The following is a 56301-nucleotide window of genomic DNA, read 5'->3' on the forward strand; positions in this document are numbered from 1 at the left end:
GTTGTTGCTGCTTTGCATAATCGTCGCCTGAACCGGAATCAGCGAAGCCTAGGGCGATTGCCCTGCAGAGCGCAAGGCGTGCTGTCGAGGCTGGCCTGGCGCCACGCCCGGCCGGTGGCCTGGATCAACCAGCACGCGAGGATGAACGGTGCCGTCAGGGGAGGCAGGCCGAGGGCGATAAAACCAGGGGTAAGCATGACCGCCAGGAGAATGCCCGCCAGTGGCAGCCAGGTTTGGCGGCGCTGTTGGCTGAGGGCCAGCGCCACCAACACCGGGTTGTAGCCACCCAGCCCGCAAAGGGCGGTTGCGTTTTCATGTTGCGACAAGGTGAAGGCCAGGCCGGCGGCGGAACCGACCAATGCCCAAGCGCCGGCGCGCCGGTTGGCCAGCAGCAGACCGGCGGCGATCAGCGCACCGGCCGCTGGATGGCCGAGAAACATGACCTGGCCCAGTCCGCTCAAATGCGCGGCCAGCAGGTTAGGTACTGTCATTTCAATCGAGTTGGTTGAGGGCGGCGGCAGGGTGAAACTCATCAGCAGCCAAGCCAACCCTACAAAAGGCGCAGTGTAGGCGGGCAGGCATCGAGGGCCTCGGCTGCGCTTGAGCCATTGCTGGGTCAGCATCGCGCTGAGACCGCCTGCGGCGATGATCAATGGCGGCAACAGGACGGACCAGGGCAACGCGAGGCTCAGCAGCAAGCCCAGCAGGATGCCGTTGTAGCTAAACAGCCCGGCTTGTCGGTCGGCCTTGGCGTAACCGCGTCGCTGGGCCGTGAGCAACCCGGCCACCCCGCCCAGTAACGCGCCGCCGAACAGGGCCGGCGCAGTGAGCAGGATCGCCAGCAGGCACAGCAGGCCGCACAACGGATGGCGCTGGAGGAAGACTTGGCTGAAGCCGTTGAGCAGGGCGGTGGCCCAGTCGGGGCAGTGGGTGTTGGAGAAATGGTTGGGCATGATGGATCGGAGATAAGAGAGCGCTGTGGCGAGGGAGCTTGCTCCCGCTCGGCTGCGTAGCGACCGTCAAAAAGAGGGGCCGCTGCGCAGCCCAGCGGGAGCAAGCTCCCTCGCCACAGAAAATTAGATCAACGTCTCAATGCGCAGCGAATCGACCGACCCGCAGCTTCGGGCCTTATCAAGCGTCATGTTTGGGGGGCTCGAGGATCAGGATGGCGCGAAAGTCGTTGACGTTGGTGCGGGTTGGTTCGGTGACGATCAGCGCATCCAGGGCGGCGAAGTAGCCGTAGCCATTGTTGTTGTCCAACTCGTCGCTGGCGCACAGGCCCAGCGCGGCGGCGCGGCGATAACTGTCCGGGGTCATGAGGGCGCCGGCGTTGTCTTCGGAGCCGTCGATGCCGTCGGTGTCGCCGGCCAGCGCATAGATGCCAGGATGACCCTTGAGGCTGTCGGTCAGGCTCAGCAGGAATTCTGCATTGCGCCCGCCCCGGCCATTGCCGCGCACGGTGACGGTGGTTTCGCCACCGGAGAGGATCACACACGGTGCTGCCAGCGGCTGGCCGTGCAGGGCGATTTGCCGGGCAATGCCGGCGTGGACTTTCGCCACCTCCCGGGATTCGCCTTCCAGGTCGCCGAGGATCAACGGGCTGAAGCCGGCCTGGCGCGCCTTTACCGCTGCCGCTTCCAGGGATTGCTGGGGGCGGGCGATCAATTGGAAGTGGCTGCGGGCCAGGCTCGGGTCGCCGGGCTTGACGGTTTCCGATGCCGGGTTGTGCAACCAGTTGCGGACCGAGGGCGGCACCTCGATCTGGTAGCGTTGGAGAATCGCCAGGGCTTCGGCCGAGGTGCTGGGGTCTGCCACGGTGGGGCCGGAGGCGATGACCGTGGCAAGATCCCCGGGGACGTCGGAAATCGCGTAGGTGTACACCGTCGCCGGCCAGCAGGCCTTGCCCAGGCGCCCGCCCTTGATCGCCGAGAGGTGCTTGCGCACGCAATTCATCTCGCCGATGGTCGCGCCGGATTTGAGCAGGGCTTTGTTGATCGATTGCTTGTCGGCCAGGGTGATGCCTTCGGCGGGCAGGGCCAGCAGGGCAGAACCGCCGCCGGACAGCAGGAAGATTACCCGGTCGTCTTCGCTGAGGTTGCTGACCATTTCCAGCACCCGCTGGGCCACGGCCAAGCCGGCGGCGTCAGGCACCGGGTGGGCGGCTTCCACTACTTCGATTTTCTGACAGGGCGCGCCATGGCCGTAGCGGGTCACCACCAGGCCAGACACTTCGCCTTGCCAGCAGCGCTCGACCACTTGCGCCATGGCCGCCGCGGCCTTGCCGGCACCGATGACGATCACCCGGCCGCTGCGATCGCCGGGCAGGTAGCGTTCAAGGACGTGTTGCGGATGGGCCGCGTCGATGGCTGTGGCAAACAGCTCGCGCAGCAGTTGTTGCGGATCGACCGACATGGCGGGCTCCCGGTTTTTATTATTGGCTGAAGCGACTCGGTTATCTGTGGGAGCGAGCAAGCTCGCTCCCACAAGGGGAATGCAGGGCTTATTTGTCGCGAATGGAGAAATTGGCCATATGCTCCAACCCCTTGATCAACGCCGAGTGATCCCAGTTGCTGCCACCGATGGCCGCGCAGGTGCTGAACACTTGCTGGGCATTGGCGGTGTTGGGCAGGTTGATGTTCAGTTCCCTGGCGCCTTGCAGGGCCAGGTTCAGGTCCTTCTGGTGCAGGCTGATGCGAAAGCCCGGGTCGAAGGTGCCCTTGATCATGCGTTCGCCGTGCACTTCGAGGATCTTCGACGAAGCGAAACCGCCCATCAGTGCTTCACGGACCTTGGCCGGGTCGGCACCGTTTTTCGAGGCGAACAGCAACGCTTCGGCCACCGCCTGGATGTTCAGGGCAACGATGATCTGGTTTGCCACTTTGGCGGTCTGGCCATCGCCGTTGCCACCCACCAGGGTGATGTTCTTGCCCATGGCCTGGAACAGCGGCAAGGCCCGCTCGAAGGCGTTGCTGTCGCCACCGACCATGATGCTCAGCGTCGCGGCCTTGGCGCCGACTTCACCGCCGGAGACCGGGGCATCGAGGTACTGCGCGCCTTTTTCATTGATCTTCGCCGCGAAGGCCTTGGTGGCTGTGGGGGAGATCGAGCTCATGTCGATCACCACCTTGCCCGCGCCCGCGCCCACGCCCGCCGCCACGCCGTCGGTGCGGAACAGCACGTCGTCGACCTGCGGGGTGTCCGGGACCATGACGATGATGAACTCGGCTTCCTGGGCCACTTCCTTCGGGTTGGCCAAAGCCACCGCGCCACCGGCCAGCAGGTCGGCCGGGGCCGCGTCGTGGTGCTGGGACAGGAACAGGTTGTGCCCGGCCTTTTGCAGGTTCAGGGCCATGGGGTGGCCCATGATGCCGGTGCCGATGAATCCGATTTTAGCCATGAAAAAAATCCTCTTGTTGTTAGATGTCCCGGTGTCTCTGGGTTCGGTGTCCCTGTGGCGAGGGAGCTTGCTCCCGCTGGGGCGCGAAGCGGTCCCAGAAATCGTGCCGGGTAAAATCATGCATCTGCTTCGCAGCCGAGCGGGAGCAAGCTCCCTCGCCACAAAAGCTCGCGCGGGATCAGATCACGTTATGGGTTTTAAGCCAGCCCAGGCCGGCTTCGGTGGTGGTCAGCGGCTTGTATTCACAGCCGATCCAACCCTGGTAGCCAATGCGGTCCAGGTGTTCGAACAGGAAGCGGTAGTTGATCTCGCCTGTACCCGGCTCGTTGCGCCCCGGGTTGTCCGCCAGTTGCACGTGGTTGATCTCGCCCAGGTGCGCCGACAGGGTCCGGGCCAGGTCACCTTCCATGATCTGCATGTGGTAGATGTCGTATTGCAGGAACAGGTTGGCGCTGCCCACCTGCTCGCGGATCGACAGGGCCTGGGCAGTGTTGTTCAGGTAGAAGCCGGGAATGTCGCGGGTGTTGATGGCTTCCATCACCAGCTTGATGCCTTTGGCCTGCAGCTTTTCGGCGGCGTATTTCAGGTTGGCGACGAAGGTTTTTTCCACCAGGGTTTCACTGCAGTTCTGCGGGCGAATCCCCGACAGGCAGTTGACCTGGGTGTTGCCCAGCACCTGGGCGTAGGCGATGGCCAGGTCGACACCGGCGCGGAATTCCTCGACCCGGTCCGGCAGGCAGGCTATGCCGCGCTCGCCCTTGGCCCAGTCACCGGCCGGCAGGTTGAACAGCACCTGGGTCAGGCCGTTGGCGTCGAGCAGGGCCTTGAGTTCGGAGGAGCTGTAGTCGTAGGGGAACAGGTATTCGACGCCACTGAACCCGGCCTTGGCGGCGGCTTCGAAACGGGCGAGGAAATCCTGCTCGGTGAACAGCATGGACAGGTTGGCGGCGAAACGCGGCATGACAGTCTCCTATGGACGAGTAGAGGCCCCTTGTGGCGAGGGAGCTTGCTCCCGCTCGAGTGCGAAGCACTCAAAAAATGGGCTGCTGCGCAGCCAGCGGGAGCAAGCTCCCTCGCCACAGGTCCGGTGATTTCCTTGATGAACAGTATTGCCTGTGAAAGCCTCAGTACTAGTCGAGCAACGAAATGGCGGTCGGTGCATCGTTGCCCACCAGCGCCAGATCTTCAAACTCATTGACGGCGTTGATCTCGGTGCCCATGGAAATGTTAGTCACCCGCTCCAGGATAATCTCGACGATCACCGGCACCTTGAACTCCTCGATCATTTTCTCGGCCTGGCGCAGTGCCGGTGCGATCTGACTCGGTTCGAACACCCGTAGCGCCTTGCACCCCAGGCCTTCGGCCACGGCAATGTGGTCCACGCCATAGCCGTTGAGCTCCGGTGCGTTGAGGTTGTCGAAGGACAGCTGCACGCAGTAATCCATGTCGAACCCGCGCTGGGCCTGGCGGATCAGCCCCAGGTAAGAGTTGTTCACCACCACATGGATGTACGGCAGCTTGAACTGCGCACCCACCGCCAGCTCTTCGATCATGAACTGGAAGTCATAGTCGCCCGACAGCGCCACGACCTTGCGGCTCGGATCGGCCTTGACCACCCCCAGCGCGGCCGGAATGGTCCAGCCCAAAGGACCGGCCTGGCCACAGTTGATCCAATGGCGTGGCTTGTAGACGTGGAGGAACTGCGCCCCGGCGATCTGTGACAGGCCAATGGTGCTGACGTAGCAGGTGTCCTTGCCGAATACCTGGTTCATTTCTTCGTACACACGTTGTGGCTTGACCGGCACGTTGTCGAAGTGCGTCTTGCGTTGCAGGCTGGCCTTGCGTTGCTGGCAGTCTTGCAACCAGGCGTCGCGGTTTTTCAGCTTACCGGCGGCTTGCCATTCACGGGCCACTTCGATGAACACCGTCAGGGCCGAGGCGGCATCGGAAACGATGCCCAGGTCGGGAGTGAACACGCGGCCGATCTGGGTCGGCTCGATGTCCACGTGAATGAACGTGCGGCCTTCGGTATAGACATCCACCGAACCGGTGTGACGGTTGGCCCAGCGGTTGCCGATGCCCAGCACCACGTCCGACTTGAGCAAGGTTGCGTTGCCATAGCGATGGGAGGTTTGCAGGCCGACCATGCCGACCATCAGCGGGTGATCGTCGGGGATGGTGCCCCAGCCCATCAAGGTTGGGATAACGGGGATGCCAGTCAGTTCGGCGAACGCCACCAGCAGTTCGCTGGCATCGGCGTTGATGATGCCGCCGCCAGCCACCAGCAATGGACGCTCAGCCTGATTGAGCATCGCCAGGGCTTTCTCGATCTGCAGGCGGTTGGCCGCGGGTTTGGCCAGGGGCAGTGGCTGGTAGGCGTCGATATCGAATTCGATCTCGGCCATCTGCACGTCGAACGGCAGGTCGATCAGCACCGGGCCTGGACGGCCGGAGCGCATCTCGAAGAACGCCTTCTGGAAGGCATACGGCACCTGGCCCGGCTCGAGCACGGTGGTTGCCCATTTGGTCACGGGTTTGACGATGCTGGTGATATCCACAGCCTGGAAGTCTTCCTTGTGCAGACGGGCGCGAGGGGCTTGCCCGGTGATGCACAGGATCGGGATCGAGTCGGCCGAGGCGCTGTAGAGCCCTGTCACCATGTCGGTGCCGGCCGGGCCCGAGGTGCCGATGCACACACCGATATTGCCGGCCTTGGTGCGGGTGTAGCCCTCGGCCATGTGGGAGGCGCCTTCAACATGGCGAGCAAGGACGTGATCGATGCCACCCACCTTCTGCAGGGCGGAGTACAGCGGGTTGATCGCGGCACCCGGGATACCGAAGGCGGTGTCCACGCCTTCACGGCGCATTACCAGAACGGCGGCTTCGATTGCTCTCATTTTGCTCATTATTTGTGCCTCTTACGTTTTGTAATTGTATACAAGTGGCTGTGTGAAGAGTGTATTCACGGGAAATGGCGCAGGTCAATCCATTTCCTCAAGCATCTGTTTCATTCGTCGGAAGGCCAGGTTTTGCTGCGGTCTTCATCGATTAAAGTGCCTTTTGAGAAATTATTGTATACAAAAATATGTATTGTTGTGTTCTATTTGTTGTGTTCGGTTTTGCTGAAAGTGAAGCCCGAAAGGTTCTCCCATAACAGAAGAAGGACAGTACCCATGAGCGTTCTAACCTTGAAAATCGCCGTTAACCTGGCCGAGCAAGCCCTTGCCGTCGGTCGTGAAATCAGCGCTGCACCCCTGGCCGTCGCGGTCCTGGACAGCGGCGGGCACCTGGTTGCCTTGCAGCGCGAAGACGGCGCCAGCCTGCTTCGCCCGCAGATCGCCATCGGCAAGGCCTGGGGCGCCATCGCCCTGGGTAAAGGCTCGCGCCTGCTCGCCCAGGACGCCCAGCAACGCCCGGCGTTCTTTGCCGCTTTGAATGGGTTAGGACAGGGCAACGTGGTACCGGCCCCGGGTGGGGTATTGATCAGGGATCAGGATGGGAAGGTGCTGGGGGCGATGGGGGTCAGTGGTGATGTTTCGGATGTGGATGAGCAGGTGGCGGTCAGGGCGGTGGAGGCGCTGCGGTTGAGGGCGGATGTGGGGGTGGTTGCTTGATTTTTTGGTGAATTGACTGGCGCCATCGCGAGCAAGCTCGCACACAGATTTGATGCTGGACACATAATGTCTAAATACCGCAAACCCAGTGTGGGAGCGGGCTTGCTGCGATTGAAGGCGACTCGGCCTTCAGTCTGGCTCACATCCCTTCAACACCAACCGAATAATCGTCTGCGCCGCCGCTTCGTAATCCGCTTCATCCAGCTTGGCCTTGCCGGTCACGGCGCTGATCTGCCAGTCGAAATCGGCATAGGTCTGGGTGGCGGCCCAGATGCTGAACATCAGGTGGTTGGGGTCGATGGGGGCGATCTGGCCACGGTCGATCCAGGTCTGGATGCAGTCGATGTTGTGCCGGGCCTGGGCGTTGAGTTGTTCCACTAGGTCGGGGCTCAGGTGGGGGGCGCCGTGCATGATTTCGCTGGCGAAGACTTTCGAGGCGAAGGGCAGGTCGCGGGAAATGCGGATCTTGGAGCGGATGTAATGACTCAGTACCTCGCCGGGCACACCGTCGGCATTGAACGGTGTCGAAGCCTGGAGAATCGGCTCGATGATGCTTTCCAGTACCTCGCGGTAGAGGTTTTCCTTGGATTTGAAGTAGTAGTAGACGTTGGGTTTGGGCAGGCCCGCCTTGGCCGCGATGTCGCTGGTCTTGGTCGCGGCGAAGCCCTTGTCGGCAAACTCTTCGCTGGCGGCACGCAGGATCAATTCTTTGTTGCGCTCGCGGATAGTGCTCATAAACCCAGGGGTTCCTTGCCTGTTCTGGCGGTGGCGCATGGTAGCACCGGCCTCGCGCGGCGCTCAAGAATGCCCAAGGCGCCGCGGCTCGCGGTATGCTGCACGGCATTATTATTCAAGGAGCCCACTCCATGGCTGGAAGCAGTTTGCTGGTACTGATCGACGATATCGCCACCGTGCTTGACGATGTCGCGCTGATGACCAAGATGGCCGCCAAGAAAACCGCCGGCGTGCTCGGCGATGACCTGGCGCTCAATGCCCAGCAAGTCTCGGGTGTGCGTGCCGAGCGGGAACTGCCGGTAGTCTGGGCAGTGGCCAAGGGATCGTTCGTCAATAAGCTGATCCTGGTGCCGTCGGCGCTGGCGATCAGCGCCTTTGTGCCCTGGCTGGTGACGCCGCTGTTGATGGTGGGCGGCGCCTACCTGTGTTTCGAAGGGTTCGAAAAGCTGGCCCACAAGTTCCTCCACAGCCCGGCCGAAGACCAGGCTGAACATGCGCAACTGGTCGAGGCCGTGGCGGATCCGGCGGTCGATCTGGTGGCCTTTGAAAAGGACAAGATCAAGGGTGCGGTACGCACCGATTTCATTCTTTCAGCGGAAATCATCGCCATCACCCTCGGCACCGTTGCCGACGCCGCACTGACCCAGCAGGTGATCGTCCTGTCGGGCATCGCCATCGTCATGACCATTGGCGTCTATGGCCTGGTGGCCGGCATCGTCAAGCTCGATGACTTGGGGCTTTGGTTGACCCAGAAACCAGGGCAGGCCGCAAAAAGCATCGGCGGCGCCATCCTGAGTGCAGCGCCCTACATGATGAAAAGTCTGTCGGTGATCGGCACGGCGGCGATGTTCCTGGTGGGCGGTGGCATCCTGACCCATGGCGTGCCGGTGGTGCATCACTGGATCGAAGGCGTGGCTGCCAGTGTCGGCGGTGCCGGGTTTATCGTGCCGATGTTGCTCAATGCGGTGGCGGGTATTGTCGCCGGTGGCGTGGTGTTGCTGGGCGTCATGGCCGTGGCCAAGCTTTGGAAAGCGGTACGATCCTGAACCTCAGGATTGCGTTACCGATTGAATTGGCAGCAGCACATGTTTCGAGAGGTATCGGGCCACGGCTTCGTCACAGCAGGCGCCAATGATCTGCGCATCAGGCAGCGCCTGGGTGACGTCTTGATGAGCGGTTCCCATGATGACCGCCTTGCCTGCCACTGAGAGCATGCCAATGTCATTCATGCCGTCACCAAAGGCGATGCACGCGCCAATGGGGACATCAAGAAACGCGGCCAGCTGTTTCAGGGCGTGGCCCTTGCAAACGTCGCTGGCCATGACTTCCAGGCACCAGGTAAACGAGAACACCGTGCTGATGCGGTTTCCGAATTTCCGCTCCAGCCGCTTCTGCAAAGCCAGTAAAGCCTGGTGATCTTTTTCCTTCTGAAAGAAAAACACCTTTTCGACGTTTTCCGTGGGCCACGTGTCGGGTCGGATCACGGTCGGTTGGAAATGCGGGTTGCGATTAAAGTCGCTGACATCATGCTCACAGCCGATTAACCAGCCGCAAGGACCGTACAGGTTGATGATCAGGTCAGGGCTGTGGCGGGCTTCTTCAATCAGCCCTTGGACAACGTCGTCAGGCAGCGCTTCGCAACGCATCAATCCGCCACAGGCGCTGCTGATCTTGGCGCCGTTGGAGGTGATCAGATGCAAGGGAGGCGAGCTGTCGTCGAGCAACGTCTCGACGTCGGCCTGTTGGCGACCTGTTGCCAACACCACATGCAGGCCGGCATCGTAAAGATGGCGCATCACCGTCCGGGTGTAGTTGCCCAGCGTATCGCCGGGCATCAGCAAGGTCCCGTCCAGGTCCGTAGCAATCAATGAATACATGGTGTTCCTCGAATAGGCTGCCGAGCCACAACCAAAGGCTGTGGCTCGGCACGGTAGATCAACGTCGGCCAAGCATTTTCAGCGACTGCTCGCGGGTGAACGTCATCCGTTCTTCCAATCGGGCGTTATCCTTCTCGAAATAGATGCTCATCTCTTCGTGACGTTGCTCAACAGGGATAATCCTGTCGAGCAACGGCAGCGTGTCGATCAGCAACTGGCGGGCGTAGCCGATTGCCCGATTGTAGGTGTCGATGACTTCTTCGAACTCTGGGTAAATACAGAACGACACCTGGTTGAGAATCGGGCCGTCGTCGATGCCTTCATTGATTTCATGAAGGGTCACCCCATGTTGGCGCTCGTTGTTCTTTAACGCCCAGTTGACGGGCCGCACCCCACGATAATGGGGCAGGTACGACAAGTGCAGGTTGACGATGCGCTTGCAGCAGTCGATGTAGGCCCGAGGCAGTATTCGTTTGTGGAAGATCACCAGGCACAGGTCGCATGAAAAGAGACCTTCCTTGTAGCCAGGCAAGTCTTCTATCTTGCCGCTTTCAATGAGGGGAATGTTCTTGTTACGGCAGTACTGGATCAACGTGAGCTCGCTGCTCACTGGCTCGAACGGATCCGCAACCACATAAGCGACGATGTGTTCGGACGAGGCATTGAAGTATTCACAGGCAAAAATCGCCAGTTCACCCTTACCGCAGATCACTACATTTTTAGGCATGGGACAGTTCCTTCTTCATGCGTGTACTTCTCGGTGTCGTCAGTGCCTGCATGGTCGATTTCAAGGCGCTTATGAGTTGGGCGTTTTCCTGGCGGGTGCGGCAGGAAATTCTCAGGTAGTGGTCGGAGTCGGTGTTGCGCTTGCCAGAGCATTCCTTGACGTAAAGGTTGTGCTCAAGCAAAAGGCGGCACAAGGTTTGAGCCGGGACCTGCTCGGTCTGGCAATACACAAAGTTGGAGTCGGTTGCAAAAGCTGTGATGCCTTCGATTTCGTCCAGCGCCTGGCGCAATGCCTGGGTGTCACGGATGACCTGCTGGCAGCTGTCCAGGTATTCCTGTTTGTATTGCGGCAGATGCAGCAACACTTCCTCGGCAAAGCCATTGAGATTCCAAATGGGCAGTAGCGAGTTGATCTGTGCCAATAAGCCGTGATTTGCACTGGCGAGGTAACCGATACGGATCCCCCCGATGCCGAATGTCTTGCTCATGCTGCGAATAACGACAAGGTTCGCGTGCTGGTCCAGCGAAGACAGCAGGGTGTTTGCGGCGCTGGGCGAAAAGTCCAGGAACGACTCGTCGACAATCAGCGCGATATCCAGTTCAGCCAGTTGGCTCGCCAGTTCCGAGAGCGCTGCGGCTGGCGTGAGGCAGCCGGTCGGATTATTCGGCGACTCGATGACGACGACCGATGGGCGCTCTTTCCTACAGGTCTGCAACAAGGCATCCAGATCGATATTGAAGCCTTGGTCTGCCTGGGTGTGATGACTGAGCGTGCGCTCCTCACCGAAAACATTGGCGTATTCGTTGAAGGACGGAACAGTGACCAACACTTTGCCTGGATACACAGAGGGCAATAATTTGATGATTTCCGCTGCGCCATTGGCCACGCAAAGGTGTCGGGCGGGGACGCTTATGAATTCGCTCAGCGACTCTTCAATGAGTTTCCGGCCGCCAGGATAGTTGAGGAGAATATCGTCGAAGTTTTCCTTGATCCGGTCTTTCATCTGCTGGGGGGGAAAGTGGAAATTATAGATCAGGGCGAAATCGAGGACCGGGTAGCGCCAGTAGCCACCGTGGCGGCTCTGGAGAAACGCTAGGCGATCCCGACTGGAAATGTAATTGCACACTGTCAGGTCATAATAGTTGTCGACCTCGTACCATTCGGTCGAAGGCACCACCGCGGCCTCGATGTCCCACTTTCCGGTCTTGCATGCTTGTTTGAAAACGTCTTCGTAATAGGCGTTCAGGTTGCCTTCTGCAACCTCGGCTTCGAGTTGCTCGCGCACGTGTTGGGCGAACAGCGGGGAGCCTATCCGATATAAGTTGACGGTCTTGTACTGTTCCTCCTGCGCCTGATGACCGCTATCTTTAGTCGAGCCGAAACTCTGGAGCTGTCCCTCATAAAGGTTGGCGTAGGTACCCTCCATGTTTTTCCCCAGCGGCGAGACCAGTGCAACCAGATCGCTTGACGTTCGCAGCAGTTTTTCCAGGCAGGCTTCGGAGAAAAAGATGTCACCTTCAACGATGAGTGTGTCCTGACCGATGTGTTGGCGAGCCAGATACAACGAATAGATGTTGTTGGTCGTCTCCCAGTCCGGGTTATTCACATACTCGATATCCAGCAGGGTCTCCAGGCTGTTCAGGTGCCCGGTAATGATCTCGGCTTGATAACCCACTACCACCACGACCCGCTTGACGCCATGCAGTTGAAGATTGCTCAACGCGTTATCTATAAATGCGATGTCGTTGGTCTTGACCAGAGGTTTGGGCATATGACGGGTGCGATTGGCCAAGCGGCTGCCGCGTCCGGCGCAGAGAATAATGGCTGTTCCAGTGTTCATTGAATGTCCTTATTAATGAAAAGCGAGTCGGGGCACCACGTGCTGGTAAATCCACACGCCGTCTATCCGGCCGCTGAAGCTTTCCTCGCCGCCGCTGTCACCCCCGGTCTTGATGCCGGCGCCCAAGCCGAAGGCGTGGAAGTTCTCTAGCGTTCGATCCGATATCGTGGTGGGATTCAGCCGGTGATCCACGATCAGGCCGTGGGCGTCCTGGCGCAGCGTGATAGGGGAGCCGTCGATATCGAGCAGTCGGACTGGCGTTGCGCTGAAACCGGTGCATTTGATCGTCAGATCGACCGATTCAAGGCGCTTGCGCAGTGTCTCGGGACCCTCGGCGCTGATGTTCACAACGGTCAGGTTGGGGATTTCTCCCCGTTGGATCTTGCGAGCAAACGCGAGCGAGTCATACCGAAGGCCAGAGTAGCGATTGACACGTTGGCTGGCCTGGCAAACATCCGCATCGACAAAAGGGTAGCCCTGAGCCAGTGCCGCTTGTGGGGAGTCAAAGAAAAGCTTGAAGTTACGCTTGACCAGCAGTTGGATAGGGCCTTGAAAATCCAATTGTTCAATCAGGCGGATCAGGCAGGAAACGGCGCTATGGGATGAGCCCAGAATTGCAATGCTTGGGTATTGGCCTGCCTTGATTTGCTCGTCATATTGGCCTTTGAGCATGGCGTCGCTATTGATGGCATTCGGGTGTGGCAAGGCGACGTTGTTGACTTGTCCACCCAGGTTGACCATGACTTTCCTGCACAGCGCCTCTCGGGTTTGGCCGTCAACGGTATAGCGCACGGTATAGCGCCCATCGCCGGTCAGTTGGATTTCTTCGACGGTGGACAAGGTCGATACTTCGAAGCGCTTGTACAGCGTCTTGTGCTGTTGGACGAAGGCGCCGATGTGTTCCAGAAACTGTCCTACGTAGCGCAACTCGACCGCCTCGTCACGTCGTTCGCTGAAATACGCCCATTCCGCCGTGGTACGCATGTATCGGCTGAGTTCATCCTGCTTGCCCTGGAACTTTTCCAGGAAAACGCCGCCCAGAGAGTTGGCGGTAATGCGGTACTGTCCGATCGCACCGCTGCCCAAGGTGTTGGATTTCTCCAGAATCAAACACCGATGGATATCTTCCTTCTGTATGAGGTCAGGCAACAATGAAATGTTTGCCGGGCCCGCACCACATAAAATAATGTCGTAGTCGTCCTTGTTCATTCTTACTCCAGTTGAGCGCTGCATAGTTAAAAACATAATTTCAAGGCGCAGAAAGGCCTGATGTCATTGTGAGTGACCTCAATAGAATGGCGGGTGCATGCGTCAGGCGTTATTGGCCGATAGGGAGTTCCTGGCCGGTGCTGCGGGTTCCCTGTTTGTCGTTAGTTAAGTTGCGGTGGTGCAGTCGGGTGAAAATAGCGGCGAAGGTAAAGGCCATGACGAGACTGGTCACCGTCAGGAAAACAAACAGCGCTGTTCCGCTCAGCGCTTGTATGAAAAAGCCTCCGACAATGGGCGCCATGGAAAAGCCAATGCTGTAAAGCGACGCGGCGCCAAAGTAAGCGCCTCTCAGGTTTCGAGGTGCCAGGCTGTCGACAAAAAGATTCAAACATGGAAACAGTAGGGCCTGGCTAAGGCTCAGCAGCAGCACCGCGCCGTACCACAATAGTTGCACTTGATAAAAGTGTGCCGCCAGTGTCATGCCGGCCTGACTTAAAACCAGCAATACAGAACCGATATGGATCTTGGTCTCTAATGTTGCCTGTGCCAGAACCCTGGCCAGTGGCAGTTGAAGCAGCACGATCACGGTGGCATGCAGCACGATCAGATTGGCGACAAAGGGCAGGTACCCCTCGAACGCGAGCGAAGCCATCAATTGAGGCACGCTGGAATCAAAGCTGCCGAAGATGAACATCATGACGATGTTGTTGATCACGAGCAGGAGGAACACATGATCCCGGGAGAGGATCTGCAAGGTACTTCGCAAGGAGGTGGTGTTGATGGCCTTCAGGGTAATACCGCGACCGAACACCATGACGCCCGCCAGCAGGGCCAGGTAGGAGGCCGTCACCAGCACAAAGGACAGGGAATCCGTGGAAATGCCAAGCTTGAGCCCGAAGTAAGGGCCCACGGCGGCCCCAGCATTGAGAAAGAAATAGCGCAGGTGCATGGCACGTTCCACCAGAGAACAGGACTCGATGACATCACCGATGACCGTCTTGATTGGATTGTTGACCAGGGCCCAGGAGAGATTGGCCAACAGTGTTCCGGCGATGTAGCCCTCGGCATGCGTGCTGATACCCAGTAGCAAGTAGGAGACCATCGCCACTACGCAACCGACCAGGATGATCTTGAGGCGCCCGATCTTGTCGGAAAGATACCCGCTGTAGAAGCTGACCAGCGAAGAGAGGGCGATAGAGCAAGTCAGAATCAGGCCGATGGTCGAAGTGCTGAAACCGAACCGCGTATAGAGAACAATCGAAATGAATGGCCAAACCATCATTGACGTAGCGCGCGTCAGAAAGGTGCCAATGAACAGCATCCATATAAAGAATGGCAGCGATGAGAAATAGTATTTAAAACGGACAAGTTGGAAGGCGAGCATAAATAATCACATTGGATGTAATGCTTGGCGCATGACAATGAGGTAACGAAACGCAAACGACGAGACTTGAGTGTCTGGAGTTTAACGAAGGGCAGGCGCTGTAGAGTGTTTCCTGAGCCAGTTGTGCTCAGTCACTTTATTTAGTAAGCGCAGGCGTGTACCGAAGTTTGCCGATCGAAGCATCTGGTGATGCACAGCGAGGGGAGAGGAATTTTTTCATATCGATCCTTGATCTTAAACACGGTATTGCATCCTTTCTTTGGATCCAATCCTACACGACGTGTCACAAAATGTTAATAAAAAATTCACAATCGAACATTTGCTGTCGTTGAGCACCTCATGACGCTGCAATCGCGCACATGTTGTCTTCATTAAACGAAGTTGAACCAGAAGAAATTAGGTCGGCGGGAGGGGGCATTGCGCAGGGATACAGCAGCCAACACGCCGGATTCAGGCGTGTTGGCCTTAAGGATTACTCGGAAATCTGCAACTTGCGCGACTCGGTGTACACGTAGCGCACCTTCTCATACTCGAACGGCGAGTTCAGTTGCCCGTAGCGGAAGCTGGTCTGGTAGCGTTTGTCGACGCCGCGCAGAAGCAGCAATTCCGGGTGGTTGGCGCTGACTTCGGCGACATTGAGGTAGTTGATCGCTGATTCGGCCGTGTAGTCCACCAACAAGCCTGAGGTGTCGCGCAGGTTCGAAGGGCCGAAGATCGGCAATACGAAGTACGCGCCGCCAGGGACGCCGTAGAAGCCCAGGGTCTGGCCGAAGTCTTCGCTCTGGCGCGGCAGGCCCATGGCGGTGGCCGGGTCCCACAGGCCGGCGATGCCGACGGTGGTGTTGAGCAGCAGGCGCGCTGTGGTTTCCATCGAACGCTTGCCCTTGAATTGCAGCAGGCTGTTCATCAGGTTCGGCACATCCCCCAGGTTGTTGAAGAAGTTGCTGACGCCGGTGCGCACGAAGCTGGGCGTGACGTAGCGGTAGCCATCGACCACCGGCAGGAAGACCCATTGGTCGAAGCGGTAGTTGAAGTGGTAGACGCGGCGGTTCCAGGATTCCAGCGGGTCATAGACGTTCAAGGCATTGAGCGTCGAGCGCTCGAACTCACGCTGGTCCAGCCCCGGGTTGAACTTGAGCTTGCTCAACGGCTCCTTGAAACCGTCGGAGTCCACCACCACAGGCGCATTGGCCTTGCTGTTATCGGCCTGGACCAGGCCAGCACTCATTAACGCAGCGATAAGCAGGAGATATTTAGCCACGGAAGAACTCCAGCATCGCGTCGCTGTTGACGCGGTAATTAATGTTGCCGCAATGGCCGCCCAGTGGATAAACCGTCAAGCGGTCGCCAAAGGTCTTGCGCAGGAAGCCCAGGTCACCCGGGCCGAGGATCACGTCGTCAGCGTTGTGCATGACGGAGATCTTCGGGCTGTCGTGCAGGTAATCCTTCAGCGCGTACAGGCTGACCTGGTCGACCAGTTGCAACAGGCTGCCGCCGTCAGTGCGCGCGCGCCACATCGGAATCACCTGCTCGGTGAGGTAACAGTCGAAATCGCATTGCAGCGCACGCTTGAGGAACGGCGTCAGGCTGGTGCTTTCGGTAATCGGGAACTTGGGCGGGATGATCAGCCCGCGCCGATTGATCAGGTCCGAAGTGAACGCGATGTCGGCCGCCGAGAAACGGAACGAGGTGCCGATCAGCATGGCCATCTGCTCGTTGCTCAAGTGTTGCTTGGACTGCTGGAAGTCATAGAGCAGCGCATCGTTGAGGTCGATGTAGCCTTTTTGCTGGAAGTAGCGCGTCAGCTTGTTCAGTACCAGTTCGTAGAACGTGGTGGTGCTGTTGATGCCCTTGACCTCGGTCTGGACCAGTTTGTCCAGGTTGGTGATCGAGGTGTAGAGGTTCACCGGTGGGTTGAGCAACAGCACTTTCTTGAAATTGAAGCTGCGCCGGGTTTCGTCCAGGTGTGCGACGAAGGCCGCGTCCAGGGCGCCGAGGCTGTAGCCGGTCAGGTAATACTCGGTCACTGGCAGCTTGGGGTTCTGCGCGCGCACGGCTTGCATCACCCGGTACATGTCTTCGGCGTCTTCCTTGCTGATGCCCGGGGTGGCAAAGCGTGAGGCGGCGCTCATGAAGTCGAAGCTGGTGGGCGAGGACAACTGCACCACGTGGTAGCCGGCCTTGTAGTAGAGGCGCTTGAGGTATTCATTAATGCTACTGTCAAAGCGCGCACCGGTGCCGGCGATGAGGAAGATCAGCGGCGCGGGTTTGTCCTGGGTGGCCATGCGGTAAGTGAGGCTTTTCACCGGCCAGAAGTTGTCCGGCAGGATGAACTCGCGTTCCGGGCGCAGGGTCAGGCTGTGGTCCGCCTGATTGATGTCTTCGATCAGCGGCAGCTCCGGGCGCAGGTCCGGCGGAGTGGTGGCGATGGTCGCTTCGAACGGGTTGGTCAAGGGGTAGCCATAGCTGGCGGCGTCAATGTCTGCCGCCAGCGCGGACGCACTCAGGATAAGGCCGCCGAGAAGGGCAGCGAAGCGCAAGGAACGGAGCATGACTGGATCCCTTAGAGGAAGGTGCCGAATGAGGTTCGCAGGCTATGACCACCGAAGCGGAGCCAAGTGCCATGACGGGCACAAAACAGGCACGGACGGGGTGCGATAGTAGCGGGACGATACACGGTCGTGCGTGCTGGCGGCTAGTTATCTGGCGTTTGCCGGATTTGACTGCTAAATCTCATGTGTGATGGAGCTACAAATGCCCGGAACTGAGAGCTGGCGTTCTGATGTCGTTTCTCGTTGCCTCGACGTCGCAGGCAGAGCAGGTTCCAGATCGGCGCGGGTTGATGATCGACAGGTCAGTACTCCACTGACGTTCGAGCCGGTTTCTAAGCGGGCGTGATGGGGGCGCTGCCACCATAACTATACGTTGACGCCGCTCGGCATCCGCCGGGCGCAGCACTTTCGGGGAAGTAACGATGAAGATGCGACGACTCTTGGGCGCAGGTGCCGCACTGGTACTGGCGATCAGCTCCACACTGGCTAGCGCCGAAACCAAAACCCTGAGCATCGGTTACGTTGACGGCTGGTCCGACAGCGTCGCGACCACTCACGTGGCCGCCGAAGTGATCAAGCAGAAACTCGGTTATGACGTGAAGCTGCAAGCGGTCGCGACCGGGATCATGTGGCAAGGCGTGGCCACCGGCAAACTCGACGCGATGCTTTCGGCTTGGCTGCCGGTGACTCACGGCGATTATTGGACCAAGAACAAGGACCAAGTGGTCGATTATGGCCCGAACTTCAAGGACGCCAAAATCGGCCTGATCGTGCCGGAGTACGTCAAGGCCAAGTCGCTCGAAGATCTCAAGACCGACGACTCCTTCAAGAAGCGCATCGTCGGCATCGATGCCGGTTCAGGCGTGATGCTCAAGACCGAACAGGCAATCAAGGACTACGACCTGACCGGTTATCAACTCAAGGCCAGTTCCGGTGCCGGCATGATTGCCGAGCTGACCCGTGCCGAGAAGAAAAACGAATCCATCGCGGTCACCGGTTGGGTACCGCACTGGATGTTCGCCAAGTGGAAACTGCGCTTCCTGGAAGACCCGAAAGGCGTCTACGGCGCGGCTGAGACTGTAAACAGCATCGGCAGCAAGGAACTGGGCGCGAAGGCGCCGGAAGTGGCCGAGTTCCTGAAGAAGTTCCAGTGGGCTTCGAAAGACGAGATCGGCGAAGTCATGCTGGCGATCCAGGAAGGGGCTAAGCCGGACGCAGCGGCCAAGGACTGGGTCGCCAAGCACCCGGACCGTGTAAAAGAGTGGACCGGCAAGTAACTCACCGGGTTTAGCTGGCTCGAAAACCGCATGGCGTTGTGTCATGCGGTTTTTTTGTGCCCGCAATTCCTGAGTTCTACACCGAGCCCGGTGGGAGCAAGGTCTGTGGGAGCAAGGCTTGCCCGCGATAGCATCGCCTAGGTCTCAAGTTCAATCGAGGTGCCTGCATCGCGGGCAAGCCTTGCTCCCACAGGGGCTCGCTCCCATAGGGGGGGCACAAGTAAACGCGGGAAACTGGTAAAGCGTCATGTCGTTCTAATACTAAGGTCGTCTGGAACCTGGCCTTGAGCCGCATAGAGTAGGGCTGTTCCAATTAAATCTGTGCTGCGAGGATAAAAACAATGAACGACAGCATTTACCTCTCGATTCAAAACAGCCCGCGCTTCAAGGAGCTGGTTCGAAAAAGAGAAAAGTTCGCCTGGATTCTCTCGGCGATCATGCTTGGGTTGTATTCCGGCTTCATTCTTCTGATCGCCTACGGGCCACACATTCTCGGGGCCAAGATCACGCCTGAGTCCACCATGACCTGGGGGATTCCCATCGGTGTCGGCCTGATTCTCTCGGCTTTCGTTCTGACTGCAATCTACGTACGGCGCGCCAACGGCGAGTTCGACGACCTGAACAATGCGATTCTCAAGGAGGCTCAGCAATGATCCGGCGTCTATTGGCCCTATTGAGCATCGCAGCGTTCGCCCCGGGCGCCTGGGCGGCTGAAGCCCTGACCGGTGCCGTGCAGAAGCAACCCCTTAACGTCGCGGCGATCCTGATGTTCGTTGCCTTCGTCGGCGCGACTTTGTACATCACCTACTGGGCGTCCAAGAAAAACAACTCGGCGGCCGACTACTATGCGGCCGGCGGCAAGATCACCGGCTTCCAGAACGGCCTGGCAATTGCTGGCGACTACATGTCGGCGGCGTCTTTCCTGGGCATTTCCGCGCTGGTGTTCACCTCCGGTTATGACGGTCTGATCTACTCCATCGGGTTCCTGGTGGGCTGGCCGATCATTCTGTTCCTGATCGCTGAGCGCCTGCGTAACCTGGGTAAATACACTTTTGCCGACGTGGCGTCCTATCGCCTCGGGCAAACCCAGATCCGTAGTCTGTCCGCCAGCGGCTCGCTGGTGGTGGTGGCGTTCTACCTGATCGCGCAAATGGTCGGTGCCGGCAAGCTGATCCAGCTGCTGTTCGGCCTGGACTACCACGTTGCGGTGATCCTGGTGGGCATCCTGATGTGCCTCTACGTGTTGTTCGGCGGCATGCTGGCCACCACCTGGGTACAGATCATCAAGGCGGTGCTGTTGCTGTCGGGTGCTTCGTTCATGGCGCTGATGGTGATGAAGCACGTCAACTTTGACTTCAACATGCTGTTTGCCGAAGCGGTCAAGGTTCACCCTAAGGGTGAGGCGATCATGAGCCCTGGCGGCCTGGTGAAGGATCCGATCTCGGCCTTCTCCCTCGGTCTGGCGCTGATGTTCGGTACCGCTGGCCTGCCACACATCCTGATGCGCTTCTTCACCGTGAGCGACGCCAAGGAAGCGCGCAAGAGCGTGCTGTATGCCACCGGCTTCATCGGTTACTTCTACATCCTGACCTTCATCATCGGCTTCGGCGCGATCCTGCTGGTCAGCACCAACCCGGCCTTCAAGGACGCGGCAGGTGCCTTGCTCGGCGGTAACAACATGGCGGCGGTGCACCTGGCCAATGCCGTGGGCGGCAGCATCTTCCTCGGCTTCATCTCGGCGGTAGCCTTTGCCACCATCCTGGCGGTAGTCGCGGGTCTGACCTTGGCCGGTGCCTCGGCGGTGTCCCATGACCTGTATGCCAGCGTGATCAGGAAAGGCAGGGTCAACGAGAAGGATGAGATCCGCGTCTCGAAAATCACCACCATTGCCCTGGCGGTGCTGGCGATCACCCTGGGTATCCTGTTCGAGAAGCAGAACATCGCGTTCATGGTCGGCCTGGCGTTCTCCATCGCGGCGAGCTGCAACTTCCCGGTACTGCTGCTTTCGATGTACTGGAAGAAGCTGACCACCCGTGGCGCCATGATTGGCGGCTGGCTGGGCCTGGTCAGTGCCGTGGGCCTGATGATCCTCGGCCCGACCATCTGGGTGCAGATCATGGGTCACGAGAAGGCGATCTTCCCGTATGAATACCCTGCGCTGTTCTCGATGGCCATCGCCTTCGTCGGCATCTGGTTCTTCTCCATTACCGACAAGTCGGCTGAAGGTGCAAACGAGCGGGCGCTGTTCTTCCCGCAGTTCGTGCGTTCGCAGACTGGTTTGGGGGCGAGTGGGGCGGTTAACCACTGATACGGTAAGTTGTAAGCGTAGTGCTTGAAGAAATACCCCGGTCGAGAGGCTGGGGTATTTTTTTGTGCCGGGTTTAAGGGGGGGCAGGGCTGCCGCCATCGCGAGCAAGCTCGCTCCCACAGGGAATCTCCAGTGAGCACGGGTTCTGTGTTCACAACAGGTCAACTGTGGGAGCGAGCTTGCTCGCGATGGCGTCGGGCCTATCAATGCCGCTTCTGGATCAGATGAAAAGAGGCACAAACAAAACAGCCCCCGCTCTTATATAAGAAGCAGGGGCCGTTTCGGTGCAGCTTGAGACCTTGTTGCAAAGGCAGGTCTTACTTGCGATCTTCCAGCTTGGTGATATCACGCGACTCGTAGCCGGTGTACAGCTGGCGTGGGCGGCCGATCTTGTACGGGCTGGAGAGCATTTCCTTCCAGTGGGAGATCCAGCCCACGGTCCGCGCCAGGGCGAAGATCACGGTGAACATGCTGGTTGGAATGCCGATCGCCTTGAGGATGATCCCCGAGTAGAAGTCGACGTTCGGGTACAGCGAGCGTTCGATGAAGTATGGGTCGGTCAGGGCGATCTCTTCCAGGCGCATGGCCAGTTCGAGTTGCGGATCGTTCGTGATCCCCAGTTCCTTGAGCACTTCGTCGCAGGTCTGCTTCATGACGGTGGCGCGTGGGTCGCGGTTCTTGTAGACCCGGTGACCGAAGCCCATCAGCTTGAACGGATCGTTCTTGTCCTTGGCCTTGGCGATGAACTTGTCGATGTTCGAGACATCGCCGATTTCATCGAGCATGGTCAGTACCGCTTCGTTGGCACCGCCGTGGGCTGGGCCCCAGAGTGCGGCGATACCGGCGGCTATACAGGCGAACGGGTTGGCGCCCGAGGAACCCGCCAGGCGCACGGTGGACGTGGAGGCGTTCTGCTCGTGGTCGGCATGGAGGATGAAGATCCGGTCCATGGCCTTGGCGAGCACCGGGCTGATCGGTTTGATCTCGCACGGGGTGTTGAACATCATATGCAGGAAGTTCTCTGCATAGGTCAGGTCGTTGCGCGGGTACATCATGGGCTGGCCCATGGAGTACTTGTAGACCATGGCTGCCAGGGTCGGCATCTTCGCCACCAGGCGGATCGCGGAGATTTCGCGATGCTGGGGGTTATTGATGTCCAGGGAGTCGTGGTAGAAAGCCGAGAGGGCGCCGACAACGCCGCACATGACGGCCATCGGGTGGGCATCGCGACGGAAGCCGTTGAAGAAGGTCTTCAACTGTTCGTGAACCATGGTGTGGTTCTTCACGGTGCTGACGAACTGGGCCTTTTGCTCTGCGGTTGGCAGCTCGCCATTGAGCAGCAGGTAGCAGGTTTCCAGGTAGTCCGATTTTTCAGCCAGTTGCTCGATCGGGTAGCCGCGGTGCAGCAGGATGCCGTTGTCGCCGTCGATATAGGTGATTTTCGACTCGCACGAGGCGGTCGACATGAAACCTGGGTCAAAGGTGAAACGGCCCGTGGCCGTCAGGCCCCGTACGTCGATTACATCGGGACCAACGGTGCCGGTTAAAATGGGCAGCTCGACGGGGGCTGCGCCCTCGATGATCAACTGCGCTTTTTTGTCAGCCATGTGGCCTCCTATTAATGCTTGGAATCATCAGACAGACCCCCCACGCAGGGCCCGCACCACTATAGTGAGATAAATCCGAATGTCAATTTGCCTAAAGTCTTGCTCCAGAAGGCTTTAACCGGACTTTTTCCGCGAAATTACCTGCCGTTTACGCCTTTTGCGCCGTATGTGCAATGCGCTATTAGGGGAAGGTGAACGCGTTGTCATTAGTAGCCTAACTGTCTATACTCGGCCACCGACCGCCAGGGGCTTTTGGGCCTGCTTTCTTGGGGGTCGTCACTCCCTGGGTGGTGAGTACCTGACCAGTGCGCGCCCCAACAACTTTGCCCTGATTGTTAGGGGCTCTTCAGTGTGAAAAAAAAGCCGTGAAAAGCCAACGACCTGTAAACCTAGACCTAAGGACCATCAAACTCCCAGTCACTGCTTACACGTCCATTCTTCACCGTATTTCCGGTGTCATCCTCTTCGTCAGCCTGGCCATCATGCTTTATGCATTGGACAAGTCGCTCGATTCGGAAGAAGGCTTCGGTCAGGTGAAAGCGTGTCTGACCAGTCCGCTAGCCAAGCTAGTGATTTGGGGCATCCTGTCCGCCTTGCTGTATCACTTGGTTGCCGGTGTGCGCCACTTGATCATGGACATGGGCATCGGTGAGACGCTGGAAGGCGGCAAGCTGGGCTCGAAAATCGTTATCGCCGTTTCCGTGGTGGTAATCGTTCTGGCAGGAGTTTGGATATGGTAACCAACGTCACGAACCTTTCGCGTTCGGGCCTCTATGACTGGATGGCCCAGCGTGTGTCTGCGGTCGTTCTCGCGGCTTACTTCATCTTCCTGATCGGATATGTCGTAGCAAACCCAGGCCTGGGCTACGCCCAATGGCATGAACTGTTCGCAAACAACTGGATGCGTATCTTCAGTCTGCTGGCACTTGTCGCACTAGGCGCTCACGCCTGGGTCGGCATGTGGACCATCGCGACCGACTACCTGACGCCAATGGCGTTCGGCAAGTCGGCGACTGCCGTACGTTTCCTCTTCCAGGCAGTATGCGGCGTTGCGATGTTCGCTTACTTCGTCTGGGGTGTGCAGATTCTCTGGGGTATCTGATCCATGGCTAACATTCCAACGATTTCTTTCGACGCTATCATCATTGGTGGCGGCGGTGCCGGCATGCGCGCAGCGCTGCAGCTGGCACAGGGCGGTCACAAGACTGCCGTGATCACCAAGGTTTTCCCGACCCGTTCGCACACTGTTTCCGCCCAGGGCGGCATCACCTGCGCCATCGCTTCGGCCGACCCGAACGATGACTGGCGCTGGCACATGTACGATACCGTCAAGGGTTCCGACTACATCGGTGACCAGGACGCTATCGAATACATGTGTCAGGAAGGCCCGGCCGCGGTGTTCGAACTGGACCACATGGGTATGCCATTCTCGCGTACCGAGCAAGGTCGTATCTATCAGCGTCCGTTCGGTGGCCAGTCCAAGGACTACGGCAAGGGCGGCCAGGCTGCGCGTACTTGCGCGGCGTCCGACCGTACCGGTCACGCGCTGCTGCACACCCTGTACCAGGGCAACCTGAAAGCCGGTACCACGTTCCTGAACGAGTACTACGCCGTTGACCTGGTGAAGAACCAGGACGGCGCCTTCGTCGGTGTGATCGCGATCTGCATCGAAACCGGCGAAACCACCTACATCCGCGCCAAGGCCACCGTACTGGCGACCGGCGGTGCAGGCCGTATCTACGCATCCACCACCAATGCCCTGATCAACACCGGTGACGGCGTCGGCATGGCCCTGCGTGCTGGCGTGCCGGTGCAAGACATCGAAATGTGGCAGTTCCACCCAACCGGCATCGCCGGCGCCGGTGTACTGGTGACCGAAGGTTGCCGTGGCGAAGGTGGTTACCTGATCAACAAGCACGGCGAGCGTTTCATGGAGCGCTATGCTCCGAACGCCAAGGACCTTGCCGGTCGTGACGTGGTTGCCCGTTCGATGGTTAAAGAGATCATCGCTGGCAACGGTTGCGGTCCGAATGGCGACCACGTGATGCTCAAGCTCGACCACCTGGGCGAGGAAGTGCTGCACAGCCGTCTGCCAGGCATCTGCGAACTGTCCAAGACCTTCGCTCACGTCGATCCAGTCGTTGCGCCGGTTCCGGTGGTTCCAACCTGCCACTATATGATGGGCGGCGTTGCCACCAACATTCACGGCCAGGCAATCACCCAGAACGCCGAAGGCGTGGACGAAATCATCCCTGGCCTGTTCGCAGTGGGTGAAGTGGCTTGCGTATCGGTCCACGGTGCCAACCGCCTGGGCGGCAACTCGTTGCTCGACCTGGTGGTCTTCGGTCGCGCTGCCGGCCTGCACCTGGAAAAAGCCCTGTCCGACGGTATCGAATATGACGATGCCACCGACGCCAACATCGAAGCCGCCTTGGCGCGTCTGTCCGCCCTGAACGAGCGTACCGAAGGCGAAGACGTGGCGACCCTGCGTCGCGAGTTGCAAAACTGCATGCAGAACTACTTCGGTGTATTCCGTACCGGCGAATACATGCAGAAGGGTATTGCCCAGCTGGCGCAATTGCGTGAACGAATCGCCAACGTGAAGATCAACGATAAGTCGCAGGCGTTCAACACTGCCCGTATCGAAGCGCTGGAGTTGCAGAACCTGCTGGAAGTGGCCGAAGCCACCGCCATCGCCGCAGAAGTGCGTAAAGAGTCCCGTGGCGCCCACGCCCGCGAAGACTTCGAAGACCGTGACGACGAAAACTGGCTGTGCCACACCTTGTACTTCCCGGGTGAAAAACGCGTCGCCAAGCGTGCCGTGAACTTCTCGCCGAAGACTGTTCCGACTTTCGAACCAAAAGTCCGGACTTATTAAGGGTGACCGCTATGTTGCAAGTCAGTGTTTATCGCTACAACCCTGATCAGGACGCTGCGCCGTTCATGCAGGACTTCCAGGTCGATACCGGTGGTAAAGACCTGATGGTGCTGGACGTGCTGGCCCTGATCAAGGAACAGGACGAAGGTTTCTCCTACCGTCGTTCCTGCCGTGAGGGCGTTTGCGGCTCCGACGGCATGAACATCAACGGCAAGAACGGCCTGGCCTGCATCACGCCGCTGTCGGCCGTGGTCAAGGGCAACAAGCTGATCGTTCGTCCGCTGCCAGGTTTGCCGGTTATCCGTGACCTGGTCGTCGATATGAGCATCTTCTACAAGCAATACGAGAAGGTGAAGCCATTCCTGCAGAACGACACGCCGGCTCCGGCCATCGAGCGTCTGCAGACTCCTGAAGAGCGTGAGAAGCTCGACGGTCTGTACGAGTGCATCCTGTGCGCTTGCTGCTCGACCTCGTGCCCATCGTTCTGGTGGAACCCGGACAAGTTCCTGGGCCCGGCCGCCCTGCTGCAAGCGTACCGCTTCCTGGCAGACAGCCGTGACACCAAGACGTCCGAGCGTCTGGCTTCGTTGGATGACCCGTTTAGCGTATTCCGCTGCCGCGGGATCATGAACTGCGTCAACGTCTGCCCGAAAGGCCTGAACCCGACTAAGGCCATCGGTCACATTCGTAACATGCTGCTGCAAAGCGGCGTGTGATTCAGCTGCTGTACCCGTAGGACCGTTGTACCCGTAAAGGCCAGGGCGCGGGCTTCAACCCGCGTCATGGCTATAACCAGAACAGCCGCTCACAAAGCGGCAGTTCTTATTTTGAAGAAATGAGACAAGCAGGGGCATCCGGGCTGGTACCCGGACTATCAGCGTGATCCTAAGTGGCTTGTTTTAGTCGCTGCACTCGGACTTCTGCAAGTTTGCTCGGTGTTTTCGCCGGTGGTGTTCCCCTAATCGAGGGTGACCAAGCATGCAAGAAAGCGTGATGCAGCGCATGTGGAACAGTGCCCACCTTTCCGGTGGTAACGCTGCCTATGTGGAAGAGCTTTACGAGCTCTACCTGCACGACCCTAACGCTGTGCCAGAAGAATGGCGCACCTACTTTCAGAAGCTACCGGCCGACGGTAATTCTGCCACTGATGTTTCGCACTCGACGATTCGCGATCATTTCGTGTTGCTGGCAAAGAACCAGCGCCGCGCTCAACCGGTGTCTGCCGGCAGCGTGAGCTCCGAACACGAGAAGAAGCAAGTTGAAGTATTGCGACTGATCCAGGCCTACCGGATGCGTGGCCACCAGGCAGCCCAGCTTGACCCGCTGGGGCTGTGGCAGCGTCCTGCACCTGCAGACCTGTCGATCACTCATTACGGCTTGACCAATGCCGACCTTGATACGACCTTCCGTGCCGGCGACCTGTTCATCGGCAAAGAGGAAGCGAGCCTACGCGAAATTCACGAAGCGTTGCAGCAGACATATTGCCGCACCATCGGCGCTGAATTTACGCACATCACCGATTCCGAGCAGCGCCAGTGGTTCCAGCAGCGTCTGGAAAGCGTTCGTGGCCGTCCGACGTACTCCGCCGACATCAAGAGCCACTTGCTCGAGCGCGTTACCGCCGGTGAAGGCCTGGAGAAATACCTGGGCACCAAGTACCCGGGTACCAAGCGTTTCGGCCTGGAAGGCGGCGAAAGCCTGATTCCGATGCTCGACGAGCTGATCCAGCGTTCCGGTTCCTACGGCACCAAGGAAGTCGTCATCGGCATGGCCCACCGTGGCCGCCTGAACGTACTGGTCAACACCTTCGGCAAGAACCCGCGCGAGCTGTTCGACGAGTTCGAAGGCAAGAAGAAGGTCGAGTTGGGTTCCGGTGACGTGAAATACCACCAGGGCTTCTCGTCCAACGTGATGACCACAGGTGGCGAAGTCCACCTGGCCATGGCGTTCAACCCGTCTCACCTGGAAATCGTTTCCCCGGTGGTCGAGGGTTCGGTCCGCGCTCGCCAGGATCGTCGCAACGATCCGACCGGCGAGAAGGTGCTGCCGATTTCCATCCACGGTGACGCGGCATTCGCCGGTCAGGGCGTGGTCATGGAAACCTTCCAGATGTCGCAGACCCGCGGTTTCAAGACCGGCGGCACCGTGCACATCGTGATCAACAACCAGGTCGGTTTCACCATCAGCAACCCGGAAGACTCGCGTTCCACCGAGTACGCGACCGACGTTGCGAAAATGATCCAGGCGCCGATTCTCCATGTGAATGGCGATGACCCGGAAGCCGTACTGTTCGTGACCCAGTTGGCCATCGACTACCGCATGCAGTACAAGCGCGACGTGGTCATCGACCTGGTCTGCTACCGTCGTCGCGGCCACAACGAGGCCGACGAGCCAAGCGGCACCCAGCCGTTGATGTACCAGCAGATCGCCAAGCAGCGCACCACCCGTGAGCTGTATGCCGAGCGCCTGACCCAGGGCGGTGTTCTGGATGCCGAGCGCGTCCAGGAAAAAGTCGATGAATACCGCAACGCCCTGGACAATGGCCTGCACGTTGTAAAAAGCCTGGTCAAAGAGCCGAACAAAGAGCTGTTCGTGGACTGGCGTCCATACCTGGGCCACGCCTGGACCGCGCGTCACGACACCCGCTTCGACCTCAAGACCCTGCAGGAACTGTCCGCCAAGCTGCTGGAAATCCCGGACGGCTTCGTGGTTCAGCGCCAGGTCGCGAAAATCTACGAAGACCGGCAGAAGATGCAAGCCGGCGGCCTGCCGATCAACTGGGGTTATGCCGAAACCATGGCGTACGCGACCCTGGCGTTCGAAGGCCACCCGGTTCGCATCACCGGCCAGGACGTAGGCCGCGGCACTTTCTCGCACCGCCACGCGGCGCTGCACAACCAGAAAGACGCCAGCACCTACATCCCGCTGCAACACCTGTACAAGGGCCAGCCACGTTTCGACCTGTACGATTCGTTGCTGTCCGAGGAAGCCGTCCTGGCGTTCGAATATGGCTACTCCACCACCGAGCCGAATGCGCTGGTGATCTGGGAAGCCCAGTTCGGCGACTTCGCCAACGGTGCCCAGGTGGTGGTCGACCAGTTCATCACCAGCGGCGAGCACAAGTGGGGCCGTCTCTGCGGTCTGACCATGCTGTTGCCACACGGTTATGAAGGGCAGGGGCCGGAGCACTCTTCGGCACGTCTGGAGCGTTACCTGCAACTGTGTGCCGAGCACAACGTCCAGGTCTGCGTACCGACCACGCCGGCACAGATCTACCACCTGCTGCGTCGTCAGGTCATCCGTCCGCTGCGCAAGCCGCTGATCGTGCTGACACCGAAGTCGCTGCTGCGTCACAAGCTGGCGATCTCCACGCTCGAGGACCTGGCCGAAGGCTCGTTCCAGACCGTTATTTCGGAAATCGACACGCTGGACGCGGCGAAGGTCACTCGCCTGGTCCTGTGCAGCGGCAAGGTCTACTACGACCTGCTGGAAAAACGTCGTGCCGAAGGCCGCGAAGACATCGCCATCGTGCGTATCGAGCAGCTTTACCCGTTCCCGGAAGAAGACCTGATGGAGGCCATCGCGCCTTACACCAACCTCACCCATGTGGTGTGGTGTCAGGAAGAACCGATGAACCAAGGCGCGTGGTACAGCAGCCAGCATCACCTGCGTCGCAGCATCGGCAACCATAACAAGGCCCTGGGTCTTGAATATGCCGGCCGTGATGCGTCCGCTGCACCTGCGTGTGGTTATGCGTCGATGCACGCCGAGCAGCAGGAAAAACTGCTGCAAGATGCTTTCACTGTTTAAGCCTTCGTGCTGACTGAAACCGAATTTTAAGGACCCACAGATAATGGCTATCGAAATCAAAGCCCCGTCATTCCCGGAATCGGTTGCCGATGGCACCGTTGCCACCTGGCACAAGAAACCAGGCGAAGCTGTAAAGCGTGACGACCTGATCGTCGACATCGAGACCGACAAAGTCGTTCTGGAAGTGTTGGCCGAAGCTGACGGCGTGCTTGGCGCAATCGTTGCCGAAGAGGGCGCTACCGTCCTGTCCAACCAGGTACTGGGCTCGATCGAAGAGGGCGGCGCTGCTGCCGCTGCTCCGGCCGCCGCCGCTGCGCCTGCCGCTGCCCAGGCCGCTGCTCCAGCTGCCGATGGCGAAGACGATCCAGTCGCTGCCCCGGCCGCGCGCAAGATCGCCGAAGAGAACGGCATCAACATCGCCTCCGTTGCCGGCACCGGCAAGGGTGGTCGCGTGACCAAGGAAGACGTGGTTGCCGCCGTTGCCGCCAAGAAAGCCGCGCCAGCCGCTGCTCCGGTCAAGGCTGCTGCGCCTGCCGCTGCCGCGCCAGTGTTCGCTGCCGGTGACCGTGTTGAAAAACGCGTTCCGATGACCCGCGTTCGCGCTACCGTGGCCAAGCGTCTGGTCGAAGCCCAGTCGAACATGGCGATGCTGACCACCTTCAACGAAGTCGACATGACCGAAGTCATGGCCCTGCGTTCGAAGTACAAGGATCTGTTCGAGAAGTCCCACAACGGCGTACGCCTGGGTTTCATGTCGTTCTTCGTCAAGGCTGCCACCGAAGCGCTGAAACGCTTCCCGGCCGTCAACGCGTCGATCGACGGTTCGGACATCGTCTACCACGGCTACGCCGATATCGGTGTTGCTGTTTCCAGCGACCGTGGCCTGGTGGTTCCAGTACTGCGTAACGCCGAACTGATGAGCCTGGCCGAAATCGAAGGCGGCATCGCCACCTTCGGCAAGAAGGCCCGTGACGGCAAGCTGTCCATCGAAGAGATGACCGGCGGTACGTTCACCATCACCAACGGTGGTACATTCGGTTCGATGATGTCGACCCCGATCGTCAACCCGCCGCAAGCGGCTATCCTGGGCATGCACAACATTCTGCAGCGTCCTATGGCGATCAATGGTCAGGTCGTGATTCGTCCGATGATGTACCTGGCACTGTCCTACGATCACCGCCTGATCGACGGTAAAGAAGCCGTGACGTTCCTGGTAACCATCAAGAACCTGCTTGAAGATCCGGCTCGTTTGCTGCTGGATATCTGATTTTCGCCGCGAGGGCCGGTCTGTTGTGACCGGCCTCTTGCTGAAACAACCGGTTTCGTCCCACGACGGTCACCACAAGTGACCGTTCGGTTTGATTCGAAAAGGAATGACTCATGACTCAGAAATTCGACGTGGTAGTGATTGGTGCGGGCCCTGGCGGCTACGTAGCGGCCATCAAGGCTGCGCAACTGGGCCTCACCACTGCCTGCATCGAGAAATACACCGACAAAGAGGGCAAGCTGGCCCTTGGCGGTACTTGCCTGAACGTCGGTTGCATTCCCTCCAAGGCGCTGCTGGACAGCTCCTGGAAGTTCCACGAAGCGCAAGACGGCTTGGCCATTCACGGTATTGGCGGTGTCAACCGCGAAAATGTCACCATTGACGTGCCTGCCATGGTTGGCCGCAAAGCCAACATCGTCAAAGGCCTGACCTCGGGTGTTGCCACCCTGTTCAAGGCCAACGGCGTGACTTCGATCCAGGGCCACGGCAAGCTGCTGATGGGCAAGAAAGTCGAAGTGACCAAGCCAGACGGCTCGGTTGAAGTGATCGAAGCCGAGAACGTCATCCTGGCGCCAGGCTCGCGTCCGATCGACATTCCGCCGGCTCCGGTCGACCAGAACGTGATCGTCGATTCCACCGGTGCCCTGGAATTCCAGAGCGTGCCAAAACGCCTGGGCGTGATCGGCGCCGGCGTGATCGGCCTCGAGCTGGGTTCGGTATGGTCGCGCCTGGGCGCGCAAGTGACCGTCCTGGAAGCCCTCGACACCTTCCTGATGGCCGCCGATGCCGCGGTCTCCAAGGAAGCGCTGAAAACCCTGACCAAACAGGGCCTGGACATCAAGCTGGGCGCTCGCGTGACCGGTTCGAAGGTCAACGGCGAAGAAGTCGTGGTCAACTACACCGACGCCAATGGCGAACAGACCATCACTTTCGACAAGCTGATCGTTGCGGTCGGCCGTCGTCCGGTGACCACCGATCTGCTGGCTGCCGATAGCGGCGTGGACCTCGACGAACGCGGTTTCATCAAGGTTGATGATTTCTGCGCCACCACCGTACCGGGCGTCTTCGCCATCGGTGACGTGGTTCGCGGCATGATGCTGGCGCACAAGGCGTCCGAGGAAGGCATCATGGTCGTCGAGCGCATCAAGGGCCACAAAGCCCAGATGAACTACGACCTGATCCCTTCGGTTATCTACACCCACCCGGAAATCGCATGGGTCGGCAAGACCGAGCAGGCCTTGAAAGCCGAAGGCGTTGAAGTTAACGTCGGCACCTTCCCGTTTGCAGCCAGTGGCCGTGCCATGGCAGCCAACGATACCGGTGGTTTCGTGAAAGTCATCGCCGATGCCAAGACGGATCGCGTATTGGGCGTTCACGTCATTGGCCCGAGCGCTGCCGAGCTGGTACAGCAAGGCGCGATCGGCATGGAATTCGGCACCAGCGCTGAAGATCTGGGCATGATGGTCTTCTCCCATCCGACCCTGTCCGAAGCCTTGCACGAAGCGGCCCTGGCCGTAAATGGCGGCGCCATCCACGTGGCCAACCGCAAGAAGCGTTAATAGACAATAAGAAACCACGGCGGTATGGCCCGTCGTGAGCCTTGCGAGCAAGACTCACCGCGGAATATCCGCTGGACGCAGCCTTGCGTAGCTGCACCGGTTAACTGGAAAGCTACGCAAGCAGCAGTCACAGGTGGTGCGGCACCAGAACGGTGCAGCACCGAATGCGCAGTACCTAACGAAGACGGTAATAAGCATGAATCTTCACGAGTATCAGGGTAAGCAGCTGTTCGCTGAGTACGGCCTGCCAGTATCCACCGGTTACGCGGTAGACACCCCGGAAGCGGCAGCAGAAGCTTGCGACAAAATCGGCGGCAGCGAATGGGTTGTCAAAGCCCAGGTTCACGCCGGTGGTCGCGGTAAAGCGGGCGGCGTCAAGCTGGTTCGCAGCAAAGAAGACGCCAAAGCCTTCGCACAGCAGTGGCTGGGCAAGCGTCTGGTGACTTACCAGACTGACGCCAACGGTCAGCCAGTCACCAAGATCCTGGTTGAATCGTGCACTGATATCGCTAAAGAGCTGTACCTGGGCGCTGTCGTTGATCGTTCGAGCCGCCGCATCGTGTTCATGGCTTCCACCGAAGGTGGCGTGGACATCGAGAAAATCGCTCACGATACCCCTGAGAAAATCCTCAAGGCCACCATCGATCCACTGGTTGGCGCACAGCCATTCCAGGGTCGCGAGCTGGCATTCCAGCTGGGTCTGGAAGGCAAGCAGGTCACTCAATTCGCCAAGATCTTCGTAGGTCTGGCCAAGCTGTTCCAGGACCACGACCTGGCACTGCTGGAAGTGAACCCGCTGGTGATCAAGGCCGACGGCGACCTGCACTGCCTCGATGCCAAGATCAACATCGACGCCAACGCCATGTACCGTCAGCCTAAGCTGAAGACTTTCCACGATCCGTCGCAAGACGATCCGCGCGAAGCGCACGCTGCCAAGTTCGAACTGAACTACGTAGCCCTGGAAGGCAACATCGGCTGCATGGTCAACGGTGCCGGCCTGGCCATGGGTACCATGGACATCGTCAACCTGCATGGCGGCAAGCCAGCCAACTTCCTCGACGTGGGCGGTGGTGCTACCAAGGAACGCGTAACCGAAGCGTTCAAGATCATCCTGTCCGACACTAACGTCGCTGCAGTACTGGTCAACATCTTCGGCGGCATCGTTCGCTGCGACATGATTGCCGAAGGCATCATCGGCGCCGTGAAAGAAGTCGGCGTGAAAATCCCGGTTGTTGTTCGCCTCGAAGGCAACAACGCTGAGCTGGGCGCTAAAGTACTGGCAGAAAGCGGTTTGAACATCATCGCTGCTACCAGCCTGACCGACGCTGCTCAACAAGTCGTTAAAGCTGCGGAGGGCAAATAATGAGCGTCCTGATCAATAAAGACACCAAGGTTATCTGCCAGGGCATTACCGGTTCGCAAGGTAGTTTCCACACCCAGCAAGCCATCGAATACGGCACCAAGATGGTTGGCGGCGTAACACCAGGCAAGGGCGGCACCGAGCACCTGGGCCTGCCAGTGTTCAACACCGTGAAAGACGCTGTAGCCGCAACTGGCGCCACCGCCAGCGTGATCTACGTTCCAGCTCCTTTCTGCAAGGACTCCATCCTTGAAGCAGCGTTCGGCGGCATCAAGCTGATCGTCTGCATCACCGAAGGCATCCCGACCATCGACATGCTGGAAGCCAAGGTCAAGTGCGACGAGCTGGGTATCACCCTGATCGGCCCTAACTGCCCAGGCGTGATCACTCCAGGCGAATGCAAGATCGGCATCATGCCAGGTCACATTCACTTGCCAGGCAAGGTCGGTATCGTTTCCCGTTCCGGCACCCTGACCTACGAAGCTGTGAAGCAGACCACTGACGCCGGTTTCGGTCAGTCGACTTGCGTCGGCATCGGCGGTGACCCGATCCCGGGTTCGAACTTCATCGACATCCTGAAGCTGTTCCAGGAAGACCCGAAGACCGAAGCGATCGTCATGATCGGTGAGATCGGCGGTTCGGCTGAAGAAGAAGCGGCAGCCTACATCAAGGCCAACGTGACCAAGCCGGTTGTTTCCTACATCGCTGGTGTGACTGCTCCTCCGGGCAAGCGCATGGGCCATGCTGGCGCAATCATCTCTGGCGGCAAAGGCACTGCAGACGAGAAGTTCGCTGCACTGCAAGACGCAGGCGTGAAAACCGTGCGTTCGCTGGCAGACATCGGCAAGGCCCTGGCCGAGCTGACTGGCTGGGAAATGAAGAAGTAAGCTTCGGCTGACTTTTTGTTCCAGCAACAAAGGCCACCCTCGGGTGGCCTTTGTCGTTTCTGGCCCTTGAGAATTCATGTGTTGTGGCGGCGGCTCTTGTGGCGAGGGAGCTTGCTCCCGCTCGGCTGCGAAGCAGTCGTAAACCAGGCAACGCATTTTGTCTGAATGAATACGGTCGCCTGTATGGGGGCTGCTTCGCAGCCCAGCGGGAGCAAGCTCCCTCGCCACGGGGGGCTGGCTCCTGAAAATTCCGCCGCGAGCCGAAAAATAGATACGTAAACGCGACGCTGGAATGTCGCGTATCGGATAGTTCGCCCCTTAACAGTGCGTTTTCTCGCTAAATTCGTTAGGCTAGCAGCCATTTTTGCGACCGCTGCCCACAAGGAAGCGCCGCGCTAAACGGGTCGGTCCCATACGGATCGGCAGCATTTCCCTCATCCATAAGGGAAATCCCTCTCTAAATTCCGATTCAGTAGTGTGGTTTCCTTAATGAAAGTGTTGAAAGGCCAGGACATCCTGGCGCTTGGTTTCATGACATTTGCCCTGTTCGTCGGGGCCGGCAACATCATCTTCCCGCCTATCGTCGGTTTGCAGTCCGGGCCTCATGTCTGGATGGCGGCGCTGGGCTTTTTGATCACGGCGGTCGGGCTGCCGGTCATCACGGTCGTTGCACTGGCCAAGGTGGGCGGGGCAATGGATGCCTTGAGCAGCCCCATCGGCAAAGTCGCCGGTGGGTTGCTGGCGGCGGTGTGCTACCTGGCCGTTGGCCCGTTGTTCGCCACACCGCGTACCGCCACCGTTTCGTTCGAAGTCGGCTTGGCGCCATTGACTGGCGAAAGCCCGCTGGCGCTGTTCCTGTATAGCGCCGCGTATTTCCTGCTGGTGTTTTTCATCTCGCTCTACCCGGGCCGCCTGCTGGACACCGTCGGGCGCTTTCTCGCGCCACTGAAGATCATCGCCCTGGCCGTGCTCGGCATCGCGGCGTTTGCCTTGCCCGCGGGTGATATCGGCGTGGCGACCCCCGAGTACATCGCGGCGCCGTTCTCCCAAGGATTCATCAACGGCTACCTGACCATGGATACCCTGGGCGCCTTGGTGTTCGGCATTGTCATCGTCAACGCGATCCGTTCCCGGGGCGTCGAGTCGCCGGCCTTGATCACCCGCTACGCGATCATCGCCGGGCTGATCGCCGGGGTGGGCCTGGCGCTGGTCTACGTCAGCCTGTTCCGCCTCGGTTCCGGCAGCCATGAGGTGGCCGCAGGGGCGACCAACGGCGCCGCTGTGCTGCATGCCTACGTGCAACACACCTTCGGCAGCCTGGGCAGCGGTTTCCTTGCCGTGTTGATCTCCCTGGCGTGCCTGGTGACCGCAGTCGGCCTGACCTGCGCCTGCGCCGAATACTTCAGCCGTGTCCTGCCGCTGTCCTACAAGACCCTGGTGGTGATCCTGGCGGCGTTTTCGCTGCTGGTGTCCAACCTGGGCCTGACCAAGCTGATCGCGTTCTCGATTCCGGTTCTTACCGCGATCTATCCACCGTGCATCGCCCTGGTGGCCCTGAGCTTCTGCAAGGACTTCTGGCACGAGCAGGGGCGCATCGTTGGCCCGGTGATGCTGGTGTCGTTCCTGTTTGGCCTGATCGACGCGCTCAAGGGCGCCGGCCTGGCAGACTGGATGCCGACGCAACTGGCCCACCTGCCGCTCAGCGAGCAGGGCTTGGCCTGGCTAGTACCTTCGGTGATGACCCTGGCGGTCGCGGTGGTGTGTGATCGCCTGCTGGGCAAGCGCAGCGAAGCGTTGGCTTAAGCGGCTACAGGCAGATTCATCGGCAAGAATCGAAATGCCCCGTATCAATCGATACGGGGCTTTTTTTTTGAGTGCAGTGTCTTTTTCCGTGGGCTAACGTCGAAGCAGTGTCTTGAAAGGCTTGCACAAAACCTTGTGGGAGCTTGCTCCCACAGGTCGGCATTTCAAGGCAAGTCTGGCTTTAGACGTCATGTTTTTAGACATACAGGAAATCGAATGTCATTCATCCAAGCCAACCTGATCCACCTGCTTGCCGCCGCCTGGTTCATTATCTGCTGGGCGGGCTACACCCGTTATGCCACCTGGAAGGCGCGCGACACGGCGTGCCTGGCCAGCGTGATGCACCTGTACCGCGAAGACTGGATGCGCCGCATGCTGCTGCGTGAGAACCGTATCGCCGATGCCAGCGTGATCGGCAACCTGGAGCGCAACGCATCCTTCTTCGCCTCCAGCACATTGATCATCCTGGCCGGTATCCTGACGGTACTCGGGGCGTCCGATCGGGCGGTGTCGTTGCTGGCGGACATACCCTTGGTGCAGCAGGCGTCCCAGGGCATGGCGGAGGTCAAGTTGCTGTGCCTGGCACTGGTGTTCGTGTATGCGTTCTTCACGTTCAGTTGGTGCATGCGCCAGTACAACTTCGCGGCAGTCCTGATTGGCTCAGCGCCGATGATTGGTGAGCGGCATGTGTCGGAGCAGGAGCGCAAGGCCTTTGCACTAAGGGCTGCGCGGGTCATTTCCATGGCCGCCAACCAGTTCAACTTTGGCCTGCGTTCCTATTATTTCGGCATGACCATGTTGGCGTGGTTCGTCAGCCCCTGGTTATTCATGTTGATGAGTGCCGGCGTGGTGTTCGTGCTGTATCAGCGCGAGTTTCACTCCGATGTGCTGGACGTGATGGTCTATACCCCCACCGAAGCGCCAGTGTCCGAGGTGGGCAAGGAGGCGGCCTGACAAGCGTGCCGCCAAATCGCAGGCAAAAGAAAACCCGCATCAGGCGGGTTTTCCTTCACTGCTAAAACCGTATCAGTTGGTTTTAGGCGCGGTAGCAGGTGCTTCCTGCTGGGCGGCACTGTTCGATTCAGACTGAGCTTTGGCGGCTTCGGCGTTTTCTTTCGCCGCTTCGTTCACTTTATCCTGTGCTTCGCCCATTTTCTGCTGGGCTTCTTGGGAGTGTTGGTTGGCATCTTGAGCTTTGTCCTCGGATTTTTTATCGCAGGCAGCGAGGCCGAGGGAAGCGGCCAACATCAAGGCAATAGCAAAAGTCTTACGCATGGGGTGTTTCTCCTTATGGAAATAACTACTGGCCTTTTGAACGCCACCCCTCGGATTAAGTTCCTGTTGTGTAACAGATATATAACTTTGCCCTGCAATGGAACTTTGTGCATCGCGCCTGTTGCCAGGTCTCGTCACTCATTGGAGCGTTGATCGAATGGCCGAAGACCCCGTTTTTGAGCGTGCCACACGTTTTTTATCCGCACTCAGGCATTGCCAGGTGCTGGGCTTGAAGTTGCACAGTGCCAGTCGTGACGGGCTGACGGTCATCCTGCCGTTCAGCCCGCAAATCGTCGGCAATCCCCTGACGGGCATCATCCATGGCGGGGCGTTGACCTCATTGATGGACACCGCCTGTGGTATGTCGACCCTGTGTGTGCTGCCGCAATTCGAAGTCTGTCCCACCCTCGACCTGCGGATCGACTACATGCACGCTGCCGAGCCCCACAAGGATGTCTACGGCTTCGCCCAATGCTATCGGGTGACCCCGGACGTGATCTTCACCCGGGGTTTCGCCTACCAGGACGATCCCGAGCAACCCATCGCCCATGTGGTGGGCACCTTCATGCGCCTGGGCCAGCATGCCAGGGGAATGGGGAAGGGCGGTCCGATGACCGCTGTGGGCCAGCCATGACCGATATCCTCCAGGAACAACTGCGCCGCGCCTGCGAGCAGGGCGACTACGCGCTGCTGCTCGCCTCGATTCCCTATGCCCAACTCATCGGCGTCGAATGCACGCGCCAAGGCGACGACTTGTTGTTTCGCCTGCCGGCCAACAAAGACAACATTGGTAACCCTTTACTGCCGGCCATCCACGGTGGGGTCATCGCCGGTTTCATGGAGCTGGCCGCTGCCGTGCATTTGTTGATCGCCACTGGTACGTCGGGCATACCGAAAATCATCGATTTCTCCCTGGATTACCTGCGCACCGGACAGTTTCGCGACACCTACGCCAAATGCCAGGTCTGGCGCCAGGGCCGGCGGGTCGCCAACGTCGCGATCACCGCCTGGCAAGACGTCGAGGCCGAACCCATCGCCACTGCCCGGGCCCATTTCAAGATCCAGGAACCGTCGAAACCGGATCGCCCTTGAGCTGATCACTCGGAGCTTGGCGAAGTTGACGATGGCATTTTCTTTTGTTCGATCCGGAAGGTCAGATAGTTTGAGGCGAAGATAATCACTGCGCCGACCAATACCCAGATTTCAAGAGGCTCACCGTAGAGAAGAAAACCAACGACGGCAATGAGTGGCACCCTGAAAAAATCAATCGGGATGGCAATGGAAGCTTCCATGACGCTCAGCGCCTTGGCCATGGCGAAGTGCGCACTTAAACCCGTTATACCCAACAGCAGGATCCAGGGGATGCAGGCGAGCGTAGGGGTACGCCATTGTGCCAGGGACAGACCAAGGCCCAAGGGCAATTGTAGAAGCACCATCCAGATCACGATGATGGCGGGACTGCTGGTCAACGTCAGTTTTTTCACCATGATGATGGATGTTGCGTAGCCCATGGCGGCCAGAAGAACGATGAACGCGGCGGGTTCAATGCTATCAAGGCCGGGCCTTAGAACGACCAGGACACCCAGGAAACCGCCGATGGCGGCGAATACCCTAGCGGTGGAGAGTTTTTCCTTCAAGAATAAAAACGCCAGGAGGGAGACCCATATCGGGGTGGTGAACTCCAGGGCAAAGACCTTAACCAACGGAAGTGATGCCACGCCAATGGTCCAGGCATATTGTCCGGCGAAGTGAACCGCGTTCCTGCCAATCTGTAGACCCAGGTCACGGGCTTGTTTGAGCTTGGCGCGCTGTTGGTAAATAACCGGAAAAACAATGATCAGTCCAACCAAGGACCTGAAAAACAGGATCTCGAAGATCGACATGAACTTGGAAAGCTCTCGCGCCGCGACAGCCATGCCTATGAATGAAAGCAGGCTTGCTGCCATCCATAATGCTCCACCTAATGGCAGCTTTACCTGATGCATTGACGCTCCTTTTTATTCGGCCATTGTTCTTCGTGAACCGCCGCCGGGTATTAAAGCAGCGATTATCCGTGGCTCAGGCAATTTCTTCGCAACGCATTTCGTCAGTACCCGGCCAGGCGCCAGAGGCGGGTCGCCAACGTCGCGATCACCGCCTGGCAAGACGTCGAGGCCGAACCCATCGCCACTGCCCGGGCCCATTTCAAGATCCAGGAACCGTCAAAACCGGATCGCCCTTGAAATCATCAGCGTTGCCCCCACCTTGAGGACATCCCGCCGCCAATCTCAGCGAGGCGGACACCACCATCCACTTGGAGTTTGATGACCATGAGCGTGGAAACTCAAAAGGAAACCCTGGGCTTCCAGACCGAGGTGAAGCAACTGCTGCACCTGATGATTCACTCGCTGTATTCCAATAAGGAAATTTTCCTTCGCGAGTTGATTTCGAACGCCTCTGACGCTGTCGACAAATTACGTTTCGAAGCCCTTTCCAAGCCTGAATTGCTGGAAGGCGGCGCTGAGCTGAAAATCCGTGTGAGCTTCGACAAGGACGCAAAAACCGTCACCCTCGAAGATAACGGCATCGGCATGAGCCGCGAAGAGGTGATCACGCACCTGGGCACCATCGCCAAGTCCGGCACCGCCGACTTCATGAAGAACCTGTCCGGCGACCAGAAGAAAGACTCCCACCTGATCGGCCAGTTCGGCGTCGGTTTCTATTCCGCGTTCATCGTGGCCGACCAGGTCGAAGTGTTCAGCCGCCGTGCCGGCCTCGCTGCGAGCGAAGGCGTGCACTGGTCGTCCAAGGGCGAGGGCGAGTTTGAAGTCGCCACCGTCGACAAGGCCGATCGCGGCACCCGCATTGTGCTGCACCTCAAGTCCGGCGAAGACGAGTTCGCCGATGGCTGGCGCCTGCGCAACATCATCAAGAAGTACTCCGACCATATCGCGCTGCCGATTGAGCTGCCGAAGGAAGTCACCGCTGCCGAAGGCGAAGAAAAGCCTGAAGTGGAATGGGAAACCGTCAACCGCGCCAGTGCCCTGTGGACCCGTCCGCGCACCGAAGTGAAAGACGAGGAATACCAGGAGTTCTACAAGCACATCGCCCACGACTTCGAGAACCCGCTGAGCTGGAGCCACAACAAGGTCGAAGGCAAGCTGGAATACAACTCGCTGCTGTACGTGCCGGCCCGTGCGCCGTTCGACCTGTACCAGCGCGAAGCGCCACGCGGCCTGAAGCTGTATGTCCAGCGTGTGTTCGTGATGGACCAGGCCGAGTCGTTCCTGCCGCTGTACCTGCGTTTCATCAAGGGGGTGGTGGATTCCAACGACCTGTCGCTGAACGTGTCGCGGGAAATCCTGCAGAAAGATCCGATCATCGACTCCATGAAGTCGGCGCTGACCAAGCGTGTGTTGGACATGCTGGAAAAACTGGCGAAGAACGAGCCCGAGCAGTACAAGAGCTTCTGGAAGAACTTCGGCCAGGTCATGAAAGAGGGCCCGGCCGAAGACTTCGCCAACAAAGAAAAAATCGCCGGCCTGCTGCGCTTTGCGTCGACCCAGGGTGACGATGGCGAACAAGTCGTAGGCTTGGCCGATTACCTGGCCCGCGCCAAGGAAGGCCAGGACAAGATCTACTACCTGACCGGTGAAACGTATGCACAGGTCAAGAACAGCCCGCACCTGGAAGTCTTCCGCAAGAAAGGCATCGAAGTGCTGCTGCTGACCGACCGCATCGACGAGTGGCTGATGAGCTACCTCAACGAGTTCGACGGCAAGAGCTTTGTCGACGTGGCCCGTGGTGACCTGGACCTCGGCAACCTGGATTCGGAAGAAGACAAGAAAGCCGCCGAAGAAGTCGCCAAGAGCAAGGAAGGCCTGGTCGAGCGGATCAAGACCGCCCTGGGCGATGCTGTCAGTGAAGTGCGCGTCTCGCACCGCCTGACCGATTCCCCGGCGATCCTGGCCATCGGTGAGCAGGACCTGGGCCTGCAAATGCGCCAGATCCTCGAAGCCAGCGGCCAGAAAGTCCCGGACTCCAAGCCGATCTTCGAATTCAACCCGGCCCACCCGCTGGTGGAAAAACTCGACAACGAGCAGAGCGAAGAGCGTTTCGGCGATCTGTCGCACATCCTGTTCGACCAAGCGGCCCTGGCGGCTGGCGACAGCTTGAAGGACCCGGCGGCGTATGTACGCCGCCTGAACAAGCTGTTGGTTGAACTGTCAGCTTAATCAAGTGCAGGAAAAACCCGCTTCGGCGGGTTTTTTCATTTCTGGTGTTCCGATTGAAGAGGAGTCCGTCATGAGTCAGGTTACGGTTCGTTCGCTGGTCTATCAGATTGAAGGTCAAACCTATGAAGGCCGCCTGGCCTTCGACATTAGCCAGCAGGGCTCGCGCCCGGGGTTGCTGATGGCGCCGAATTGGATGGGCGTAGGGGCGGGGGCCGAGGACATCGCCAGATCGGTGGCGGCCAACGGTTATGTGGTGTTGATCGCTGACCTGTACGGGCAGACGGTCCGCCCGAGCAATGCCGATGAGGCGGGAGCGGCGATGATGCCCCTCAAGAACGACCGGGCGTTGTTGCGCAAGCGCATGCAGGCGGCGCTCGAGCAACTGCAGAGCCAGGACGAAGCGCAGGTCGATACTTCCAGGCTGGCCACGTTCGGCTTCTGCTTCGGGGGTTGCTGCGCCCTGGAACTGGCCCGTAGCGGTGCGCCGCTGAAGGCCGCCATTTCCTTCCACGGCACCCTGGATACACCGAACCCGGCGGATGCGCAGAACATCAAGGGGGCGGTGTTGGTGATGCACGGCGCCTCGGACCCGCTGGTGCCCAAAGAGCAGCTCCCGGCTTTCGAAGATGAAATGAACGCGGCTGGGGTGGATTGGCAATTGCTGAGCTACGGCGGTGCGGTGCACTCGTTCACCGACCCGCAGGCCAATGTGCCGGGCAAGATGATGTACAACGCCAAGGTCGCCGGGCGGGCGTTCCGGTCGATGCATAACCTGTTGGATGAAGTGTTCAAGGGCTGAGTGCTTCAAGCAAACCCCGTGGCGAGGGAGCTTGCTCCCGCTGGGCTGCGTAGCGGCCCCGTTTTTTCTGCGGTTGCTGCGCAACCGAGCGGGAGCAAGCTCCCTCGCCACGGGATGTTGTGAGTCTAGGGCAACTCGATCCGCTCACTTTCCCCTGGCACGGTCGGCCAGTCTCCGGCTGCCCAGCGTCGACGGGCATCGTCGATCCGTGCCGGGTCGCTGGAGACGAAATTCCAGTTGATCCGTCGCGGCCCGTCCAGCGGTGCGCCGCCGAACAGCACGGCATGGCAGTCGCTCTCTGCAAACAGCGTCATTTCTTCCCCGCTTGGCAGTATCACCAACGAGTGGGGTTCCACCGGCTCACCGTCCAGCGACGCCTCGCCGTTCAAGACATACAGCGCCCGCTCTGCATGCTCGGTGGGAATCAGCAAGGTCGTCGCGGTCAGCAGGTTCAGTTCGGCGTAAAGCGTCGGCGACAGCACCGGCACCGGTGATTCCAGGCAAAAGCCCGACCCGGCGATCATCCGGATGCCGACCCCCAGGTTCTCGCTGACGGGCAGGCTGTGTGCCGGGTGATGGCTGTAGTGCCCGGGGCCTTGTTCGTGGGCCTTGGGCGAGGCCAGCCAGACTTGCAAGCCGTGCATGACGAACGCGTTGCCCAGCAATGACTCGGGGGTGCGCTCGACATGGGCGATGGCGCTGCCTGCGGTCATCCAACTGACATCCCCGGCGTCCACCACCTGGTCGGAACCCAGGCTGTCCTTGTGCTGGAGTTTTCCTTCGAACAGGTAGGTGAGGGTGGACAGGCCGATATGCGGATGTTGGCGGATGTTCATGCCTTTGCCCGCCGGGTAGGTGGTTTGCAGCATGTGATCGAAGAACACGAAAGGCCCGACGCTGCGGCATTTGGCGGACGGCAGCGGGCGAAGAATCGGCTGGCCTTCGACATCTTCGGCGCGGGGGCGAACGGTCAGGGGAGTGGTCATGTTGTTTTCCAGGTTGAACAACGGTTGCATGAAGCATAACCCGTCGTCGGCAGGCGCGGCAGATACGCCTTGAACCCCAGCGGGACGGTGGGGGTCTATGTTGCTCATGGCTTCTGGAGACTGCCTGTGCCTTTGACCCGTTTGATCTTTGCCTGGCTGCTGGTTGTTTCGAGTAGCGGTGCCGCGGCTCGCGAATATGCCTACAGCGATGCGCACCTGCATTACGTCGATTTTTTCCAGGAAACCGCCGGCATGCCCAAGTTGCTCCAGGCGATGGCGGACAATCGCATCGAGCATGTGATGATTTCCGGTGTGCCAGTGGCCAAGAAATGGCACGAAGACGAGCCCAAGCGTCCTCGCTATTACGCCGGTGACGATGCGGATGCCTATTGGTACAGCGCCACCGACGTGATTGTCGCCGCGGCGGTGAGCAAGCTGACCGACGAGCAGCGCCGGCACTTTCATCCATTCCTGTCGGGCTTCAATCCCAACGACAAGAACTCCGCCGCGCATATCCAGCGCATGCTCGACCTGTACCCGGGGCTGTGGCAAGGCATCGGTGAGGTGTTCACCCGCCATGACGACCTGACTGCGCTGACCTCGGGCGACACCCCGCGGGCCAACAACGAAGCCATGACGCGGATCTATCACTTGGCGGCCGAGAACGACCTGCCGGTGATGCTGCATTCCAACATCACTTCCAAGCGTGAGAAAAATCCGCTGTACCTGGCGGAAATCGAGGAGCCGTTGCGCAATCATCCGCACACGCGCTTCATCTGGGCCCACGCCGGTACCAGCATGGAAATCCATCGCCACCAGACCCGCTTGGATTTTCTGTTGCCGACCCTGACCCGCATGCTCGAGGCCTATCCAAATCTGTACATAGACCTGTCCTGGAGCGTGCTCACGCCGTACTTGCTGGACGAGGCGGGTGAGCCTCGGCAGGAGTGGGTACGCCTGGTAGAGCGCTTTCCGGAGCGCTTCATGGTGGGGTCGGACGTGGTAGGACGTTTCAACACGCTTGGCAAGGAGTTGCGCGGTTTCGATCCGTTCCTCGATGCCTTGCCCGAAGACGTGGCGCGGAAGGTGGCGCGGGATAACTTTCTTTCGGTATTGCCGCGCTCAGTGGCCCGCTAAGTCCGCTTTTGTGGCGAGGGAGCTTGCTCCCGCTGGGCTACGCAGTAGCCCCAAATCTGGCGACTGCTGCGCAGTCGAGCGGGAGCAAGCTCCCTCGCCACGGGATTATCGGTGGGCAGGGTTTGTCATCAGCCTGTCACTCCCGCGTCATACCCTCGCGCTCATCTCAATCAAGGAGCGCACTATGCACCTCACCCGTTCAAGCGCACTGGTCGCGCTGTGGTTGACCTGCGGCCTGGCACAGGCCGAAGTCCGTGTCGAAGGCCCGGTGGAGTACGGTGTTTTCGAAGGGCCGCAAGCCGAGCTGCAATCGGGAGAGCGGGTCCTGCGACGCAGCAATGAGCAGATCCGCCAGACCGAGAGCGTGCCGGCGAAGCTGGGCACCAAGTTCGGCATGCGCTACCAGTTGGCCGGCAAGGTCGCGGATGACCAGCCGTTGACCCTGTTGTACTTCACTCCCGGTATCCGTACCCCCGATGGCGTGCGCCACGACAAGTTCGAGGTCATCCAGAAACTGGTGCCCGGCGCGCCTCAGGATGTCATGGCCTACGAATTCACCGAAAGCCACGAAGTGGTGCCGGGAGAGTGGCGGTTCATGGTGTTCCAGGGCGATCGGCTGCTGACGCAGCAGCGGTTTGTGGTGCGCTGAATTCCATTCACCACAGACCCCATGTGGTGTAATTGAGCAGGTGCAAAAAAAAGCCCCGAACCAGTCGGGGCTTTTTGTGTGCGGCTGTCGGCGGGGCTTACTTGCCCTGCCAGCGCTTCAGTACCAGGGTGGCGTTGGTGCCGCCGAAGCCGAAGCTGTTGCTCATCACGGTATTGATGGTGGCGTTTTCGCGAGTCTTGGTCAGGATTGGCAGATCGGCCACTTCTGGGTCCAGCTCGTCGATGTTGGCGGAACCGGCCATGAAGTTGCCTTCCATCATCAGGATGCAATAGATCGCTTCGTGAACACCGGCGGCGCCCAGGGAGTGACCCGACAGGCTCTTGGTGGAGCTGATGGCTGGCGCCTTGTCGCCGAACACTTCCCGTACGCCCTTCATTTCCATCACGTCGCCCACTGGGGTCGAGGTGCCGTGGGTGTTCAGGTAGTCGATCGGGGCATCGACATTGGCCATGGCCATCTGCATGCAGCGCACGGCGCCTTCACCGCTTGGTGCGACCATGTCGTAACCGTCGGATGTGGCGCCGTAGCCAACGATTTCGGCGTAGATTTTCGCACCGCGGGCCAGGGCGTGTTCCAGTTCCTCGACCACGACCATGCCGCCACCGCCGGCGATGACGAAGCCGTCACGGTCGGCGTCGTAGGCACGGGAAGCTTTTTCCGGCGTGTCGTTGCGCTTGCTGGACAACGCGCCCATGGCGTCGAACAGGAAGGATTGGCTCCAATGTTCTTCTTCACCGCCACCGGCGAACACGATGTCCTGCTTGCCCAACTGGATCTGCTCGACCGCGTTCCCGATGCAGTGGGCACTGGTGGCGCAGGCGGAGGAGATCGAGTAGTTGATGCCCTTGATCTTGAAGGGGGTAGCCAGGCAGGCCGAAACGGTGCTGCCCATGGTCCGCGTGACGCGGTACGGGCCAACGCGCTTGACGCCTTTTTCGCGCAGGATGTCCAGCGCTTCCATCTGGTTCAAGGTCGAGGCGCCGCCGGAACCGGCGATCAGGCCGGTACGTACGTTGGACACTTGCTCTTCGGTCAGGCCGGAGTCAGCGATGGCGTCCTTCATGGCCAGGTAGGCGTAAGCCGCCGCGTGGCCGACGAAACGGTAGATCTTGCGATCGATCAGCTCTTCGAGGGGAAGGTCAATGGAGCCGGAAACCTGGCTACGCAGACCCATTTCGGCATATTCCGGGTTGAACCGGATGCCAGGGCGACTTGCACGCAGGTTAGCGGAGACGGTCTCTTTGTCATTGCCCAGGCACGAAACGATGCCCAGACCAGTGATAACGACGCGGCGCATGCGGATAACCCTTAGAAGTTGTCAGTGGAGGTGAAAACGCCGACCCGGAGGCCTTCGGCGGTGTAGATCTCGCGACCATCCACGGCAACCGAACCATCGGCAATGGCCATGTTCAGCTTGCCCTTGAGGACGCGTTTGATATGAATGTTATAGGTAATTTTCTTGGCGGTCGGCAGGACCTGACCAAAGAACTTCACTTCGCCCGAACCCAGGGCGCGACCGCGACCCGGCAGGCCTTGCCAGCCGAGGAAGAAACCGACCAGTTGCCACATGGCGTCCAGGCCCAGGCAGCCCGGCATCACCGGATCACCTTCGAAATGGCAGGCGAAGAACCACAGGTCCGGAGTGATATCCAGCTCGGCGACCAATTCACCTTTGCCGTACTTGCCACCCTCTTCGCTGATATGGGTGATGCGATCCACCATCAGCATGTTCGGGGCGGGCAGTTGCGCGTTACCTGGGCCGAACAGCTCACCGCGACTGCAGCGCAGCAGATCTTCCCGGGTAAAGGCGTTTTGTTTGGTCATGCGAGCTCCTCAATAGTCCCATGCGGCAGGGTGGGGCAAATCTTCCCGGCCGACCGAAGCGTTCATGCCTCGAATCGACAGCCTACTCATAGACTATTGCGTTGTAGTGAAAGTCACAGCACACGGGAAATGAATGTACACCTGTGCACTGAAATTTTTATTCAAGCCCCAATCGAGGCTTGTTCGGGTGCCTAAGACTGCCGCACTTTCGCCTTTCACGCCAGTCACAGATGGTCCGGTGACCTGTTCTAATTCACCCAGCGCTGCAGAATCTGTTGCAGGTCGTTCCTTTTGAACGGCTTGGCCAGGTAATCGTTCATGCCCGCCGCGAGGCAGGCTTCGCGGTCACCCTGCAAGGCGTTGGCCGTCAGGGCGATGATCGGCACCTCGCCGCAGCCCGGCAACTGACGGATCTGCCGCGTGGCTTCGTAGCCATCGATGATGGGCAATCGGCAATCCATGAGGATCGCTTCGAAAATCAGGCTTTCGGCGCTGCGTACAGCCTGGGCGCCATCGGTGGCGATGCTGACGGTGAAGCCCAGGCTGCGCAGCATGGCTTCGACCACTGTCTGGTTGACCGGATTGTCTTCCACCAGCAATACGTTGCGGCCTTCACCATCGCCGCTGCCGGTGGGCAGGCGCGGCGCCAGGGTCGGTGGCGTCTGGCGCGACAGGGCCAGCGGGATTTCGAGGGTGAACACCGAGCCCTGGCCTTCTTCGCTCTGGGCTCGCAGCGTCCCGCCCATGCGTTCGGCCAGGGTACGGGCGATCGGCAGACCCAGGCCGGTACCGCCGTAGCGCCGGGAGATCGAATTGTCGGCCTGCTGGAAGGCATCGAACATGCGCTCCAGGCTCTCGGCCGGGATTCCGATGCCACTGTCGCGCACCGCGCAGGTGAACCACAGCAGTTCGTGGTCCAGGGCCTGCCACTGGCATTGCACGGTGACACGGCCTTGCTCGGTGAATTTCAGTGCATTGCCGATCAGGTTGACCAGGATCTGCCGTATCCGCGTCGGATCGCCCTGGACCTGCAAGGCCTGCATGTCGTCCGGGACCAGCAGGTCCAGGCCCAGCTTGCGTTGCGCGGCGCTGTGCTGGAACGATTGCGCGCAACTGCCCACCAGTTCTGCCAGGTTGAACGGGATGTGCTCCAGCTCCAGGGCCGAGCGTTCGATGCGCGAGAAATCGAGAATGTCGTTGATCACCTTCAACAGGTGTTCGGTGGATTCCGAGGCCAGCGCCGTGTACTCGTGCTGCTCGTCGGTCAGGCGGGTGGTTTCCAACAACTGCAGCATGCCCAGTACGCCGTTCATGGGCGTGCGCAGTTCATGGCTCATCATCGCCAGGAATTCGGACTTGGCGCTGTTGGCCTTTTCGGCTTCTTCGCGGGTCTTGATCAACTGCGCCATGGCCTGGTGCTGTTCGCGGCTGGCTTGTCCCAAACCCTCGGCCAGGTTGTTGATGTGCCGTGACAAGGCCCCCAGTTCGGCGTCATCGACGATGGGGAGCGGGGTGCTGTAGTCGCCTTGCTGGATGGCCTTGACCGCGTTGCCGATGTCGCGGATCGGCCGGGACAGGTTAGTCGCCAGCCGGCGCGCCACCAGGAAGGTGAACAGCAGGGCGAACAGCGCAAGGATCGCGGCCTTGAACAGAATCTCCTGTTGCCGCTGACTGAAGGCGTCACTGGACATGCCGACGATCACGCGGCCCAGGTAATCTTCGCCGGAGGCCTCCACGGATGGGCTGTTGCCCTGCAGGAAATCATTGTTCAGGGCGATGCGCTGCAAGCGCACCGGGGCCTGGAAGACTTCGACCTGCTGGGCATGGCTGCGGGTTTGCTCGGGTTGTTCGACGTACACCAGGACCTTGTCGGTGCTGTCCTGGACCTCCAGGAAGCGCACGTGTGGGGTCGCCAGGGTGGCGGTGAGCAGGCTTTCCAACACTTCCTTGTTGCCGGAAATCACCCCGTATTCCGTGGCGGGGGCCAGTTGGTTGGCGATCAGTTGCCCGGTGTGATTGAGTTCCTGGCGCAAGTCCTGGATCCGTACGAAGGTAAAGAAACTGATCAGCAGCACAGTCAGCAGCAACGCCGGGCCGAGGGCGATGAGCTGGGTTCGGGTGTTGATGTCCCAACGGCGACGCAAGGTCATGGGCGGTGTTCTCCTTCGGCCAACGTTGCCGCGACGGATTCGGCATCAATCGGTTCGATCCCCAGCGAGCGGGAGACCTGCCGGTTGCCCAGGACCTTGAAACGGTCCGGATACAGGGTGCGCGGCCAAGTGGTGGCAGGGCGGTCGAGCAACTCGTCGAGAATCGCCAGCCAGTCTTGTTGGTCGCTATAGGTGCTGGCCAGGCTGCCGGCCTTGACGAATGCGGCGCTGGGCCCGATCAGGGCGCGTTGCCGGGCGTAGCTGCTGAGCAACAGGTTCTTCACTGTCTTGGGGTTGTACAAGTCGGGGTCATCGAGACCCAGAAGCACGTCGCTCTGGCCCAGCAGGTTTTGCAGGGGACGGCTGTCGTTGGTGTCGTCCCAGCGTTCGCTGACGATGGTCAGGCCCAGCGGTGCCGCGGCCTGTTGAATGTCCTTGAGCAGGAATTCGCTGTGGGTGTCGAAGAGCACGCCGACCCGTCGCACCTGCGGCAGGATGGCGCGGATCAGCCGCAATTGCCGCGCCATCGGTGGATCGCTCCACAGCAGGCTCAGGTGCGCGGGCGTTGCTTCGCCCAGGCGATCGCGGGCTTGCTGGCGGCTGATGCGCAACACCAGGGTGGCCGGGCCTCGGGCGTCCTGCAGGCGCCAGTCGAGGCTGGGCAGGTCAAGCAGGATCAGGCGGACATTGCCCGGCAGTTTGTCTGGCGCTGGCAGGTCGGCCAGCGGCGTAAACCGCACGCTGTCTTCAGGGCGCAGGGTTTTCAGGGCCTGGGTAAAAGATTGCACGCCGAGGCTGTCCTCGGTGCCGGTCAGCAGGATTTCGGCGCCCCGGGCCTCGATGGTCGCCAGCCAACCGGCAAACACCAGGCATAGGGCTAGCGTCAGGCGGCCATGAAATGGCGTCTTGCGGGGTGGGCGTCGGGACATCTAGAAAGACAACTCCGCGCTGAAGTACACGACATGGCGGGAGTCGTAGCGATTGTCGGTAAACGTGGTGGGCTGGTTGTCCAGGCGCTGTTGCAGGACTCCCGCCAGTTCCAGGCTGGCCTTGCCCAGGGAAATGCGCCGGGCGAGGCGGGTGTCTACCCGTTCGTAGCGATAGCCATTGAGGGCGTCGGCGGCGTAATAGAACAGCGCACTGTTCCAGCCTTGTCCCCAATCCCGTAGCCAGCCGGCCGAACCGCTGTTGCGGGCGGTCAGTTGTTCGTCGAGGGGGGTGCTGGCCTGGGCGTCGATATAGGCATAGGTCAGGCGCAGGCGGTCGGCGCTGGTCACGCGCCAGTCGACCTGGGTTTCGGCCCCGGAGAATTGCGATTCGTTGCTGTTGCTGGCGATGTACTGATTGTTGCGCAACGGTTCGCTGATCATGCCGGTGATTTCGTCATGGAACAGTTTGACGTCCACCGCCAGCGCCAGGTCCACGAAATAACCGTTGTAGCCCAATTCCCGGGAGCGCATGTGCTCTTGTTCCAGGTTACCCGGGCCGCGGGTCTGGACGAAATAACGGGCACTGTTCTGGCCGAAGGCGGCGGGTTGCAGGTTGGTGACCTGATAGCTCCAGTTGACGTTGTTCTCGAACATGTCCGGCGAGCGCACGGCTTCGGAGTACACCGCGCGCAGGCCGTGGCGCGGGGTGATCAGGTAGTTGACCGCGACCCGTGGGGTCAGCGAACTGCCGGTCAGGCGGGTGTCCTCGAACATCGCGCCGCCTTGCAACAACCAATGCTCGGTGGCCCGCCATTCGAGCTGGCCGAACAGGCGCCAAGTGGTGTCGTCCAGGGTGCCGTTGAAGTATGTCTGCGAATCGGCCCGGTCATAGCGATAGTTGGCGCCGGTGACCAGCCGCAGGCTGTCGGACAGGCTCAGCGTGTCCTGGATCTCCAGGTCGTAGCGCGATTCCCGGGTGCTCTGGTCGATATCGCCGCACAGGGTTTGCGAGGCGCCGTTGCGCCACTGGTCGAGCACCTGATTGGCCAACGCCTGTTCCTGTGGTGTGCCGGCTGGCGCGCCGCCGCTGATGTAGCTGGGGATATTGCGCGCCAGCTTCTCGGCATAGTAGGGATTGAGCTGCCACAGGTCGGTCAATTGCGGGCTGAAGGACACCTCGGCGTCGCAGGCGCGCCAGGTCTGCTGGCGATCCCAATGCTGGATCGAGCCCTGTACATAAAGACTGTGGTCGGCGTCCAGGTCCAGGTTCCAGCGCAGTGAGCCGGCGTAGTCCTTGGCGATCACGTCGGAGTTATCCCCAGCGGCGGTAATCCCGGCGAACACCGGGTGGTAGGTGTAGGGCCGCTGATTGGTCCCGTCCTTGGCGTTCAATTGCCAGTCGATACTTTGCTGCTCGTTCAACGTCTGGCTGACGGACAGGTTGAAGCGGTTCAGGCGGCGGCTGTCGCGGTAATCGGCGCCGTTGCGGTCGCTGTCAAAGCCATCGTCCTCCTGGCCGGACAACGACAACCGCAGGTCGCCGCCGTCCCAACCGCTGCCCTGGCTGGCGTACCAATCGCTGATGCCGCGCTGGCCACGGGTGATTTTCAGCCGGGTGCCGTGGCTGTCGGCCGGCGCGCGGGTGATGATGTTGACCACCGCCATCAGCGCATTGGCGCCGTAGCTGACGGTGTTGGGGCCGCGGAAGACTTCGATCCGCTCGATGTCTTCCATGGCCACCGGAATATCGCTCCAGTCCACCGTGGCCAGGCCGGCGCGGTACACCGAGCGGCCGTCGATCAGTACTTGCATGCGGCGGGCTTCGCTGGCGTTGGTGCCATGGTAGTTCACGGCAGCCTGGTTGCCGCTGATGTTGCCGACCATCATGCCCGGCACCAGGCGCAGCAGTTCGCTGATGTCGCGGGCGCCGCTGGCCTTGATCAACTCGCTGTCGAGTACGGTCATGCTGCCTGGCACTGCCGCTGGTGATTGCTTGAGGCGCGTGGCCGTCAGCACCTGGGGCATGGGCTGGCTGTCCACGAACAGGTCGTCGCCCAGCACTGGCGGGCTGATGATCAGTGCCAATAGCAGGGACGAGCCAGGACGGGAAGGGCCAACGGACACGGCACAGCCTTTGAGATGGGGTGGATGGCGGGCATGTTAACCGAGCTGAACGACTTTTCCATTCGCGTTGACAGCATTTTCCTAGGAATTGATGGTCAGCTTCCTACAGCGGATGGTAATTGTTGCCGGGGCTGGTCGCGCTCTGGCCGCTCCGTATAATGCCCCGCATTGCCACTTGGTATGGATGAACGGATTGCATATGACTGAACAGTGCCCGATTGCGGTCCTGGGAGGCGGGAGTTTCGGCACCGCCGTGGCTAACCTGCTGGCCGAGAATGGTCACCCGGTGCGCCAGTGGATGCGTGACCCGGAACAGGCCGAGGCCATCCGGATCAATCGTGAGAACCCGCGTTACCTCAAGGGCATCAAGATCCGTCCGGAAGTGGAACCGGTGACTGACTTGCAGGCAACCCTGGAGGGCAGCGACCTGTTCTTCGTCGCCTTGCCGTCCAGCGCCTTGCGTTCGGTGCTGGCGCCCTACGCGGAACGCTTGAGCGGCAAGCTGTTGGTGAGCCTGACCAAGGGCATCGAAGCCAAGACCTTCAAGCTGATGAGCGAGATTCTCGAAGAAATCGCGCCCAAGGCTCGGATCGGTGTGATCTCCGGGCCGAATCTGGCGCGGGAAATCGCCGAGCATGCGCTGACCGCCACGGTGGTCGCCAGTGAGGATGAGGAACTGTGCCAACGGGTCCAGGCGGCCTTGCATGGCCGCACCTTTCGGGTCTACGCCAGTGCCGACCGTTTCGGTGTGGAGCTGGGCGGGGCGTTGAAGAATGTCTATGCCATCATCGCCGGCATGGCGGTGGCGCTGGGCATGGGCGAGAACACCAAGAGCATGCTGATCACCCGTGCGCTGGCGGAAATGACCCGCTTTGCCGTCAGCCAGGGCGCCAATCCTATGACCTTCCTGGGGTTGGCCGGCGTGGGCGACCTGATCGTCACCTGTTCATCGCCCAAGAGTCGCAACTACCAGGTCGGTTTTGCCCTCGGCCAAGGCTTGAGCCTCGATGAGGCCGTGTCGCGCCTGGGTGAAGTGGCCGAAGGGGTCAATACCCTCAAGGTGCTCAAGGCCAAGTCCCAGGAGGCGGGGGTGTATATGCCGCTGGTCGCCGGGCTGCATGCGATTCTGTTCGAGGGGCGCACGCTTGAGCAGGTGATCGAGCTGTTGATGCGTGGCGAACCGAAGACCGACGTCGATTTCATTTCCACCAGCGGTTTCAACTGAACCTTTATTGACCGCAAGCAGGAGCGAGCCATGAACGATCCGCAAGGGCAACCCCAATACGAATCCATCCTGCTGCGAGTGCTGTGGATGGTGATTTACCTGCTGGTCTGGCAGGTGGCGCAATTCATCCTCGGCGCCGTGGTGCTGGTGCAATTGATCTATCGGCTGATCTACGGCGCACCCAGCGCCAGTCTGATGAATTTCGGCGACAGCCTGAGCCAGTTCCTGGCCCAGATAGGTCGTTTCGGCACCTTTCACAGCGATCAGAAACCCTGGCCGTTCGCGGACTGGCCGACCCCGCGCACGCCTGAAGGTGAAGCGCCTCACACCGTGGCGCCGGCGCCGCATCCCGCCCGGGACGAGGAGCCGAAGCTATGAAACTGTGGGTATTGCGTCATGGTGAGGCTGAGCCCCATGGTGTCCGTCCCGATCCGGAACGGGTCTTGACGGTGCACGGCCGCGAGGAGGTGTTGCTCAGCGCCGGTCGGTTGATGGGCGAGCCGTTGCGGGCCATCTACGCCAGCCCTTATGTGCGGGCCCAGCAGACCGCACAACTGGTGCGCGAAGCACTGGGGTTCGAACCTGAACTGATCACCGTCGATTGGCTCACGCCGGAGACCCGGCCGACGGAGGTGCTAAGGCATCTGGAGGACCAGGACGATGTACTGCTGGTCAGTCATAACCCATTGGTGGGCAGCCTGCTGGGCTTGTTGCAGCACGGCCATCTGCAAAAACCCGAGCAAGTGCAAACGGCTGGCCTGGCTGAACTGGAAGGTGACCTGCCCCTGGCCGGAGCGATGACGCTCAAGGGCATCCGGCACCCATAGGCAGGTTGGCAGCAAGGGTTGAGCACAGTAAAACCATAAAGGAACGACAACGATGAGTCTGTGGCGCACCACCCCCAACATCGAGCAATTGAACGCCGCCGGTAAAAATACCATCAGCGAAATGCTGGACATTCGTTTCGAGTCTTTCGACGACGAATCCCTGACCGCCAGCATGGTGGTCGATCATCGCACCCACCAGCCGTTCGGCCTGCTGCATGGCGGTGCTTCGGTGGTGTTGGCCGAAACGGTCGGGTCCATGGCGGCCTATCTCTGTGTCGATGCCAGCAAGTTCTATTGCGTGGGCCTGGAGATCAACGCCAACCATCTGCGCGGTGTGCGCAGCGGACGGGTGACCGCCACGGCCCGGATGGTCCACCTGGGCCGCACTACCCAGGTCTGGGACATCCGCCTGGTCAATGACGAGGGCAAAGTCAACTGCGTGTCGCGCCTGACCATGGCCGTGGTGCCGCTGGGCGAGCAACCGCCGGCGCGGTGATACATGAATACAGGTTTGTGACTGATGGACCGCTCTTGTGGCGAGGGAGCTTGCTCCCGCTGGGCAGCGAAGCGGCCCCCCATAAACCCATCGACGCGGTTAGCCTGGCACACCGCGTCGCCTGGTTTTGGGCCTGCTTCGCAGGCCAGCGGGAGCAAGCTCCCTCGCCACAGGGTTTCATCGCTCATGCAACCCCATAGCCCAAGCCCGACTGTCATCATTCCTGTCAGTTACGGTCATTGCCGTGCCATCGGGTTCTGCGGACAATCTGCCCCAGTTCCCCCAATGGATCGGCTGTCATGTCGCAACAGATTTTTTTCGCCCACGCCAACGGTTTTCCCTCGGCCACCTACGGCAAGCTGTTCGCCGCGCTGGCGCCGCAGTACCAGGTCGCGCATCTGGAGTTGCACGGCCATGACCCGCGTTTTCCGGTGGACGATAATTGGCACAACCTGGTGGACGAACTGATCCATCACCTGGAGCAGCAAGCGGCGCCGGTGTGGGGCGTCGGTCACTCCCTGGGCGGCGTGCTGCACCTGCACGCGGCGTTGCGCTGCCCCGAGCTGTATCGTGGCGTGGTCATGCTCGATTCGCCGCTGCTGACCCGTACCGACCAGTGGGTGATCCTGGCCGCCAAGCGCCTGGGCTTCATTGACCGCCTGACGCCAGCGGGCCGGACCCTGGGTCGGCGTGAGGAGTTCGCCGACCTGGCGTCGGCCCGGCAGTATTTTGCCGGCAAGACCCTGTTCCGCAGCTTTGATCCGGATTGCTTCGACGCCTACCTGCAACACGGTCTGCAACAAGTCGGCGACCGGTTGCGGCTGCGCTTCGACCCGGCCACCGAAATCAGCATTTACCGCGGCGTGCCGCACACCAGCCCCGGGCGGCCCCGTAAGCTCAAGGTGCCGCTGGCCGTGGTGCGCGGGCGGCAGAGTCGCGTGGTGATGCGTCATCACACCCGTTCGGTGGGACGTATGCTCCATGGCGAATCCTTGAGCATGCCCGGCGGCCATATGTTCCCCCTCGAACGTCCGCAGGACACGGCCAACCTGCTCAAGAACCTGTTCCAGCGTTGGGAAGGGCGCAGCGCATGAGTGTGGTCGAGGAAGTCCGCCTGAGCCTGCCGCACATCGAATTGGCGGCCCACCTGTTCGGGCCGGAAGACGGGCTGCCGGTAATTGCCCTGCACGGCTGGCTGGACAACGCCAACAGTTTCGCCCGCCTGGCGCCCAGGCTCGAGGGCCTGCGGGTGATTGCCCTGGACATGGCCGGCCACGGTCACTCCGGGCATCGGCCACTCGGTGCCGGTTATGCCCTCTGGGACTACACCCACGATGTGCTGCAAGTCGCCGAGCAACTGGGCTTGAAGCGTTTCGCCCTGCTGGGGCACTCCATGGGAGCCATTGTCTCGCTGGTACTGGCCGGCTCCCTGCCGGAGCGGGTGACGCACCTGGGGTTGATCGACGGGGTCATTCCTCCGACAGCCAAAGGCGATAACGCGGCCGAGCGCATGGGCATGGCCTTGCAAGCCCAGTTGGACCTGCAGCAGAAACG

At 60.0% G+C, this 56301-nt stretch carries 51 protein-coding genes and 1 pseudogene (2 of these 52 cut by a window edge); 29 read left to right on the forward strand and 23 right to left on the reverse strand.

The window, feature by feature from the left end; all coding sequences use genetic code 11:
- From BLU76_RS23360 to gcl, 6 genes are all read right to left on the reverse strand, one after another.
- Positions 1 to 18, reverse strand: the start of a protein-coding gene (locus BLU76_RS23360) for an ion transporter (RefSeq protein ID WP_063324829.1). It extends 807 nt beyond the left edge of the window; only the first 18 of its 825 coding nucleotides appear in the window; its start codon is at positions 16 to 18; its stop codon lies off the left edge, out of view.
- Positions 19 to 38: 20 nt separating this feature from the next.
- Positions 39 to 953 carry an urea transporter gene (locus BLU76_RS23365; protein ID WP_092224674.1) on the reverse strand — a complete coding sequence of 305 codons (915 nt, stop codon included), beginning with the start codon at positions 951 to 953 and terminating at the stop codon, positions 39 to 41.
- Between the two features lie 178 nt (positions 954 to 1131).
- Positions 1132 to 2412 (reverse strand): glycerate kinase type-2 family protein, encoded by a 1281-nt coding sequence (locus tag BLU76_RS23370; protein ID WP_092147791.1) that lies wholly within the window; start codon positions 2410 to 2412, stop codon positions 1132 to 1134.
- An 88-nt stretch (positions 2413 to 2500) separates the two neighbouring features.
- Positions 2501 to 3397 carry a 2-hydroxy-3-oxopropionate reductase gene (locus BLU76_RS23375; protein WP_092147794.1) on the reverse strand — a complete coding sequence of 299 codons (897 nt, stop codon included), beginning with the start codon at positions 3395 to 3397 and terminating at the stop codon, positions 2501 to 2503.
- 178 nt (positions 3398 to 3575) lie between these two features.
- On the reverse strand, positions 3576 to 4358 hold the full coding sequence (hyi, locus tag BLU76_RS23380) for a hydroxypyruvate isomerase (RefSeq protein WP_092147797.1): 783 nt from the start codon (positions 4356 to 4358) through the stop codon (positions 3576 to 3578).
- A gap of 169 nt (positions 4359 to 4527) precedes the next feature.
- On the reverse strand, positions 4528 to 6303 hold the full coding sequence (gene gcl / locus BLU76_RS23385; RefSeq protein ID WP_092147800.1) for a glyoxylate carboligase: 1776 nt from the start codon (positions 6301 to 6303) through the stop codon (positions 4528 to 4530).
- 267 nt (positions 6304 to 6570) lie between these two features.
- On the opposite strand from gcl, the gene BLU76_RS23390 reads away from it, so the two are divergent.
- Positions 6571 to 7011 carry a GlcG/HbpS family heme-binding protein gene (locus BLU76_RS23390; protein WP_092224676.1) on the forward strand — a complete coding sequence of 147 codons (441 nt, stop codon included), beginning with the start codon at positions 6571 to 6573 and terminating at the stop codon, positions 7009 to 7011.
- Between the two features lie 129 nt (positions 7012 to 7140).
- Here the strand turns inward: BLU76_RS23390 and BLU76_RS23395 are convergent, their stop codons facing one another.
- Entirely contained in the window at positions 7141 to 7746 is a 606-nt protein-coding gene (locus BLU76_RS23395) for a TetR/AcrR family transcriptional regulator (RefSeq protein WP_014339596.1), read from the reverse strand.
- 131 nt (positions 7747 to 7877) lie between these two features.
- Here BLU76_RS23395 and BLU76_RS23400 point away from each other — a divergent pair, with 131 nt between their 5' ends.
- A complete protein-coding gene (locus BLU76_RS23400; protein WP_092147806.1) occupies positions 7878 to 8792 on the forward strand; it encodes a DUF808 domain-containing protein in 915 nt (304 codons plus the stop codon).
- A gap of 3 nt (positions 8793 to 8795) precedes the next feature.
- Here the strand turns inward: BLU76_RS23400 and BLU76_RS23405 are convergent, their stop codons facing one another.
- From BLU76_RS23405 to BLU76_RS23435, 7 genes are all read right to left on the reverse strand, one after another.
- Positions 8796 to 9623, reverse strand: coding sequence for a Cof-type HAD-IIB family hydrolase (locus BLU76_RS23405; RefSeq protein ID WP_092147809.1), 828 nt, complete (start codon positions 9621 to 9623; stop codon positions 8796 to 8798).
- A 58-nt stretch (positions 9624 to 9681) separates the two neighbouring features.
- Positions 9682 to 10350, reverse strand: a complete 669-nt coding sequence (locus BLU76_RS23410) for a formyl transferase (RefSeq protein ID WP_092147812.1) — start codon at positions 10348 to 10350, stop codon at positions 9682 to 9684.
- Positions 10343 to 12190 carry an aminotransferase class I/II-fold pyridoxal phosphate-dependent enzyme gene (locus BLU76_RS23415; protein ID WP_092147815.1) on the reverse strand — a complete coding sequence of 616 codons (1848 nt, stop codon included), beginning with the start codon at positions 12188 to 12190 and terminating at the stop codon, positions 10343 to 10345. The genes BLU76_RS23410 and BLU76_RS23415 overlap by 8 nt, the downstream gene beginning before the upstream one ends.
- 12 nt (positions 12191 to 12202) lie before the next feature.
- Positions 12203 to 13399: a hypothetical protein gene (locus BLU76_RS23420; RefSeq protein ID WP_092224678.1), complete on the reverse strand. Its 1197-nt coding sequence runs from the start codon at positions 13397 to 13399 to the stop codon at positions 12203 to 12205.
- A gap of 109 nt (positions 13400 to 13508) precedes the next feature.
- Positions 13509 to 14783: an MFS transporter gene (locus BLU76_RS23425; protein WP_092224679.1), complete on the reverse strand. Its 1275-nt coding sequence runs from the start codon at positions 14781 to 14783 to the stop codon at positions 13509 to 13511.
- 472 nt (positions 14784 to 15255) lie between these two features.
- Positions 15256 to 16044: an MlaA family lipoprotein gene (locus BLU76_RS23430; RefSeq protein ID WP_092224681.1), complete on the reverse strand. Its 789-nt coding sequence runs from the start codon at positions 16042 to 16044 to the stop codon at positions 15256 to 15258.
- Positions 16037 to 17335: an alpha/beta fold hydrolase gene (locus BLU76_RS23435; RefSeq protein WP_092224683.1), complete on the reverse strand. Its 1299-nt coding sequence runs from the start codon at positions 17333 to 17335 to the stop codon at positions 16037 to 16039. Before BLU76_RS23435 ends, BLU76_RS23430 begins: the two co-directional genes overlap by 8 nt.
- Before the next feature lie 422 nt (positions 17336 to 17757).
- Between BLU76_RS23435 and BLU76_RS23440 the strand changes: the two genes are divergently transcribed.
- The 3 genes from BLU76_RS23440 to BLU76_RS23450 all read left to right on the forward strand — a co-directional run bounded on the left by BLU76_RS23440 (position 17758) and on the right by BLU76_RS23450 (position 20920).
- Positions 17758 to 18612 carry a glycine betaine ABC transporter substrate-binding protein gene (locus tag BLU76_RS23440; protein WP_063324839.1) on the forward strand — a complete coding sequence of 285 codons (855 nt, stop codon included), beginning with the start codon at positions 17758 to 17760 and terminating at the stop codon, positions 18610 to 18612.
- Positions 18613 to 18953: 341 nt separating this feature from the next.
- Positions 18954 to 19265 carry a DUF485 domain-containing protein gene (locus tag BLU76_RS23445; protein WP_003179217.1) on the forward strand — a complete coding sequence of 104 codons (312 nt, stop codon included), beginning with the start codon at positions 18954 to 18956 and terminating at the stop codon, positions 19263 to 19265.
- On the forward strand, positions 19262 to 20920 hold the full coding sequence (locus tag BLU76_RS23450) for a cation acetate symporter (protein ID WP_063324840.1): 1659 nt from the start codon (positions 19262 to 19264) through the stop codon (positions 20918 to 20920). Before BLU76_RS23445 ends, BLU76_RS23450 begins: the two co-directional genes overlap by 4 nt.
- Before the next feature lie 317 nt (positions 20921 to 21237).
- Here BLU76_RS23450 and gltA read toward each other — a convergent pair whose 3' ends face one another.
- Complete coding sequence (gene gltA / locus BLU76_RS23455; protein ID WP_092224685.1) at positions 21238 to 22527, reverse strand: citrate synthase; 1290 nt, start codon at positions 22525 to 22527, stop codon at positions 21238 to 21240.
- A gap of 365 nt (positions 22528 to 22892) precedes the next feature.
- Between gltA and sdhC the strand changes: the two genes are divergently transcribed.
- The 11 genes from sdhC to BLU76_RS23515 all read left to right on the forward strand — a co-directional run bounded on the left by sdhC (position 22893) and on the right by BLU76_RS23515 (position 37045).
- Entirely contained in the window at positions 22893 to 23267 is a 375-nt protein-coding gene (gene sdhC / locus BLU76_RS23460) for a succinate dehydrogenase, cytochrome b556 subunit (protein ID WP_024780620.1), read from the forward strand.
- Complete coding sequence (gene sdhD, locus BLU76_RS23465; protein ID WP_003204438.1) at positions 23261 to 23629, forward strand: succinate dehydrogenase, hydrophobic membrane anchor protein; 369 nt, start codon at positions 23261 to 23263, stop codon at positions 23627 to 23629. Before sdhC ends, sdhD begins: the two co-directional genes overlap by 7 nt.
- Positions 23630 to 23632: 3 nt before the next feature.
- Entirely contained in the window at positions 23633 to 25405 is a 1773-nt protein-coding gene (gene sdhA / locus BLU76_RS23470; protein ID WP_063324841.1) for a succinate dehydrogenase flavoprotein subunit, read from the forward strand.
- An 11-nt stretch (positions 25406 to 25416) separates the two neighbouring features.
- Positions 25417 to 26121 carry a succinate dehydrogenase iron-sulfur subunit gene (locus tag BLU76_RS23475; protein ID WP_003204434.1) on the forward strand — a complete coding sequence of 235 codons (705 nt, stop codon included), beginning with the start codon at positions 25417 to 25419 and terminating at the stop codon, positions 26119 to 26121.
- A 262-nt stretch (positions 26122 to 26383) separates the two neighbouring features.
- On the forward strand, positions 26384 to 29215 hold the full coding sequence (locus tag BLU76_RS23480; RefSeq protein WP_092147827.1) for a 2-oxoglutarate dehydrogenase E1 component: 2832 nt from the start codon (positions 26384 to 26386) through the stop codon (positions 29213 to 29215).
- A 43-nt stretch (positions 29216 to 29258) separates the two neighbouring features.
- Entirely contained in the window at positions 29259 to 30482 is a 1224-nt protein-coding gene (gene odhB / locus BLU76_RS23485) for a 2-oxoglutarate dehydrogenase complex dihydrolipoyllysine-residue succinyltransferase (protein ID WP_092224687.1), read from the forward strand.
- Positions 30483 to 30595: 113 nt separating this feature from the next.
- On the forward strand, positions 30596 to 32041 hold the full coding sequence (lpdA, locus tag BLU76_RS23490) for a dihydrolipoyl dehydrogenase (RefSeq protein ID WP_092147830.1): 1446 nt from the start codon (positions 30596 to 30598) through the stop codon (positions 32039 to 32041).
- A 196-nt stretch (positions 32042 to 32237) separates the two neighbouring features.
- Positions 32238 to 33404, forward strand: coding sequence for an ADP-forming succinate--CoA ligase subunit beta (gene sucC / locus BLU76_RS23495; RefSeq protein WP_003179235.1), 1167 nt, complete (start codon positions 32238 to 32240; stop codon positions 33402 to 33404).
- The gene (gene sucD / locus BLU76_RS23500) at positions 33404 to 34288 is read left to right on the forward strand and encodes a succinate--CoA ligase subunit alpha (RefSeq protein ID WP_003179236.1); all 885 of its coding nucleotides are present in this window, start codon (positions 33404 to 33406) and stop codon (positions 34286 to 34288) included. Before sucC ends, sucD begins: the two co-directional genes overlap by 1 nt.
- 489 nt (positions 34289 to 34777) lie before the next feature.
- Complete coding sequence (gene brnQ, locus BLU76_RS23510) at positions 34778 to 36091, forward strand: branched-chain amino acid transport system II carrier protein (protein WP_063324845.1); 1314 nt, start codon at positions 34778 to 34780, stop codon at positions 36089 to 36091.
- Positions 36092 to 36307: 216 nt separating this feature from the next.
- The gene (locus tag BLU76_RS23515) at positions 36308 to 37045 is read left to right on the forward strand and encodes a DUF599 domain-containing protein (protein ID WP_063324846.1); all 738 of its coding nucleotides are present in this window, start codon (positions 36308 to 36310) and stop codon (positions 37043 to 37045) included.
- A gap of 72 nt (positions 37046 to 37117) precedes the next feature.
- On the opposite strand, the gene BLU76_RS23520 is transcribed toward BLU76_RS23515, so the two are convergent.
- Positions 37118 to 37366: a hypothetical protein gene (locus BLU76_RS23520; protein ID WP_063324847.1), complete on the reverse strand. Its 249-nt coding sequence runs from the start codon at positions 37364 to 37366 to the stop codon at positions 37118 to 37120.
- Between the two features lie 157 nt (positions 37367 to 37523).
- Here BLU76_RS23520 and BLU76_RS23525 point away from each other — a divergent pair, with 157 nt between their 5' ends.
- On the forward strand, positions 37524 to 38000 hold the full coding sequence (locus BLU76_RS23525; protein ID WP_092147835.1) for a PaaI family thioesterase: 477 nt from the start codon (positions 37524 to 37526) through the stop codon (positions 37998 to 38000).
- Complete coding sequence (locus BLU76_RS23530; RefSeq protein ID WP_092147838.1) at positions 37997 to 38458, forward strand: PaaI family thioesterase; 462 nt, start codon at positions 37997 to 37999, stop codon at positions 38456 to 38458. Before BLU76_RS23525 ends, BLU76_RS23530 begins: the two co-directional genes overlap by 4 nt.
- Before the next feature lie 5 nt (positions 38459 to 38463).
- Here the strand turns inward: BLU76_RS23530 and BLU76_RS23535 are convergent, their stop codons facing one another.
- Complete coding sequence (locus tag BLU76_RS23535; protein ID WP_092224689.1) at positions 38464 to 39351, reverse strand: DMT family transporter; 888 nt, start codon at positions 39349 to 39351, stop codon at positions 38464 to 38466.
- Positions 39352 to 39468: 117 nt separating this feature from the next.
- Here BLU76_RS23535 and BLU76_RS23540 point away from each other — a divergent pair.
- The 3 genes and pseudogenes from BLU76_RS23540 to BLU76_RS23550 all read left to right on the forward strand — a co-directional run.
- Positions 39469 to 39588, forward strand: a pseudogene (locus tag BLU76_RS23540) (PaaI family thioesterase); the annotation flags it as partial.
- Between the two features lie 87 nt (positions 39589 to 39675).
- Positions 39676 to 41580, forward strand: coding sequence for a molecular chaperone HtpG (gene htpG, locus BLU76_RS23545; protein WP_092147902.1), 1905 nt, complete (start codon positions 39676 to 39678; stop codon positions 41578 to 41580).
- A 70-nt stretch (positions 41581 to 41650) separates the two neighbouring features.
- On the forward strand, positions 41651 to 42379 hold the full coding sequence (locus BLU76_RS23550) for a dienelactone hydrolase family protein (RefSeq protein WP_092147844.1): 729 nt from the start codon (positions 41651 to 41653) through the stop codon (positions 42377 to 42379).
- Positions 42380 to 42504: 125 nt separating this feature from the next.
- Here BLU76_RS23550 and BLU76_RS23555 read toward each other — a convergent pair whose 3' ends face one another.
- The gene (locus BLU76_RS23555) at positions 42505 to 43365 is read right to left on the reverse strand and encodes a pirin family protein (RefSeq protein ID WP_092224752.1); all 861 of its coding nucleotides are present in this window, start codon (positions 43363 to 43365) and stop codon (positions 42505 to 42507) included.
- 120 nt (positions 43366 to 43485) lie between these two features.
- On the opposite strand from BLU76_RS23555, the gene BLU76_RS23560 reads away from it, so the two are divergent.
- Both BLU76_RS23560 and BLU76_RS23565 read left to right on the forward strand, forming a co-directional pair.
- Entirely contained in the window at positions 43486 to 44502 is a 1017-nt protein-coding gene (locus BLU76_RS23560) for an amidohydrolase family protein (RefSeq protein ID WP_170862094.1), read from the forward strand.
- A gap of 184 nt (positions 44503 to 44686) precedes the next feature.
- Positions 44687 to 45151 carry a DUF3859 domain-containing protein gene (locus BLU76_RS23565; RefSeq protein ID WP_063324852.1) on the forward strand — a complete coding sequence of 155 codons (465 nt, stop codon included), beginning with the start codon at positions 44687 to 44689 and terminating at the stop codon, positions 45149 to 45151.
- Between the two features lie 97 nt (positions 45152 to 45248).
- Here BLU76_RS23565 and fabB read toward each other — a convergent pair whose 3' ends face one another.
- The 5 genes from fabB to BLU76_RS23590 form a co-directional block, all read right to left on the reverse strand.
- Positions 45249 to 46469: a beta-ketoacyl-ACP synthase I gene (fabB, locus tag BLU76_RS23570; RefSeq protein ID WP_092147850.1), complete on the reverse strand. Its 1221-nt coding sequence runs from the start codon at positions 46467 to 46469 to the stop codon at positions 45249 to 45251.
- Between the two features lie 11 nt (positions 46470 to 46480).
- Positions 46481 to 46996: a 3-hydroxyacyl-[acyl-carrier-protein] dehydratase FabA gene (gene fabA / locus BLU76_RS23575; RefSeq protein WP_003204400.1), complete on the reverse strand. Its 516-nt coding sequence runs from the start codon at positions 46994 to 46996 to the stop codon at positions 46481 to 46483.
- Between the two features lie 248 nt (positions 46997 to 47244).
- Positions 47245 to 49146, reverse strand: coding sequence for an ATP-binding protein (locus BLU76_RS23580; RefSeq protein WP_092224694.1), 1902 nt, complete (start codon positions 49144 to 49146; stop codon positions 47245 to 47247).
- Positions 49143 to 50075: an ABC transporter substrate-binding protein gene (locus BLU76_RS23585; RefSeq protein WP_092224696.1), complete on the reverse strand. Its 933-nt coding sequence runs from the start codon at positions 50073 to 50075 to the stop codon at positions 49143 to 49145. The genes BLU76_RS23580 and BLU76_RS23585 overlap by 4 nt, the downstream gene beginning before the upstream one ends.
- The gene (locus BLU76_RS23590; protein WP_092147859.1) at positions 50076 to 52199 is read right to left on the reverse strand and encodes a TonB-dependent receptor plug domain-containing protein; all 2124 of its coding nucleotides are present in this window, start codon (positions 52197 to 52199) and stop codon (positions 50076 to 50078) included.
- Positions 52200 to 52398: 199 nt separating this feature from the next.
- On the opposite strand from BLU76_RS23590, the gene BLU76_RS23595 reads away from it, so the two are divergent.
- The 6 genes from BLU76_RS23595 to BLU76_RS23620 all read left to right on the forward strand — a co-directional run.
- A complete protein-coding gene (locus BLU76_RS23595) occupies positions 52399 to 53424 on the forward strand; it encodes an NAD(P)H-dependent glycerol-3-phosphate dehydrogenase (RefSeq protein ID WP_092147862.1) in 1026 nt (341 codons plus the stop codon).
- Between the two features lie 30 nt (positions 53425 to 53454).
- Complete coding sequence (locus tag BLU76_RS23600; protein WP_003204392.1) at positions 53455 to 53802, forward strand: DUF4389 domain-containing protein; 348 nt, start codon at positions 53455 to 53457, stop codon at positions 53800 to 53802.
- Entirely contained in the window at positions 53799 to 54251 is a 453-nt protein-coding gene (sixA, locus tag BLU76_RS23605) for a phosphohistidine phosphatase SixA (RefSeq protein ID WP_092147865.1), read from the forward strand. Before BLU76_RS23600 ends, sixA begins: the two co-directional genes overlap by 4 nt.
- A 52-nt stretch (positions 54252 to 54303) precedes the next feature.
- Complete coding sequence (locus tag BLU76_RS23610; RefSeq protein WP_063324859.1) at positions 54304 to 54747, forward strand: hotdog fold thioesterase; 444 nt, start codon at positions 54304 to 54306, stop codon at positions 54745 to 54747.
- Positions 54748 to 55046: 299 nt separating this feature from the next.
- Complete coding sequence (locus BLU76_RS23615; protein ID WP_092147868.1) at positions 55047 to 55841, forward strand: alpha/beta fold hydrolase; 795 nt, start codon at positions 55047 to 55049, stop codon at positions 55839 to 55841.
- Positions 55838 to 56301: the 5' portion of an alpha/beta hydrolase gene (locus BLU76_RS23620; RefSeq protein WP_092147870.1), read on the forward strand. Its footprint extends 388 nt past the window's final position; 464 of the gene's 852 nt are visible here — the first part of the coding sequence; the start codon lies at positions 55838 to 55840; its stop codon lies off the right edge, out of view. Before BLU76_RS23615 ends, BLU76_RS23620 begins: the two co-directional genes overlap by 4 nt.

Origin of the sequence: Pseudomonas sp. NFACC08-1 (assembly GCF_900106735.1) — a bacterium.
Taxonomy (GTDB): domain Bacteria; phylum Pseudomonadota; class Gammaproteobacteria; order Pseudomonadales; family Pseudomonadaceae; genus Aquipseudomonas; species Aquipseudomonas fluorescens_Q.

What these genes read in the sequence shown, in the direction of transcription:
- BLU76_RS23365 (WP_092224674.1), bottom strand. Translation starts at nt 953, where the DNA reads ATGCCCAACCATTTCTCCAACACCCACTGCCCCGACTGGGCCACCGCC.
- BLU76_RS23370 (WP_092147791.1), bottom strand. Translation starts at nt 2,412, where the DNA reads ATGTCGGTCGATCCGCAACAACTGCTGCGCGAGCTGTTTGCCACAGCC.
- BLU76_RS23375 (WP_092147794.1), bottom strand. Translation starts at nt 3,397, where the DNA reads ATGGCTAAAATCGGATTCATCGGCACCGGCATCATGGGCCACCCCATG.
- hyi (WP_092147797.1), bottom strand. Translation starts at nt 4,358, where the DNA reads ATGCCGCGTTTCGCCGCCAACCTGTCCATGCTGTTCACCGAGCAGGAT.
- gcl (WP_092147800.1), bottom strand. Translation starts at nt 6,303, where the DNA reads ATGAGCAAAATGAGAGCAATCGAAGCCGCCGTTCTGGTAATGCGCCGT.
- BLU76_RS23390 (WP_092224676.1), top strand. Translation starts at nt 6,571, where the DNA reads ATGAGCGTTCTAACCTTGAAAATCGCCGTTAACCTGGCCGAGCAAGCC.
- BLU76_RS23395 (WP_014339596.1), bottom strand. Translation starts at nt 7,746, where the DNA reads ATGAGCACTATCCGCGAGCGCAACAAAGAATTGATCCTGCGTGCCGCC.
- BLU76_RS23400 (WP_092147806.1), top strand. Translation starts at nt 7,878, where the DNA reads ATGGCTGGAAGCAGTTTGCTGGTACTGATCGACGATATCGCCACCGTG.
- BLU76_RS23405 (WP_092147809.1), bottom strand. Translation starts at nt 9,623, where the DNA reads ATGTATTCATTGATTGCTACGGACCTGGACGGGACCTTGCTGATGCCC.
- BLU76_RS23410 (WP_092147812.1), bottom strand. Translation starts at nt 10,350, where the DNA reads ATGCCTAAAAATGTAGTGATCTGCGGTAAGGGTGAACTGGCGATTTTT.
- BLU76_RS23415 (WP_092147815.1), bottom strand. Translation starts at nt 12,190, where the DNA reads ATGAACACTGGAACAGCCATTATTCTCTGCGCCGGACGCGGCAGCCGC.
- BLU76_RS23420 (WP_092224678.1), bottom strand. Translation starts at nt 13,399, where the DNA reads ATGAACAAGGACGACTACGACATTATTTTATGTGGTGCGGGCCCGGCA.
- BLU76_RS23425 (WP_092224679.1), bottom strand. Translation starts at nt 14,783, where the DNA reads ATGCTCGCCTTCCAACTTGTCCGTTTTAAATACTATTTCTCATCGCTG.
- BLU76_RS23435 (WP_092224683.1), bottom strand. Translation starts at nt 17,335, where the DNA reads ATGCTCCGTTCCTTGCGCTTCGCTGCCCTTCTCGGCGGCCTTATCCTG.
- BLU76_RS23440 (WP_063324839.1), top strand. Translation starts at nt 17,758, where the DNA reads ATGAAGATGCGACGACTCTTGGGCGCAGGTGCCGCACTGGTACTGGCG.
- BLU76_RS23445 (WP_003179217.1), top strand. Translation starts at nt 18,954, where the DNA reads ATGAACGACAGCATTTACCTCTCGATTCAAAACAGCCCGCGCTTCAAG.
- BLU76_RS23450 (WP_063324840.1), top strand. Translation starts at nt 19,262, where the DNA reads ATGATCCGGCGTCTATTGGCCCTATTGAGCATCGCAGCGTTCGCCCCG.
- gltA (WP_092224685.1), bottom strand. Translation starts at nt 22,527, where the DNA reads ATGGCTGACAAAAAAGCGCAGTTGATCATCGAGGGCGCAGCCCCCGTC.
- sdhD (WP_003204438.1), top strand. Translation starts at nt 23,261, where the DNA reads ATGGTAACCAACGTCACGAACCTTTCGCGTTCGGGCCTCTATGACTGG.
- sdhA (WP_063324841.1), top strand. Translation starts at nt 23,633, where the DNA reads ATGGCTAACATTCCAACGATTTCTTTCGACGCTATCATCATTGGTGGC.
- BLU76_RS23475 (WP_003204434.1), top strand. Translation starts at nt 25,417, where the DNA reads ATGTTGCAAGTCAGTGTTTATCGCTACAACCCTGATCAGGACGCTGCG.
- BLU76_RS23480 (WP_092147827.1), top strand. Translation starts at nt 26,384, where the DNA reads ATGCAAGAAAGCGTGATGCAGCGCATGTGGAACAGTGCCCACCTTTCC.
- odhB (WP_092224687.1), top strand. Translation starts at nt 29,259, where the DNA reads ATGGCTATCGAAATCAAAGCCCCGTCATTCCCGGAATCGGTTGCCGAT.
- lpdA (WP_092147830.1), top strand. Translation starts at nt 30,596, where the DNA reads ATGACTCAGAAATTCGACGTGGTAGTGATTGGTGCGGGCCCTGGCGGC.
- sucC (WP_003179235.1), top strand. Translation starts at nt 32,238, where the DNA reads ATGAATCTTCACGAGTATCAGGGTAAGCAGCTGTTCGCTGAGTACGGC.
- sucD (WP_003179236.1), top strand. Translation starts at nt 33,404, where the DNA reads ATGAGCGTCCTGATCAATAAAGACACCAAGGTTATCTGCCAGGGCATT.
- brnQ (WP_063324845.1), top strand. Translation starts at nt 34,778, where the DNA reads ATGAAAGTGTTGAAAGGCCAGGACATCCTGGCGCTTGGTTTCATGACA.
- BLU76_RS23515 (WP_063324846.1), top strand. Translation starts at nt 36,308, where the DNA reads ATGTCATTCATCCAAGCCAACCTGATCCACCTGCTTGCCGCCGCCTGG.
- BLU76_RS23520 (WP_063324847.1), bottom strand. Translation starts at nt 37,366, where the DNA reads ATGCGTAAGACTTTTGCTATTGCCTTGATGTTGGCCGCTTCCCTCGGC.
- BLU76_RS23525 (WP_092147835.1), top strand. Translation starts at nt 37,524, where the DNA reads ATGGCCGAAGACCCCGTTTTTGAGCGTGCCACACGTTTTTTATCCGCA.
- BLU76_RS23530 (WP_092147838.1), top strand. Translation starts at nt 37,997, where the DNA reads ATGACCGATATCCTCCAGGAACAACTGCGCCGCGCCTGCGAGCAGGGC.
- BLU76_RS23535 (WP_092224689.1), bottom strand. Translation starts at nt 39,351, where the DNA reads ATGCATCAGGTAAAGCTGCCATTAGGTGGAGCATTATGGATGGCAGCA.
- htpG (WP_092147902.1), top strand. Translation starts at nt 39,676, where the DNA reads ATGAGCGTGGAAACTCAAAAGGAAACCCTGGGCTTCCAGACCGAGGTG.
- BLU76_RS23550 (WP_092147844.1), top strand. Translation starts at nt 41,651, where the DNA reads ATGAGTCAGGTTACGGTTCGTTCGCTGGTCTATCAGATTGAAGGTCAA.
- BLU76_RS23555 (WP_092224752.1), bottom strand. Translation starts at nt 43,365, where the DNA reads ATGACCACTCCCCTGACCGTTCGCCCCCGCGCCGAAGATGTCGAAGGC.
- BLU76_RS23565 (WP_063324852.1), top strand. Translation starts at nt 44,687, where the DNA reads ATGCACCTCACCCGTTCAAGCGCACTGGTCGCGCTGTGGTTGACCTGC.
- fabB (WP_092147850.1), bottom strand. Translation starts at nt 46,469, where the DNA reads ATGCGCCGCGTCGTTATCACTGGTCTGGGCATCGTTTCGTGCCTGGGC.
- fabA (WP_003204400.1), bottom strand. Translation starts at nt 46,996, where the DNA reads ATGACCAAACAAAACGCCTTTACCCGGGAAGATCTGCTGCGCTGCAGT.
- BLU76_RS23580 (WP_092224694.1), bottom strand. Translation starts at nt 49,146, where the DNA reads ATGACCTTGCGTCGCCGTTGGGACATCAACACCCGAACCCAGCTCATC.
- BLU76_RS23585 (WP_092224696.1), bottom strand. Translation starts at nt 50,075, where the DNA reads ATGTCCCGACGCCCACCCCGCAAGACGCCATTTCATGGCCGCCTGACG.
- BLU76_RS23595 (WP_092147862.1), top strand. Translation starts at nt 52,399, where the DNA reads ATGACTGAACAGTGCCCGATTGCGGTCCTGGGAGGCGGGAGTTTCGGC.
- BLU76_RS23600 (WP_003204392.1), top strand. Translation starts at nt 53,455, where the DNA reads ATGAACGATCCGCAAGGGCAACCCCAATACGAATCCATCCTGCTGCGA.
- sixA (WP_092147865.1), top strand. Translation starts at nt 53,799, where the DNA reads ATGAAACTGTGGGTATTGCGTCATGGTGAGGCTGAGCCCCATGGTGTC.
- BLU76_RS23610 (WP_063324859.1), top strand. Translation starts at nt 54,304, where the DNA reads ATGAGTCTGTGGCGCACCACCCCCAACATCGAGCAATTGAACGCCGCC.
- BLU76_RS23615 (WP_092147868.1), top strand. Translation starts at nt 55,047, where the DNA reads ATGTCGCAACAGATTTTTTTCGCCCACGCCAACGGTTTTCCCTCGGCC.